The following is a 42,372-nucleotide window of genomic DNA, read 5'->3' as shown; positions in this document are numbered from 1 at the left end:
AAGCATTTGGCTTAACTCCTTAACTTCTTGACTCCGAAGAAAAATCTTCCGAACTATTCCGATAAAGTTTCACTGAAAAAAGGCTCCGACCGTCATTCGACAGTCGGAGCCTTTTTATTTCTTTAGATTTCCGATCGCTTATTTACGCAGACCCAAAGCCTTGATGATTGCGCGGTAACGCTCCACGTCACGGTCGTAGAGATAGTTGAGCAGCGCACGGCGCTTACCTACGAGCTGTGTCAGTGAGCGTGCTGTGGTGAAGTCCTTGCGGTTCTTCTTCAAGTGCTCTGTCAGGTGAGAGATGCGGTATGAGAAAAGCGCAATCTGGCTTTCGGCAGAACCTGTGTCTGTCGTTGACTTGCCATACTTACCGAAAATCTCTTGTTTTTTTGTTTGATCTAAATACATTTTTGTTTTGATTAATTTGTTGTTTCATTACATCTGTCAGACGCTTCCCGCCTTAATCACAACGGTTACATCATCGAATGCACCGGATTTTCCGGATTTCGGCCGCAAAGTTACATTTTTTTTTTCATACAGCCAAATGGTATTGAGCTTTTTTCAACGTTTAACCAACTGTCGCATATATGCCAAACATCATTGATTTTATGTCGGTTGTGAGTGTTTTCACAGCTTTGTCTGTTTTTTGCATATTTGTTTTGCGCATTGGAGTATGTACTCTTTTCCACTTTCGTGTTTCGTTTCGAGCGGTGTGCAGCGGGGCTTTTCTGTCTTGTCCGGTATTCCCGTATGCACGCCGGGATGCCTGAAAAAGAGGTCTTGCGGAGGCTTTACGGCCAAAAAAACGGGGAAACACTGCTCTGTCTGCTTTAAAAATATTAACTTTGCACCCGATTTTTAAGGTATAACGAAATGCAAGACATCAGAAACATCGCCATCATCGCGCACGTAGACCATGGCAAGACCACACTTGTGGACAAGATGATGCTGGCCGGCAACCTGTTTCGTGAGGGACAGGATCTCAGCGGACAAGTATTGGACAGCAACGACCTCGAACGTGAGCGAGGCATAACAATCCTCTCTAAAAATGTGTCGATAGACTGGAAGGGAGTGAAGATAAACATCATCGACACTCCGGGACACTCCGATTTCGGCGGCGAGGTGGAGCGTGTGCTCAACATGGCAGACGGATGTCTGTTGCTTGTGGATGCCTTTGAAGGCCCGATGCCGCAGACGCGTTTCGTGCTGCAAAAAGCATTGCAGATAGGTCTTAAACCGATAGTGGTTGTTAATAAGGTTGACAAGCCCAACTGCCGCCCCGAAGAGGTGTACGAGATGGTGTTCGACCTGATGTTCTCTCTAAACGCCACCGAAGACCAGCTTGACTTCCCCGTGGTGTACGGTTCGGCCAAGAACGGCTGGATGAGTGCCGACTACAAGAACCAGACGACAGACATCACATATCTGCTCGACAAGATTGTCGAGGTTATTCCAGCCCCGAAAGTGATCGAGGGTACTCCGCAGATGCTTATCACAAGTCTCGACTATTCGAGCTACACAGGCCGTATAGCCGTGGGACGCGTCCATCGCGGACTCCTGACCGAGGGCATGAATATCGTGATATCGCACCGTGACGGCTCTACCGAGCGCACGAGGATAAAGGAACTGCATACGTTCGAGGGCATGGGACATGCCAAGACGAGCCAAGTGCAGAGCGGAGATATATGCGCCATAATCGGATTGGAACGCTTTGAAATCGGCGATACTATATGCGACGCCGAAAATCCCGAGCCGTTGCCGCCAATAGCGATAGACGAGCCGACCATGAGTATGCTGTTCACCATCAACGACTCGCCGTTCTTCGGCCGTGAGGGCAAGTTTGTCACCAGCCGTCATATCAACGACCGACTGACAAAAGAGCTTGAAAAGAACCTTGCCCTGCGTGTGGCTCCGTTCGAGGATTATACCGACAAGTGGGTTGTCAGCGGCCGTGGCGTGTTGCATCTCTCGGTGCTCATCGAGACTATGCGCCGTGAGGGATATGAGTTGCAGGTAGGTCAGCCGCAGGTTATATACAAGGAGATAGACGGTCAGCGCTGCGAGCCGATTGAGGAACTGACGATCAATGTGCCGGAAGAGTTTTCCAGCAAGATGATAGACATGGTGACACGCCGCAAAGGCGAGATGGTTTCTATGGAAAGTCAGGCCGACCGTGTGAACATCGAGTTTGATATCCCCTCGCGAGGCATCATCGGTTTGCGTACCAATGTGCTCACCGCCAGTCAGGGCGAGGCCATCATGGCACATCGTTTCAAGGAGTACCAGCCTTATAAGGGCGACATTTCGCGCCGCATGAACGGCAGCATGATAGCTCTCGAAACGGGTACTGCCTACGCATATTCCATAGACAAGTTGCAAGACCGTGGCAAGTTCTTCATCGAGCCGGGTGAAGAGGTGTATGCAGGTGAGGTTGTAGGCGAGCATGTTCACGACAATGATCTCGTCATCAACGTGGCCAAGGCCAAGCAGTTGACAAATACACGTGCCAGCGGAAGCGACGACAAGGCACGTATTGTGCCGCGTACAGTGCTCTCGCTTGAAGAGGCTCTCGAATATATCAAGGCCGACGAGCTTGTCGAGGTGACACCGAAGAGCATGCGTATGCGCAAGGCGATACTCGACCATAACGAGCGGAAGAAAGCGAGCAAGGAGTAATGAGGCTCGGTGGCTGGCAGTCAGACTCGGCCTATGATACTCAAATGCAGGGCAGGCATATTCTCAAACAGATGTGAAGAATATGCCTGCCCTGCATTTGAGTATATGCGACGACATGTCGTTATGCTTATCACTACATGCCGTCAGGGATATGTGAGATTCTCGTCTTTTATGTCTTCGAGTACCTCGGTGAGATATTTTTTTGCTTCGTGGCGTGCCATCGGCAGGTCGTGGAGCAGCCAGTTGCCACAGTCGCGCGGCGCGGCGCCGGGTATTTCACCTTCAAACCCGGCCACGAAACGGAATGTCTGCCTCATAAGCTCCACAATGTCACGGCTCTCGTAGTCGCCGCGTATCAGCAGGTAGTTGCCTGTCAGGCATCCCATGGGTCCCCAATACACTATTCTTTCCTTCCACTCGTCGTCGTTGCGCAGGTATGTGGCGGCCAGGTGCTCTATGGTGTGCAGCGCTCCGGGGTGCAAAGCCGGCTCGCGGTTAGGCTCTTTCATGCGTATGTCAAACGTGGTCACGGTCTCTCCGCCCACCTCGTCCTTGCGTGATACGTATATGCCGCGCAGCAGCCGGTCGTGGTCTATTGTAAAACTCGGTATCTTGTTCATTACTGTCGTTATGTTGATAGGTTGTTTTTATATCTATGTATGGGTCGCCGTTACGATACGGATAAATCGTTACCGGCATACCGGTAATCATGCATGCGGATATTTTTTCATATCCGTTCGATAAATGCTTTAGTCACCTCGAACGAACTGTCTGCCGCCGTTTCCCAGAAGTTGAAGTACTGTCGGGCCTTGTGGTCGCTCAGCGGGATGTCGCTTATTATTCTGAAACTGATGAACGGCACGTTTCGTTGGGCGCAAGCATGGGCTATGGCGGCCGACTCCATGTCTACGGCGGCGGCCTCGGGGAAGTGGCTTATGATGTCTCTCATCTTGTCGCGCGAGTTGACAAACCAGTCGCCCGTCACGGTGAGACCTGATGTTATCTTCGTGCCGCAGTCCAGGGAGAGTGCCGTTCGTAGCAGCCTCGGGTCGGCATCGAAACGTTCCTGCATTCCGGGTATCTGTCCGTATGCCTGCTCTTCACCGCAGTACACGTCGTGGTAGCATGTCTGCGCCGCCGCCACCACCTCGCCGATGCCGAGCGTTGTCGCGGCTCCGCCCGCCACGCCGGTTGAAACCACGGCGTCAGGCGAAAACCCGGTGAGCAGTTCCGTCGCTCCGATGGCGGCGTTCACCTTGCCTATTCCGCATTGGTGCAGCACCAGCTCGTTGCATCCTGTCGTTCCGACGGTATAGCGCCTTCCTCCTCTCTCGATGTCTTTCGGATTTTCGAGCAGCGCTTTTATCCGTCCGAACTCCTTGTCCATCGCTATTATTATTCCTATTCTCATATATTTGTAAATCGTTTGCGGCCACAAAGTTACTTAATAATTATGAATTAGTGATTATGTATTGTGGATTAAAATGCTTAACTTTGCGGGCGTAATTAGATAATAACATAAACATTTATACAGATGAACACATTCAAGAAATGCCTGCCCGATTTGCTGGCAGTGCTGTTATTCGCGGTCTTGGCGTTCGCCTATTTCTTTCCAGCCGATACCGAAGGCCGCATTCTATACCGTCATGACTCGTCGGCGGGCCGCGGTCTCGGCCAGGAACAGGTTGACTACCGCAAACGCACTGGTGAGATGACCAGATGGACAAACTCTGCTTTTTGCGGGATGCCTACCTACCAGATAGCTCCCTCCTATGATAGCTCGGATGTGATAAAGGCCGCCGAGAAAGCCTATCATCTGTGGTTGCCGGAGAATGTATGGTACGTCTTCGCCTATATGTTGGGCTTCTATATACTGTTGCGCGCTTTCGATTTCAGGCAGTCTCTTGCCGCGCTCGGCTCTATAATATGGGCTTTCAGCAGTTATTTCTTCATCATAATAGCCGCCGGACATATATGGAAGGTGATGGCTTTGGCATATCTTCCGCCGATGATTGCCGGCATAGTGCTGGCTTACAGGGGCAGATACCTGTGGGGATTGCTTGTCACATCGTTGTTCTGTGCCCTTGAGATAAACGCCAACCATGTGCAGATGACGTATTACTATCTGTTTATCATCATCTTCATGGTTATCGCATACGCCGTCGAGGCTGTACGGAGCAAAGAGTATAAGCACTTTGCCAAAGCCACGGCCGTGTGCGCCATGGGAGCGTTGATAGGTCTGAGTATCAATATTTCTAATCTTTATCACACGTGGGAGTATAGTAAGGAGTCGATGAGAGGCAAGAGCGAGCTGACAAAAGCCGATTCAGCCAACCAGACGGACAGCGGTCTTGAGCGCGACTATATCACCCAGTGGAGCTATGGGGTGGGCGAGACGTGGACACTGCTCGTACCCAACACCAAGGGCGGAGCGTCTGTTCCGATGGCGAGAAACAAGACTGCCATGAAGCATGCTGACCCGAACTACTCATACATCTACCAGCAGATAGGACAGTACTGGGGTGAGCAGCCTGGCACGAGCGGCCCCGTATATGTGGGCGCCTTTGTGCTGATGCTGTTTGTTCTCGGCTTGTTTATCGTGAAAGGGCCGTTGAAGTGGGCGTTGCTTTCCGCCACGGTGCTGTCGGTACTTCTGTCGTGGGGACATAATTTCATGCCGTTTACCGACTTTTTCATAGATTATGTGCCGATGTACTCCAAGTTCCGCACGGTTGCTTCGATACTCGTGATAGCCGAGTTCACCATCCCGCTGCTCGCCATGCTTGCCCTTAAGCGCATTGTCGACGAGCCGGAACTGCTTACCGCGAAGATAAAATACCTGTATTTGAGCTTCGCCCTGACCGGAGGTGTGGCTCTGTTGTTCGCTCTGATGCCGTCGATGTTCTTCTCCGGCTATGTGTCTTCGTCCGAGTTGAGTGCCTTGAGCCAGTTCCCGCAGGAACAGTTGCAGCCGCTTTTGGCTAATCTCACTGAGATGCGTAAGGCCATGTTCACGGCAGACTGCTGGCGCTCGTTCGCCATAATCGTCGCGGGCACATTGCTGTTACTGCTCTACAAGGCGAAGAGATTGAAGTCGCAGTACATGATAGCCGGCATCGTCGTGTTGTGTCTGGCAGACATGTGGCAGGTGAACAAGCGCTACCTGAACGACGAGATGTTCGTGGAGCGCAGCGTGAGAGAGACTCCGGTGACGGCGAATGCCGCCGTGACACAGGTTATGAATGACAAATCGCTGTATTACAGAGTGCTTAATCTGGCGTCAAACACATTCAACGAAAACGAGACTTCATATCATTTGAAGAGTGTCGGCGGTTATCATCCGGCCAAGTTGCGCCGCTATCAGGAGATGGTGGAGCGTTACATCTCTCCCGAGATGCAGGCCCTCTTCGGGGCGGTGGCCGACGCGCAGGGCGACATGACTAAGGTAGACGGTGACAGTATTTTCCCGGTGCTCAGCATGGTGAATACAAAATATTTCATATTCCCGCTCCAATCGGGACAGGCCGCCCCCCTGTTGAATCCCTATGCGTTCGGCAACGGGTGGTTTGTGGACCGTGTCGAATATGTGGATGATGCCAATCGGGAGATAGCCGCCGTTGGAGATATCGACTTGCGCCGTGTGGCGGTGGCCGACACCAAGTTCAAGGAGGCGATAGGCGAGAGCGTGGCTCAGGACAGCACGGGCACGGTGACCCTCACGTCTTACGATGCCAACAGACTGACATACGATATATCGTCGTCGCGTGGCGGTGTGGTGGTATTCTCGGATATATACTATCCCGGTTGGACGGCTACGGTCGACGGAGTCGAAGTGCCCGTCGGGCGTGTCAATTACATACTGCGTGCCATCAACGTGAAGCCGGGAGCGCACAAGGTTGAGCTTTCTTTCTTCCCCAAGACGGTAGACACTACCGAGACCATAGCATACGCGGGATATGTATTGCTTGTCATCATAGTGGTTCTGCTGGTGCTCATGGAGTACAGAAAGCGTAGGAAGTGATTCCTTAGGATTGATGAACAATAAAAAATCAGGGTGCCCGACACATCGGGCACCCTGATTTTTTATTGTCTATTTTATGTCATTTATTACAGTCGTGCGTGATGTGATGCCGCACGTATGCCCTGTGTCCGTATGCGGCGATGACGGCGAAGCATATCAACGGCACCGCGAATGACAGGTTGGTTGCCGGCAGTCCGGCTATCGAGATGCCGGAATCTATTATCACGGCTTGCAGCGGGGGAAATACCGAGCCGCCCAGAATGGACATGATGAGGCCCGCTCCGCCGAACTTCACGTTGTCGCCGAGACCCCGCAGCGCTATGCCGTATATAGTGGGGAACATCAGCGACATGCAGGCACTCACACCGACGAGGCAGTATACGCCGTTGCGGTCGGTGAAAAGTATGGCTCCCAGCACGGAGGCCGCTCCCAGCACGGCCAGTATCGAGAGCAGCCGTCCCGGCTGTATGTATTTCAGAAACCATGTGCATATAAACCTGCTGAGCGTGAACATCACCATCGCCGCAATGTTGTATTTCTGCGACAGGATCTCGGCCGCATGCTCGCTCATGCCCTCTGCCATGAACACCCGCGTGCCGTATTGTATGATGAACGTCCAGCATGTAACCTGCGCTCCAACATAGAAGAACTGCGCTATCACGCCCTCACGGTAGTTCTTGATCTTGGCCAGTTCGCCGAGGGCGGTTTTCAGGCTCTTGTTCGAGCGTTCGTCACCGTTCTTCGGCATATTTGTGAACCTTATCAGCAGCAGCAAAATTATTATGATGGCGCCTATGTATATATAAGGTTGTATCAGAATGTCGAGGTCGTGGTCTTTGACAATGTCAAACTGTGTCTCCGAAAGTCCATGCCGCTCTGTCGAGTCCATCGGACTCATGCGTGCCTGCACGTACTGCATGGCTACGAACATGCCGGCGAGCGCTCCTATCGGGTTGAACGCCTGGGCGAGGTTGAGGCGCTGTGTGGCGGTCTCTTCGCTGCCCATGCAGTAAATATACGGGTTGCAACTGGTTTCGAGAAACGACAGTCCGCACGTCATTATGAAGTAGGCCAGCAGGAACGGGAAGTATACTCCTATGGCCTGTGCCGGCACGAAGAGCAGCGCTCCCGCCGCATAGAGCGACAGCCCGATGAGCACTCCGGCCTTGAAAGAGTATCTTTGGATGAACATCGCCGCCGGAAAGGCCATCACGAAATATCCTAAGTAGAACGCCACCTGGACCAGAGCGCCTTCCGTCACGCTCATACGGAATATCTTGGAGAATGCTTTTACCATGGGTGCTGTGATGTCATTGGCAAATCCCCAGAGGGCGAAGCACGATGTAATCATGACGAACGGGATGATAAGACTGACACCGTCTTTTATCAGTAAATCATTGTTTTTGGGTTTATTCATTTTCAGAGCAACTTTTTAATCGTGGCAAATTTACTAAGAAAATGTCAGAATTCATTACCGTAGATGATGTTTTTTATTTTACCACCGCCGTGACAATGCCTTTTTCAAACACCACGATGGCTCCCGAGGCATATAACCACTGTGTTCGCTGGCTGTTTTGGGTTATCCGTTCGGGCTTGCCCATGGCCAGTATGCACTCATTCTCGTTCATGCCCTTGATAACCTGTTTCTGGATGATGGCCTCCCAGTTGCCCATGGGCACGTCGTTGGCCATGATGCTTTCCACCATTCGCTGTGCGAAAATGTCGCAAAGCGTGGCGAACTCGTCAATGAACTCCTGTTGTCCCGGCTTCTTTTCGAGGTTTATCTTGTCGAAATTCACTGTCGTGAAGCCACCGAGAAAGCCTTTTGGCACACAGCGTATCTTGTCTATCAGGAACGTGAGGGTGCCTTTTTTAACCTGCAACGTGAGGTTAAATGTATAGCTGCGTCGAGCCTCTTCGCCGGCCGAGATCATAGGTCTTGCGTGCAGTTGCATTTTTAACGCGTCGTAAGTCTTGTTCTCGTTTATGTCGCCGGTCTGTTCGAGTGCCCACAGCACTGCGCTGCCGAAGGTCGACTTGTCGTTGTTTCCGCATGCCGCGCTTCCTTGGCATACATACTTTCCGTCTTTTTTCTCGAGTGTGTATTTGGTGTCCGCGTTTGCGGCTACGGGCAGCATTGTTATAAACAATAAAAGTATGGTGTGTATTTTACTCATATCTGATTATTATATCAAGGAAAAAGTCTGCTCCGACTTATCGACAAGCGGGAGCAGACGTGTTTTTAAAAGGAAAAAATTATAATATTGAATTAAATCACGTCAGACCACCGTTGTTGTATCGGAAAGTTGACGCTGTTTATTCTCTTAGAAGTTGAAACCTACTGTAGCGGCGAATGTGTTGAATTTGCCTTTTATGTCGTTGTCATCGTTGTCTATGAGGTTGTTGAAGTCGCTGCCATAGCTGACACCGAGATACAGTTTTCTGTATTCGAAGCCTACACCTACCTGCCATCCGAAACTGAAACGCTTAGCCTCAAGTCCGTCGTCTTCATAGTCATCAAACCAGTTAATGCTTTCATCATCCTCGTCATCCCATTTGGTTTCTCCCAATAAGTTTCCTCTGAAATATACGCCGGCGAAAGGTGCTATCTTGAATTCTGTGTTGGGCACTTCATACTTGTAAGTGAGGTTTACCGGAACGCTGAGTGCAAGGAAGTTGTGCTTCAAATCTGCCTCATAGCCGTCTTCTCCGATGGTCTCCGACTTGAAAGCGTATGTAAGTCCCAGTCCGGTCTCGATATAGAGGGGCATCGACGATGATACCGATATACCCTTTGTCCATGCCGCGGAAAATCCGTTCATGGCTCCGTCCATAATTTTTTTGTCTGTGCTCAGCGAGTTGTATGATACGCTCAGGCGGTTGTATCCGTTGCTTTCTTTTTTGTGGGTTACCGTGTTTGACGAGATTAACTGCGCCGATGCGCCCATGCTTACGATTGCGGCAAAAGCCATCATTAAAATCTTTTTCATGTTCTGTTGTTTTTGATATTAATAATTATATGTGTAAATCATTCTGTACATTATTTGTTTCTTGTCTCGTTGCTCACCGATGCTGTTTGGGTAGAGCCGGTCTGATAGCTGCGTATCCTTGCGCCTTCCTGCAAGGGACCTACCCATTTCTCGTCGGTGCTCTTGTCTCCGTAGTTGTGGAAGTCGGTGTATTTTGCCGGATATCCTTTCACGATTATGTCGAGTCCTTTCTGTTTCTTGTTGTTCACCACGTAGAATGTCGCGCCGAGAATGATGTCCGCTCCCGCTATTTGAGCCGCCTTGTACGCGGCGTTGGCCTTGGCGTCTTGCACCAGAGCTATGGAAATGTCGCTGAGGGGTACTCCCGGGTATATGTTGAACGGGCCATATTCCTGGCATTCGGTGTTTATCATTTTCAGTTCGGCTACCATCGGGCGCACAAAAAATTCCGACATAGCCTCTTGCACTCGTGTCTGGGCGTGTTCATAATCGGTCTGCGCCATTGTGTTCAGTGCGTATCCGCACATCATGGCAGCGATAACGAATATTTTTCTCATAGTCATAAGAGTTTTTTGAATTATTAATACATTTTTGATTGGTGTGTGCAAAAGTACGCATTGTTTTGCAAACAAAAAAAAAAAACAGTTAACGAAATTTAAATTCAATGTCCGCTGCGTCTAAATCCTATGCCTGTTTTAACCTTATCGGCCGTTTGGCATGCTCTGTTGTTTTTGCTGTGTGGTTGTTTTGCACTACCTTTGCTTTGCTAATTCCATAAAGATTATGAAAAAGTTGCTATCACTTCCGCCCAACCTTGTGGGCAGTTTTCATGACATAACGGGGTTGTCCCGTGATGAGTATTTTTGTACAAATGACCCTGTGGGGCACAAACTCGGCAGTGGCGGAGGCACCACGTGGTTGCTCGAACAGTGTCATGAGGCAGAGAGTGAGGGTCGTGATTTCGCCGGCTGGCTTGCATCCGGGCGCCGCATACTGCTCCATGCCGGAGGCCAGAGCCGCCGGTTGCCGTCTTATGCTCCGTCGGGTAAGATACTTACACCCGTTCCCGTGTTCAGATGGGAGCGCGGACAGCGCCTTGCGCAGACGCTGCTCGACCTGCAACTTCCGCTGTATGAGCGTCTGATGCGCCTCGCGCCCGACAATATCCATACTATGATTGTAAGCGGCGACGTATATATACGCGCTGCCGAGCAACTGCCGCCCGTGCCCGATGCCGACGTGGTGTGCTACGGCCTGTGGCTCGATTCGTCCATCGCCACCGACCACGGAGTGTTCGTCAGCGACCGCAAGTCGCCATCTGTGCTGAAGCGGATGCTCCAAAAACCGGGCATATCCGAACTTAACGACCTTCTGCAAACAAGTTTTTACCTTACCGACATAGGCGTGTGGATGCTCAGCGACCGTGCCGTCAGCCTGCTCATGGAGCGCTCCGGCCGTGGTAAGGATATCACCGAATACGACCTGTATTCCGATTTCGGGCGTGCGCTCGGCACCGATCCGCAAATCGTGGACGACGAGCTGCGCTCGCTGAGCGTGGCCATTCTGCCCCTGCCGGGAGGCGAGTTTTACCACTATGGCACGAGCCGCGAGATGATTTCGTCTACTCTTGCCATACAGAATATAGTCAATGACCAGCGTGAGATAATGCACAACGGCCGCAAACCCCACCCGTCGATATTCATACAGAACTCACGTGTGGACATAAAGATAACGGAAGACAACCGTAACCTGTGGATCGAAAACAGCCATGTGGCTGCCGGATGGACGCTCAGCACGGACAATATCGTCACCGGAGTACCGGTCAACGACTGGCGGATAACTCTCAATCCGGGACAGTGCGTTGACATCGTGCCGGTGGGTGAGAGCGAGTGGGTGGTCCGTCCGTATATGATAGACGACAAGTTTGCCGGCGCCATGCAGCAGGTGCCCATGTTCCCCGTGTTCGACAATGCCGATGACATGGGCCGTGCGCTGCAGGCCATGCTGGGCGGCGAGACCGATACCGACGGTGCCACCCTGCTGAGTGCCGAGCAGATATCCACCGAGGCCAATCTCGTGCGCCTTGTGGAGCAGCGCCGCCGCTTCCGCCGCGACTGTTGGAGCGAGTTGGCCGACAACCACGAGCACAGCGTTTTCTATCAGCTCGACCTCGACGATGCCGCCCGCGACTTTGCCGCCGCCGGCATACCTCTGCCCGCCGAACTGCCCGTCACGCAGCCGTTGATGAAGAGAATAAACGACGCCATGTTCCGCTCGGAGGTCAATCGCCTTGCCGGCCGCGACCATGCGGCCGACGAGAGCCGTGCGTTCGGCCTGCTGCGCGAGGGACTCACCGAGACCGTGCTCGCCCGGAAGCAGAGTCCGCGCATGTCGGTATACAGCGACCAGATAGTGTGGGGGCGCAGCCCCGTGCGCATAGACATTGCCGGTGGATGGACAGACACGCCGCCGTTCTGCCTCACTGAGGGCGGCAACGTGATAAACCTCGCCATCGAACTGAACGGACAGCCGCCCTTGCAGACCTACGTGCGCCCATGCCGTGAGCCCCACATCGTGCTCCGCAGCATCGACCTCGGCGCTGTCGAGGTGATAGACACATACGGGCAACTGGCCGATTTCACCCATGTGGGCAGCCCGTTCTCCATTCCCAAGGCCGCGCTTGTGCTCGCCGGTTTCCAGCCCGGTTACAGCGTCGAGCCATACCCGTCGCTCCGTGCGCAGCTCGAGGATTTCGGTTGCGGAATAGAGCTGACCCTGCTGTCGGCCATTCCCGCCGGCAGCGGGCTCGGCACGAGCAGCATTCTCGCCGCCACGGTGCTCGGAGCGGTGAGCGACTTCTGCTCTCTGGCGTGGGACAAGGCCGAGATTGGCAAGCGGACGCTTGTGCTCGAGCAGTTGCTCACCACCGGTGGCGGCTGGCAAGACCAGTTCGGCGGAGTGCTGCACGGCGTGAAACTGTTGCAGACCGCCCGCGGGTTTGAGCAAGACCCGCTTGTGCGCTGGTTGCCTGACGATATATACACGCAGCCCGAATATGCCCGTTGCCACCTATTATATTATACCGGCATCACCCGCACGGCCAAGAACATACTCTCGGAGATAGTGCGGCGCATGTTCCTCAACCGTGGCGACCAGTTGCGGTTGCTGCGCGAGATGAAGGCGCACACCATGGACATGTACGAGGCCATACAGCGGCAAGACTTCCACCGGGCAGGCCTGCTCGTCGGAAAGACGTGGCAACAAAATCAGGCGCTTGACAGTGGCACCAACCCGGCTGCCGTGAGGGCCGTCACCGATCTGGTGGACGACCTATGTCTGGGCTACAAACTGCCCGGAGCCGGCGGCGGAGGCTATCTCTATATGGTGGCCAAAGATCCGGAGGCGGCAGCGCGCATCAAGCAGACGATAAACGAAAACCGAACCAACGCCAACGCACGTTTCGTGGAGATGTCGCTCAGCAGGAAGGGATTGCAGGTGAGCAGGAGCTGAAAGCTCCCTGTCATGCCGGGTATCGGCCTGCATCCGCTTTTCCGGCAGGCATGCGTATACGACTCGGAATAATTATTACAAAAGCCTCCGGAATACTCGATTGTTTTGAAATACAAATCCCGAGGCCGGAAATAGTGTCGTATTTTGCTGCTTGGCGCAATTTGCTGTGTGTCAGGGGTATATATGGATAACTCTTCGTCTCGGTTACAAAATCTCCCGTTTTTACGGATCGGATCGGGCTGATTGGTATCCGGTTGTCATGCGTTTAGCGGCCCGTTGCGTTCCAACGGGCCGCTAAACGCATCGCAATATGCCGCTAAATGCGTTCCAACGGGTATCCCGTCGCAGAATAGCGGTGAGAAAAACATATAAAAACTGTCCGGAAACCACTTTCCGTTTTCTATTTCACGATTTTTCAAATGTTAAATTCTTGATAGTTTTCTTTACATCTTTATACATGGAGAGCGCGTCACACCGACGGGCGACAACGGAATACATCACCGTAATAAGCATGGATATTCGTCTTTGCCATATCTCCGGTGGTCGGTATATGTGTGAAGTACAGCTGCTTCGCCGTCCGCTTGGCATATCAGTACCGTTGGTCGGTAAAGCCGGAACTTGACGGTTTTATCGGCAAGAGCAGAATATCTTTCGGTGTTGGTGTAGCGTTCTGATACATCGCATATATAGGATTTGCGTAATAAAAATACTGGGAAAATATCATCCAATGATATTTTTTCAGTATTTTTGCGTCTTGTAACGTAGGGTTACAGTGATTTAAAAGTGAAAGCATGGAATTGATGACGATAGTGGACGTGCCGTCGCCCGGTTTTGCGATAGAGCCGCAGGAGAAGATGCTCTTCGTGGGCTCGTGCTTTGCGGACAATATAGGACGCAGGTTTGAGGAAGAGAAGTTCAGGGCTGTGGTAAATCCTTATGGCGTGATGTATAATCCGGCAAGCATACTGCACACAGTGGAGCGCTGTGGCGAAGCGCCGGGAACGGCGTTTATCACTCTGGGCACAAACCACGTATACCGCCTGAAAGCCACGGGGGAGATAGTGGACAATTGCCGGAAACGGCCGCAGGCTCTTTTCGATGAGCAGGAACTTACGGTGGATGAGTGTGCCGGTTATCTTTCCAGGGCGGTGGATATCCTTGTAGGTAGAAACGCGGGAGTGAAGGTGGTGCTCACTGTCAGCCCTATCAGATATGCCAAATACGGATATCACGGCAGCCGGCTGTCCAAGGCTGTGCTGCTGCTCGCTGCCGAATGTGTGGTGAAGCGCTATGGCAACTGTGTGTATTTCCCGGCGTATGAGATTATGAACGATGAGTTGCGGGATTACCGTTTCCACTCGCCTGATATGTTACATCCGTCGTCTCAGGCTGTGGAATATATCTGGCAACGGTTGCATGACGTCTATCTGAGTGATGCCGCGCGGCAATTTGTAAAGGACTGGAAGCCAGTCAAGGATGCGCTGGGTCACAAGCCGTTCAACCCCGACTCTGACGAATACCGGGCTTTCATGGATAAAACGATGTTAAAGGTTGCTGAACTGTCAAGAAAATATTCGGGTCTAGAGTTGGATGAGGGTATTGTGGAGATGAAAGGCAGGTTGCGGTGAATTTGGTAGTAAACATTAAACGGAGTGCCGTTACAGTGCGGCGCAATGTTTTTCACATAAAAAAGAGAATGAAATGAAGTATGGCATAGAGCAGATAATAACGCTCATCGGGGCACGGCGCATAGGAAATACCGACACTGATATCAGGTGGATACTCACGGATAGCCGCTCGCTGTGTTTTCCTGAAGAGACTTTGTTTTTCGCGTTGCGCTCCGAACGCAACGACGGTCATAACTATATTGCCGACCTTTATCGCCGCGGGGTGCGTAATTTTGTGGTGAGGCACGTACCGGAGAATGCCGCCGGCGATTATGCCGACGCCAATTTCCTTAAGGTGGTAAGCCCGCTTGCGGCGTTGCAGCGTCTTGCAGAGCGTCACCGTGACGAATTTGACATACCTGTTGTAGGCATTACCGGCTCCAACGGGAAGACGATGGTGAAAGAGTGGCTCAGTCAGTTGCTCTCGCCTCAGATGGTGGTCACACGCTCGCCGAAGTCGTATAACTCGCAGATAGGAGTGCCGTTATCGGTATGGCTGCTGGGTGAGAATACGGAAGTGGGACTGTTTGAGGCCGGAATCAGCGAGCCGGGAGAGATGAACGCCTTGCGCGACATAATACAGCCGACCATCGGGGTAATCACGTCGCTCGGCTCGGCGCATCAGGAGAATTTCCGGTCTATGGACGAGAAGTGCGGCGAGAAGATATCCTTGTTTCACGATGCCAAGGTAGTCATATACGATTCGGATGACGCTGTGGTGAGCCGCAATATCCGTAGGGCTGATTTCAAGGGCGAGCGTATAGGGTGGAGCACGACGGATAGTAACGCGCCGATGTATTTCAAGGATATATCCGTAGAATGGCAGGATGCCGACGGCAGCCAGTCGGTGAGGGTGTGCTATATATATAAAGGTGTGGCCGGCGAGTATCATCTGCCTTTTATTGATGAGGCCTCGGTGAAATGCTCTTTCGCCTGTGCCTGCGCCGCTCTTTATCTTGGAGTGGAGCCGGAGGAGCTCGACAGCAGGATGGGCCGTCTCGAACCGGTGGCCATGCGCCTTGAAGTGAAGGAAGGGAACGGCGGGTGCACGTTGATAAACGACTCTTACAACTCTGATGTGAACTCGCTTGACATTGCTCTTGATTTCATGAACCGCCGTCCGGATCATAACGGACGCAAGCGCACGCTGATACTGAGTGACATTCACCAGAGCGGCGAGCGCCCCGAGGCATTATACAAGGAAGTCTCGGAGCTGGCGGTGAAGCGAGGGGTGCGGAAATTTATCGGTATAGGAAAGGATATAGAGTCGTGTGCGGCATGTATAGGCGTGGCGGAAAAGTATTTCTTTACGGGCACGGCGCAATTTGTAGACAGTGATGTATTCCGATCGTTACATGACGAGGTTATATTGATAAAAGGGTCGAGGATGTTTGGTTTCGACCGCATAACGGAACTGCTCGAGCTGAAAGTTCACGAGACGATACTCGAAGTGAACCTTAACGCGGTGGTGGCAAACCTCAATTTTTACCGTTCGTTCATGCGGCCCGAGACAAAACTGGTGTGCATGGTAAAGGCCGATGCCTACGGCACAGGCTCTGTGGAGGTGGCTAAAACGTTGCAGGACCACCGCGTGGACTATCTTGCGGTGGCCGTGGCCGATGAGGGTGTCACGCTGAGAAAGAACGGGATTACAAGCAATATAATGATAATGAATCCCGAGATGACGGCTTTCAAGACAATGTTTGACTATGACCTTGAGCCGGAGGTGTATAGTTTCAGGCTGATGGACGCTCTCGTTAAGGCCGCCGAGCGTGAGGGGATAACGGGCTATCCGGTACATATAAAGCTCGATACGGGCATGCACCGTCTCGGTTTCGACCCGGAGAAAGACATGGAAGAGGTGATATACAGGCTGAAACGGCAGAACGCGATCATACCGCGCTCGGTGTTCTCACATTTCGTCGGGGCCGACAGCGACGGCTTCGATGAATTTTCCGCAAGGCAGTTCACGCTGTTTACCGAGGCCGCCGGCCGTCTGCAATCGGCGTTCGACCATAAGATTTTGCGGCACATGGACAACTCGGCAGGCATAGAGCACTTCCCCGAAAGACAGCTCGACATGTGCCGTCTCGGCCTGGGACTGTATGGAATAGATAGCCGTGACAACAGAGTGCTCAATACGGTGAGCACTCTTAAAACCACAATCCTGCAACTGAGAAATGTGCCTAAGGAAGAAACGGTGGGTTACAGTCGTAAAGGCATACTCGAACGGGACAGCGTCATAGCGGCGATACCCATCGGATATGCCGACGGACTGAACCGGCGTCTCGGCAACGGGCGGTGCCATTGTCTCGTAAACGGATGCAGGGCACCTTACGTGGGCAATATATGCATGGATGTGGCTATGATAGACGTGACGGGAATAGACTGCAAAGAGGGTGACGCGGTGGAGATTTTCGGCGGTAATCTGCCGGTGACGGTGCTCTCGGACTCTCTCGGTACCATACCGTACGAAGTGCTCACGAGCGTAAGCGGAAGAGTGAAGAAAGTGTATTATCAGGATTGACAAAGCTGTCAAAAGCGTCATGCAGGTGAAATAAATACATGATAAGTTAATAGAATAAGAAAAAATAGTGTATCTTTGCAAGCAGGACTGATTGCACTGAAAACATAACAAAAATATCTCTAATAACAAATGAATTCGATCAAGACTACCAAAATGACCAATTACAGATGGGTCATTTGTGCGATGTTGTTCTTTGCGACAACAGTAAATTACATGGATCGTCAGGTTCTTTCGCTTACATGGAAGGACTTTATCGCTCCCGAGTTTCACTGGACGGATGCCGACTACGGACTCATCACCGGTGCGTTCTCAATTCTTTATGCGGTATTCTGCCTCTTCGCAGGTAAGTTTATCGACTGGATGGGCACAAAGAAAGGTTATCTTTGGGCAATCTTCGTATGGTCGCTCGGCGCTTGTCTGCATGCAGGATGCGGTTGGGTGACAATGCAGGTGGAAGGGCTTGAGTCGGTGGAGGCTCTCAGAGCGGTGGAGGCAGGCTCCGCGACGGCGCTTTCCATCGCTACGCTCAGCGTATATCTGTTCCTCTTCTGCCGCAGCGTGCTTGCTGCCGGTGAGGCAGGAAACTTCCCGGCTGCCATAAAGGTGACGGCAGAGTATTTCCCCAAGAAAGACCGTGCTTTCGCTACGTCAATATTCAATGCGGGCGCTTCGGTGGGTGCCCTGGCAGCTCCGATCACCATTCCCACACTTGCCGAGCATCTCGGTTGGGAGATGGCGTTTATCATTATCGGTGCGCTCGGATTTATCTGGATGGCCGGTTGGGTGTTCCTTTACGACAAACCCAGCAAATCCGCTTATGTGAACGATGCTGAGCTTACATATATCAATCAGGACACAGCGGCAGACGTTGACCCGAAAGACGCTCATGACGAAGGTCCGCAGATACCTTTCGGAAAGTGTTTCACATATCGTCAGACATGGTCTTTCATTGTAGGCAAGTTCATGACAGACGGTGTATGGTGGTTCTTCCTTTTCTGGGCTCCTGCCTATTTCTCGGACCAGTTCGGCTATAAGTCTTCGTCAGGTATGGGCCAGGCGCTTATATTCGTACTTTATGCCATAGTTACAGTGCTTTCGATATTCGGCGGTTACCTGCCCAAGTATTTCGTAGAGAAAAAAGGAATGGGCGCTTATGCCGGCCGTATGCGTGCCATGTTGCTCTTCGCGTTCTTCCCGATACTGGCTCTTTTCGCCCAGCCGTTGGCTGATTGGAGCGGTTCTCCAATCGATCCGGCATGGTGGCCGGCATTGATTATCGGTCTTGCCGGTGCCGGGCATCAGGCATGGTCTGCCAACCTGTTCTCTACTATCGGTGACATGTTCCCCAAGAGCACTATTGCCACAATCACGGGAATTGGCGCCATGGCCGGAGGTATAGGCTCGCTTCTTATTAACTCGGGCTCGGGTATGTTGTTTACATACGCTGAAAATCAAGGTGCGGCATTCTCATTCTTAGGGTTTGAGGGTAAACCTGCGGGATATATGATAATATTCTGTATTTGTGCCGTGGCTTATTTGATTGGCTGGACGATAATGAAGACACTCGTGCCGAAATACAAGCCAATCGTCGTGGAGTAACATCCGAATTAACAGACATATAAAAATAAAGTCGCATCTCTTCGATGCGACTTTATTTTTATATGTCTGTTTTACATAAATCCTTGGTGTCTCAGGGCTTCGGCCAATCCTACCGACATTGCCTCGTTGTCTTTCTTGGTATATCGTATGTCGGTGAATATCTGTGCAAGGGTCTCTTTATTGTTTATCTCGCAGAAGTGCCTGTTTTCTTCCAACGCTTCCTTTGCGGTGTAATACAGGTCGATGTCTTGCGGGGTATAGTCGTTGTAAGTCTCTTGGTGTACGAAAGAATCTGTCGGCAACCGGTCTGTGAGCGGTGGGTTCTCGTCGGGCCAACCGAGGGTAATCGTGGCAACGGGCATTACGAGCCTGGGCAATTTGAGCGTGTCGATAATCATTTGCGGCATATATACCGTCGTTCCGAGGTAGCACAGGCCGAGCCCGGCTTCTTCGGCGAGATTGCAGAATGTCTGTGTATATAGCAAAGCGTCTGTCGCGGCATTTATGAACGAGAGGAAATTATCATATCCAGGTTCCGCTTTGCGGTTGCGGCACCATGTGCTTGTTCGGTTATAGTCGGCGCATATAGTAAGTACCACGGGTGCGTTCGTCACCATTGGCTGGTTGAAATGAGCGGGCGCAAGCTGTTTTTTGACTTCCTCCGAGCGCGTCACAACCACACTGTAAAGTTGAAGGTTGCCCATCGTCTGGGTGCGTCCCGCCTCGGTGAGCAATTTGTTTAATAACTCTTCGCTCACTTCCCTGTCGGAATATTTGCGTATACTGCGTCTTGTGTTTATTGTATTCATTCGCATAATTGTTTTGTTTTGATTATCGTATAGCTTTTATTTAATAGTGCAATTGTTTTTATTTGATATATGACCGGCCTTGTTTAATAGTATTGCCGGATTGGGCCAAATGTATGGCGGCTTGTTTGCCATGCCTTTCATTCATACTGCAAATATACGAATTTTAAAGCAAATCACAGCTAACCGAGTTTCTGTTTTGGTAGGATTGGGGTATTTGGCGTTATGGGAAAATAAATATAAAATCACTTAAACAAACGCCGTTTAAGTGATTTCATGTGCTTGAGGGATTTATGTTTGCCACCCAAACAAACGTGTGTTGATATATTTTATGTATACTATTTCGGGTTGATTGAGAACTTATAGTTCTGCGGCCGATAGTTCGGCGTATGCTTTCTGATAGTCACGTTCCGCTTCAATGGCCCGATCTTTGGAGTCATAATAAAGGCTTATTCCTGTCAGATATTCCTGTATGGATATTTGTCCGGCATCGAGGGCTTTTTTCAATGGTACGCTGTTGTCGGCCGATATTAGTACCGAACGGTATTTGTCGGCGGTGACTTTCAGGCCGGTGGTGCGGTGAAACAATGTTCTCAGATTGCCGTAAAACTGCTGTTTTGCGTCAGCTTCCCTCGCTTCTGCCGCACGGACGGCCGCTTTTGCCTGTTTTACTTTGTTTTTGTTTGCCCATAACGGTATCGAAAAGCCTACGGTAATGCCCTGATGACGCTCTCCTTTCACAAACTCGCCTTGGTATCCTAATGAGAAAGCCGGTAGTCCCATGGCTTTGTTCAAGGCTACTTCCTTTTTGCCGACCTCTATTTGCTGTCTCACATACGCCAGTGCGGGACTTTTCTTTTCGGCTGTCGCATACCATTCGTCGAAATCCTTGGGCATTGCGATTGGTTCGAATTCATTGTCCGACAAGGTGATGCCTTCCCCGCCGTTGAGTCTCGCCAACTGTGTGGCGGTGGCGTCACGCTCTGTTTCGATTCTTGTAAGTTCGGCCTCGGTGGCAGTCAGATTGAGCAAGGCACTGTTGTATTCGATTATGTTCCCGTCTCCGCTGTCGAGCCGTCTCTTTTGCGCTGTCGCCATTTCACGTGCATGTTCTGTTCTTGCGGTAAGTTCTTTGAGCATGGCGTTATAGTAAATGAGGTCTATGCAGCATTGTTTCGCTTCGAGCAGTATGTTCATTCTCTCGGTTTTATATTGCCATTCGGCAAGCAAGTCTTTTTTGTCTGCGACTTTACTCTTTATTCCCGATATTGTTGCGAAGTCGAAGCTCTGTGACACACTCACGTCCTTTTTTATGCCGATTGTTTTCGGACTGCCCCAAAGGTACCCGAAACCAATCTCAGGGTCTGGTAGCGTCATGTCGGTGCGGTTGCCTGTTTTTTGTGTCTTCATATCCTCAGCGAGAACCTTCAGTGTTGTATTGTTTTGCTCGATGACGTTCAGCACATCGGCTATTTTGTTCTGTGCGTGCAGTGCCGCTGCCGTCATTATGGCCATTATTATTATCGGTAGTCTTTTCATCTCTCTATTGTATTATTGTAATTGGTGTTCGGTTGTTGCCGTTTCTTTTCCGGCCTGTTTCCTGTTGGTTATTATATACATTATCGGAATGATGAAACCGTTGAGCAGTGTGGATGTAAACAGTCCGCCGAGAATGACTTTTGCCATCGGACTTTGTATTTCATTGCCTGGCAGATCGCCGCCAATTACAAGCGGTATTAATGCGAGTGCCGATGTGAGGGCGGTCATTATGATAGGGTTCAGGCGGTCGGCAGAGCCTGTTTTCACACTTTCCGTAAGGCTCATGCCCTCCGAGCGCAAATCGTTGTAGCGTGCAATCAGCAACATCCCGTTTCGTGTCGCTATTCCGAATAGTGATATGAAACCTATGATTGCCGGAATGCTGATTACGCCGTCCGTGATGCTCACGGCCAGTATGCCGCCGATTAGCGACAGAGGCAGGTTTAGAAGTATTACGACCGATTGCCTGACGTTTTTGAACTGGTTGAACAACAGCATGAAAATGATTAGTATCGAGATTACTGATGTGGCCAGAAGTGTGCGTGCCGCTGTCTGTTCGCTCTCGAACTGTCCGCCGTATTCTATGTGGTATCCGTCGGGCAATGTGATATTCTCACCGATTTCCTTTTTTATGTCATTTACCACTCCGATAAGATCACGGCCGGATACGTTTGCCGATATTACAATCTTGCGTGCCACGTTCTCCCGGTTTATCGTGTTAGGCCCCATTGCCGACACCACATCTGCTATGTTGCCCAGCGGTACATTCGTTCCGTTCACGTCCACGATTATGTTCTTTATCCTTTCGGCTGTTGATCTGCTGTCATCGTTTACTTTCAGGACGAGATCTATAGTCCTGTTTCCTTCATATACGGAAGATACCGTTTCGCCGGCGAGCAGTGTGTTGACGACGGATGTAAACTCGGGCATGGTAATACCGTATTTTACCATTATGTCCCGTTTCGGAATTATTTTCAACTGCGGACACTCCACTTGCTGCTCCACGTTGAGGTCTGTTATACCGTCGATATGCTCGATTTTCTCTTTTATCTTGTTGCCTATCGAATACATCTTGTTAAGATCCGTGCCGAACAGTTTTACCGCGATGCCGGCTTGAGTGCCGGACAACATGGCGTCAATGCGGTGTGTTATCGGCGCTCCCACTTCGATGTTTACTCCAGGTATGGCTTTTAGTTTGTCGCGGATGTCGTGGAGCACCTCATCCTTCGAACGCTTGTCGAGCACAAACGGGGCTTCTATCTCGGATACATTCGAGCCGAGAGCATGCTCGTCGAGCTCTGCCCGGCCCGTCTTTCTGCCCACGGTCTTGATTTCGGGAACGGTGAGCAGTATTTCTTCCGCTTTTCGTCCGATCCTGTCGGATTCTTCGAGGGAGATGCCAGGCATGGCACTGATGTTTATTGTGAATGAGCCTTCGTTGAACGGCGGTAGGAAACTGCGTCCCAACCCGGCGAAAATCACGAGTGAGACTATGAGAACCACCGTCGTGCCTACAAGTACTTTCCTGCTGTTTGCAAGTGCCTTGTCGAGCGCTTTTGAGTATATTTCTTTCAGTTTACGCGCCACTATCGGTTCTTTGACGGTCTTTACGCCTTCTTTTTTGTCACCCAGCAGATAACTGCACATTACCGGAGTAAGGGTGAGCGCCACGAGGGTGGATGCGAACAGAGCCGTGATGAACGCTATTCCGAGCGGTGCGAGCATCCTGCCCTCCATACCGGTGAGAAAAAACAGGGGAACGAAACTCACGATGATAATCAGTGTTGAGTTGAGAATGGGCATGCGCACCTCTTTCGATGCCTCGAAGATTACGGCCAGTGCAGGCCGTTGTTCTTGTATGGGCAAGTTCCGGTTGTGCCGTAACCGTCTGTAAACATTCTCCACGTCGACTATCGCATCGTCCACGAGTGAGCCTATCGCTATTGCCATTCCGCCGAGACTCATTGTGTTGATGGTTAGTCCGAGCAGGTTCAGGGTGAGTATTGAGACCACGAGAGACAGCGGGATCGTGACGAGCGAGATAACGGTCGTGCGGACGTTCATAAGGAAAACAAACAGTATTATAACCACAAAGAACCCTCCTTCATACAGTGATTTCTTGACGTTGTCTATCGAGTTGTTGATAAACCGTTCCTGTCTGTATATGTCGGTAGACATCTTCACGTCGCCGGGCAGTGTCTGTTGAAGTTCGGCAAGAGCGTTGTCTATTTTCTCCGTAAGGCCGATGGTTCCCGTGTTGGGCTGTTTCGTTACGGTGATCATCACTGCCGGTTTGGTATCATGTGATGCAGTTCCCATCTTCGGGGTGCTGTTTCCCACTTTTACTTCCGCAATGTTGTCGAGGCGTATGACGCTGCCTGTGCTTGTCCTGACGGCGGCTTTGCCTATTTCCCTCACATCGTCTGTAGATACGATGCCTCTTATTATGTATTCGTTACCGTATTCGTTGACAATTCCACCCGCCGCGTTGCGGTTCATGTCTTGCACGGCCTGGTACACTTCGTCCAGTCCCACTCCGTAGTGGCGCATTTTTTCGGTGCTCAGCAATATTTGATATTCCTTTATCTCACCGCCCAGAACCGTCACCTGTGCCACTCCGCCGGTGGCGAGTATGCGCGGTCTTATGGTTCTGTCGGCTATCGTTCGCAGCTCTTGCAGCGATGTGGTGTCGGCCGTCAGGGCCACGAACATAACCTCGCCGAGTATCGATGACTGCGGGCCGAGCGTCGGACTGCTCACGTTTGCCGGCAGTTCCTCTTTCACTGCCGCAATCTTTTCCGACACGATCTGGCGTGCACGGTATATGTCCGTTCCCCAGTCAAACTCAACCCATACGACGGAAAATCCCGTCGTAGACGACGAACGCACCCTGCGCACGTCTGTTGCTCCGTTCACCGCAGTCTCCACAGGAAACGTCACGAGGCGTTCCACCTCTTCGGGCGCCATGCCGTTGGCTTCGGTCATCACGACGACCGTCGGGGCGTTGAGGTCGGGGAAAACATCCACTTCCATGTTCTCGGCGGTATACAGTCCTGTAGTCATCAGTATCACGGCAGCTACGATTACGGCCATACGGTTGTTGAGCGATAGTCTTATTATCTTGTTTAACATGTCGTGCTCTTTATTTTGCGATTATCAATGGTTGTGGCTGTGCTGCGGTATTGATGTCGACGAGGCAGCCATTTTCACCTGGTAAGTGCCTGTCGTCACTACTTTGTCGCCCGTTTTCAACCCTTTCGTTATCTCTATGCGCTTTCCGTCGCTCATGCCTGTTGTCACTTCCCGCTTCCTGAATATGTCGTGTCCCGCTTGCAGATATACGTATTTCAGGCCTTGTTCTTCCGTAATGGCCGATAATGGTACGCTGATGATGTTATCCCGTCTGTCTGACAATAAGTATATGTCGGCGTATGAGCCGGCGACGAAACTTCCGATGTTGTCAAACTCGAACGTAACCGGGATAAAGGCACTGTTTGCCGTTGCCGTCCTTCCGTATGATATTAATCGTCCGTTGAGTCTGTCGAGACTGTATGCGGTATTTTCGTATGCCGGTTTGAAGTTCGCGCTTTTGATGGAGTGCAGGTCTTTGAAGTCTTTTTCCGGTACGTCTGCCCTCAGTGTCAACCGTTTGTTTTGAGACACTACGGCTATGGCCTGTCCCACGTTGACATATTCCCCGTTATTCACGAGCAGGCTTTTGATGTACCCTGTTATCGGTGAAGATACGGATACGCCTTTTGCCGTGACGCTTCCGGCCGTTCCCTGATATGCGGCCCTTGCGGTCTCGTATGCCAGTCTGATTTGTTCAAATTCCTTTTCCGATATTATCTTGTCTGAGACGAGCTTGTCGGCACGTCGCAACTCTTTCTTAGCCGCTTCGTAAGCGGCTTTCGCCTTTACCGCCGGATCACCGTCTTGCAGTGTCTTTGCCGATATGCCGACCACGGTCTCACCGGCTTTTACAGCGCTTCCTTCCGTTGTCGTGGTCTTGGCGAATGTCACTATTCCGCTTGCCGTGGCTGCTATTGTCCGTTCGTCGCCTTGGGCTGCGAGTATCTGTCCTCCGGTCTTTATTACGAACCGGAACTCTGCCGGCTTTACTGTCTCCGTTCTCAGTCCTGCGGCTTCTGCCTGTTCATGTGTGAAAACAATCTCGTCTGCGTGCTTTTCTTTATCATCCACATGTTCCGGCTCTTTGTGGTCATTGTGGTCCGAGTGGCATCCGGCAGCGATTATGCCGGATAAAGCGAAAACAAATAAATATGCTCTATTTCCCATTGTCTTATTATTTAGAATGCAAAAATAAGACAATGGTTTTGCAACCCGGTTGCAAAGTGGATGGTGTGGCGGGTGGGGATGTTTTTTATTCTTTGGAAAGAATATGGAATATAGGGATTGAGGACGCGGATATGCTTTTGTATTCGGAATAAAATGTGAATATGTTTGTTCTGGATTTACAAATGATGCATATTCAAATGTATAGCCGTTGATTTCCGTTTATTCAAAAAGCATGTCCGCGTCCTTGATCCCTGCGTTTCGTGTTATCCTGTTGAAATATTACTCTCCTTTTTCTCCGCTGCTCTTGACATCGTCGTTGCTTACCGTACGTTCGGCTTTCTTCACGCTCGCTTTAAGCTCTCCAATCCTGAAATTCAGGCTTATCCCGTAGCGCATCCTTTGCATTCTGTGGGTGCTTTGGCTCATGAAGTTGGCGCTTTGCTCCGACCAGTCTGTCGAGGCATACTTATTGAAGAAGTTGCTTGCGAAGGCCGATATCGTCAGTCGCTTTTTCAAGAACGACTTGTTCACGTTTATGCTGTAATCAAACCACGGGGTGCCCTTTCCTTGGAGCATTATCCACGGTGACTGGTAAAAGCCGTTGACGCTTATCCGCCATTCCTTCGGCAGGCTTTGCTGTATGCCTCCGTTGGCGTTCATGAACCATCCGTGGTTGCGCAGTGTCATGCCGTCTTCGAGGTGTGCGTAGCGTATATATGTGTTGGCATATATACGTGTGGAACTTGTCGCGTTCCAGTTTGCGTACAGGCTGATGTCCAGGCTTTTCGACTTTCCGATGTTCTTGTATGTAGAGTATATCACGTCTTTCCCCGTGGGCTTTTGCAAACCCTTGTCCACGAGTGTCAGGTCGGACACGAGTTCCGATACGCTCTCGATGCTGTTGTTCGTCGTCGAGTAGCCGATGTGTATATTGTAATTGAGCTTTTGGGCGAAGTTGCTGTAACTGATGTTTGCCGAGTGTGTCTTCTCCGATGTCAGTTCGGGGTTTCCCTGGCGTATGTATGTGGGGTCGGTGTCGTCAAAGTAAGGGTTGAGATACCATATTCCGGGTCGGTATATGCGCATGTTGTAGCCCAACCGGAGGTTTGATGTTTCCGTGAGTTTGTATCCGATGCTTGCCGACGGCACTATGTCGTCGAAGTCTTTACTGAAATCCGTGCCCCGCCCAAGCAGGTATTTGACGTCTTGCAGGGTGTGCTCGTATCTCAGTCCGAGCCGTCCCGACCATTTGCCCGCTTTCAGTCCGTAGCCCGTGTAGGCGGCGAGTATGTCGTTGCGGTGCTTGTAGTGCGAGCTGTGGTCCATATCGTCTTCAAACTCTCCGTCGGCCAAATCTTTCTGCCGGCGGTAGTTTTCCGCCGTGTTGTTCCTCAGTATGTATTTCACTCCGGCCTCCACTGTGTGCGCCTTGCCTATCGGCGTGGTGTAGTCTGCCTGGAAAGTGTGTTCCGCCGTGTTCTGTTTCCCGTCCGTCTGCTGTTCTTTCAGTTTGTCGACGAAATCCTGCCATTGCTGGTCGGCGGCTCTCGTGTCGTAGTATTTGGAGTATGAGTCGCTCGTGCTCGGACTGGTGCTCACCCGGTATGACAGTGTCAGCATCCTGTCTTTCACCTTGAACAGCCGTTGGTAGTCTATGCCGCCGTTTATCGAGAAGCGCGAGTTGTTACCGCCGACGGTTGCCTGTCCGTAGTAAAGCTCGGCCCCCGTGCCGGGCATCAGTCCGCGTGATGTGGTAAGGGTGTGCGAGTCGCTGTTGTTTCCCCATAGTCCGAACTCCATTGTAAGTAGCCGCAACGTGTCTATCTCGTAGCTCGCCTCGATGCTTCCCGAGTGCGAATTGCCTTTATATTTGGTCTCGCTTGACGTTGCGAGGTCTGATGAGCTGCCCGTAATCTCGCCTATCGTGGTGCGTCGGGTTTCCGAGTAGTTTTTCGGATTGTCGTGGTGGTTGTAGTTGTAGCGTGCGCTCACGGTCAGTTTTCCGCTTTTCACCGTGCCGAATCCGCCTCCGCCCAGTCCTTGGTTCCGTGCGTCGGCTCTCAGCGTGGCGGTGTATCCTTCGAGCCCGCCGCCCACCGTTACGATGTTCAGTATTCCGCCCACGCCCTCGGCATCGTACTTCGGGCCGGGATTGGTGATTACCTCGATGTGCTTCACCGAGTTCGCCGGCAGACTTTTGAGCACTTCCGTCGGGTTGTCGCTCATCATCTTGTTCGGTTTGCCGTTCACGTATACTTTAAACGATGATTTTCCGTTCACTTTGATGTTGTCTTCTCCGTCGACGGTCACGAGCGGAACCTTGCGCAGCATTTCGAGAACCGTGTTCGATTTCGAGTCGGGATCGTCTTCCATGTTATATGTGATCTTGTCGATGTCGGCCTTTACAAGAGGTTTCTGCGATTTTATCACCACTTGTTGCAGTTCGTTGCCTGCGTCGCTTGTGAGCAGCGTTCCGAGGTCTATGATTTTATCTGCCGGTTTCACGGTGAAGTCTTTTACCACCGGCTTGCGGCCCACCGAACTGATGGTTATCGTCATTTCGCCCGTGCCGGATGTTTTCAGGATGAATTTTCCCGTCTTGTCCGTCACGCCCATTTTCAGCGGTTTGCTGTCATTGCCTTTCTTCGTGATTCTGATTGTGGCATAAGGTTCGCCTTCTGAGGTAAGCGAGTCTTTCAGCGTACCTCTTACCTCAACTGTCTTTCCTGCTTGTGCCATGGCGCAGATGCTTGTCAACAGCATCGCCATAGCCATGAGCATGATTTTTCCTTTTGTTCTCATTATTGTCTTTTTTGATGTTCTGTCCGTTTTCTAAGGGTTTACATATTGTCACGTTTTTGCGTGCGGCGACTTTCATTGTGCAGATTTTTATCGCTTTCTTCGTGCAAAGATAAACAATTATGGGTAAATGAAATTACCCCCCCCGATTTTAAAACACGTTAACTTTATTTTACGTTATTAAAATATTCGTTGTGTTATCAGCGCATGTCGTGTCTTTCCGATGCCCTGCGTACATGGATTTGCCTCATTAGACCGACGTATATGGCGCATTTGAATGATAGACGTTGTGATATGGTTTTCGGATGCAAAAAGAGTTAAAAATTAACGTTTTTTTAGTACGATGGGTAGCCAATTGTTTTTTGGATATTGTGAAAACGAACATAAATGTCTGCTATCAGTTTTAAAGCTCGGAACGGGTTTCGATACGGGACAACCCTGTTTGGGCGTATTTCTCATTTGTGCGTTTATTGAAATGAAATATCCGTCCGGATGGTGTTACAAAGCACCTTTGCGATCGGATAACACGTAGGCTGTGGCGTTTTCTCTTTTGTATGATGCAATATGTATTTTGGCTGCTTGGCCACAAATGGTGGGCTGTTCTGTAATCAGAAACAAATACAGGATATGGGAAGTGGTGAAAAGCGTGTGCGGTTACTCCGGATTTCCGAATCTGAAGTAGTAAATATTTACAGTCAGTGGTATCGTATTGTATAGTAAAGTGACAAAAAAGAGTGTGTCTTCTATGTCATTTCCGGACGAAAAAAACGTTTGGGAGCATGAAAATATGCCAGTCGAAATCAGTTGGTAATCCTTTTTTGAGGCAATAAGTATCCCGTTGGTTCGAATTTTATGGCTTTTTGCGTTGCATTTGGATACCCGTTGGAGTGCAACGGGACGCTCGTTGCACTCCAACGGGATACTAAATGCGTTGCAACGGGTATCCAAATGCAGGACAATATGAAGAAAACCAGATATTTACCGTTTTTCCGCTTTTTCGTGCCGGAGCCTTTACAAAGCCGTAAAAGTTGAAAAAACTGATATGAATGTAAAAATGATTCATGATTTTGCAAGGTGTGGTAACCTTGAAAAATCATGAATCGTCGTTTTTTTGTAAATTAATTCTGTAATGCCGTTGACCCTTACCTGAATGTACTGTTGAGTAATGCTCTCGTCATGTTCAGTGTCTCGGTGTCAGCACGACATCGTCGGCAAGGCACTCCGCTCCAGCATCTCCGTCGGCATAGAAGCCTACCACGGCGCGGTTCCCGCTTATTTTTATATTGTCAATGGATATGGTCGTCCATTCTTTGGCCGACGGTTTTATCTTGCGCTCGGTCTTGCGGCCTCCGCTCTCGGCATACATTGTCAGCCGTGAGAAGCGGCCTGTGCGGCGCACCTTTGCGCTGAGTGTATATATGCCGTCGGGCAGTGGCACGTATGGAGACGACTCGACCACCTGCGAAACACGGCGTGTGAAAGCCTCGCCGTCGCTGATACATAGGCTGAACTCGCCTGTCACGTGGCGGCGGTCGTCGCGACTGTTGGGGTGGTTGAGTTTCGGCGACAGACTGTCGTCTACAGCCACGTCACGGCCTTTGATTATCTCTGTGTCCCAGCCGAGCAGATGTTCCTGCCGCGGTTTCACTGGATTGGGTATCCGTCGGCGGTCGGCGTCGAAACTGCCGTTTCGCACATAATTGTTGTCGGAGTTAACCCGCCATTCTCCCGTAGTTTCGTTCAGAGACCATGAGGACAGCGAATTGAAGTAGGGCTTGCCGGCGTTGTCGAACGACAGAGGCACCCACTGGTTATAGCCGAGGCCGTTGCCGGCGAAGCACGCCCACCGGTCACCGCAGTAAATTACGGTCTCCTGCTTCGTGCCCCGCACGGTATAGAAGAATCCCGTCTGCGACACGTGTGCGTAGTCGGCCTCGCATCCCGGCATTATCTGCATGTCGTTTGTCGGCGTGTAGGGGCCGCGTATGTCGTCGGCCATGAGGTAATAGGCGTAAGAGCCGTCCCAGCCGTATATGTTGGACGCGCACATGTAGTAACGACCCTTGTACTTGAACATGCAGTTGCCTTCACGGCTTGCCCCGTGGAATATCTTTGTGCAGTCAAGCAGGTCTATGCTGTCACCCCTTACGCCGATTTCAGATATGTAAATCTTGTTTCGCCCGCGTCCGTATGAGTAGACGAGGTAAGACCGGCCGGTGTCTTCATCGGTGAACACAGTCTGGTCGCCGGTATTCGGGGTTCCTATGGTGGCGGTCATGTCTCGCTTCCATTGCCAGCGGAAACGGCCGGCGGGAGTGGGGGATGTGGTGAACAGCACTCCGTTGCCGCACTGCACTATTAGCGAATAGCACCGCATGCTGTCTATATATGCCACGCCGAGCCGTCCGACCCACGACACATGTTCGTGGGCGGAAATCTCGTTTATGTCGAGCACGTCGCCTTCATACTTCCAGTCGGTAAGGTTCGTCGAGCTGTAACATGTCACTCCGTCGAATACGGCGTGCTCGACAGTCACAGACGGGTCGGCCATGTACTCTTTCGACCCTCGGTAGCGCACGCCGTACCAATAGTACTTGTCTGTGCCAGTATCAGGGTCTTTGAAGCGGAATATTCCGCCGCCGTGACTGAACAGCGGACTGCCGTCGGTTGTGTGCCGGAAAGCGTCGTTGCGTATAGCCCCGAAACCGTCGGCAGTGTCGTTCCATGTGGCTTGGGCAGCTGCGGTTATCACCGTCAGCGCAGCAAGCGGCACAAGGCATTTGAAGAATTTTTTAATCATGATTTATTGATTGTTTTAGTTGATGGCGCAAAGGTAGTGAAAAAAGTGTGACAATGCAAATGCAGGCATCTTCACGGCTTTCTTTTTAAGTACGTCAACCGTCTTTCGCAAAGCCATTCGGTTCCCTTTTTCGGATGATTTCATCGCCTCGTGAGGAGCAAAAAGTTTTCCGTGAAAATTATTTGCCGTATCGAATAAAGTAGTTATCTTTGTCGGTCGAAATCAATATCACCGTAATGGACAACAAGAAAACTTACAGTAACGACGAGGCTTTCGAGGCCTCAAAGAAATATTTTGGCGGCGACGAGCTTGCGGCCCGTGTGTGGGTGAACAAGTATGCCATGAAAGACAGCTTCGGAAACATATATGAGAAATCGCCCGAAGACATGCACCGCCGCATAGCCAATGAGATAGCAAGGATAGAACAGAAATACGCCGATCCGATGTCGGCACAGGAGATATTCGAGCTGCTCGACCACTTCAAGTATATAGTGCCTGCCGGAAGCCCTATGACGGGTATCGGAAACAATTATCAGGTGGCCTCGCTGAGCAACTGTTTCGTAATCGGTCTCGATGGCGATGCCGACTCGTATGGCGCCATAATGCGGATAGACGAGGAGCAGGTACAGTTGATGAAGCGTCGCGGCGGAGTGGGGCACGACCTTAGCCACATACGTCCGAAAGGGTCTCCGGTGAACAACTCGGCGCTCACTTCAACGGGTCTCGTGCCTTTCATGGAGCGTTACAGCAACTCGACACGTGAAGTGGCGCAGGACGGTAGGCGCGGCGCCCTGATGCTGTCGGTGAGCATAAAGCATCCTGACAGCGAGGCTTTCATTGACGCCAAGATGACCGAGGGCAAGGTGACGGGCGCCAACGTATCAGTCAAGATCGACGATGAATTCATGCAGGCGGCGGTAGACGGCAAACCGTATATGCAGAAGTTTCCGATAGACAGCGCCACACCCGACTACCAAAAAGAGATCGACGCCAAAGCGTTGTGGGAGAAAATAGTGCACAACGCATGGAAGAGTGCCGAGCCGGGAGTGCTCTTCTGGGATACGATATTGCGTGAGAGCATCCCCGACTGCTATGCCGACCTGGGGTTCCGCACGGTGTCTACAAACCCATGCGGAGAGATACCGCTATGTCCTTACGACTCGTGCAGGCTGCTGTCAATAAACCTGTATTCATACGTGCGCAATCCTTTCACCCCTGAGGCGAGTTTCGACTATGCGCTGTTTGCCAAGCACGTGGCCGCGGCGCAACGCATAATGGACGACATCGTAGACCTCGAATTGGAGAAGATAGACGCCATAATGGAAAAGATAGGATGCGATCCTCAGAACGAAGAGGTGAAAGGGGCCGAGCTTTATCTTTGGGAAAAAATAAGGCGAAAGAGCGGTATGGGACGACGCACGGGTGTCGGAATAACGGCCGAGGGCGACATGCTGGCGGCTATGAACCTGCGTTATGGCACACAAGAGGCAACCGACTTCTCTGTCGATGTACACAGGCAGTTGGCCCTTTCGGCATACCGTTCGTCGGTAGACATGGCCAGGACACGCGGCGCTTTCGAAGTGTTCGACGCGGCAAGGGAAGCGGCAAATCCTTTCATCATGCGCCTGAAAGAGGCCGATCCGCAGTTATATGAAGACATGGTGAAATACGGTCGCCGGAACATTGCCTGCCTTACAATCGCACCTACCGGCACGACAAGCCTCATGACTCAGACCACAAGCGGTATAGAGCCGGTGTTCATGCCGGTATACAAGCGTCGCCGCAAGGTCAATCCGGGCGATGTGGACGTGCATGTGGATTTTGTGGACGAGGTAGGAGACTCGTTCGAGGAATACATCGTATACCATCATAAGTTCCTCACTTGGATGGAAGTGAACGGTCTTGACACGGCAAAGAGGTATACGCAGGACGAGATAGACGAGCTTGTAGCCAAGTCGCCGTATTACAAGGCCACGGCAAATGATGTGGACTGGCTCATGAAAGTGCGCATGCAGGGCATGATACAGAAATGGGTGGACCACTCTATCAGCGTGACGGTAAACCTGCCCAATGACGTGGACGAGGCTCTTGTAAACCGTCTTTATGTGGAAGCATGGCGCTCGGGATGCAAAGGCTGCACGATATATCGTGACGGCAGCCGTGCGGGAGTAATGATTTCCGTATCCAAGAAAGACAAGAAGAAAGACGGGCATACAGCCGACGGAGACGCTAAGCCGTGCAAGCATCCTGAGGTTACCGAGGTAAGGCCGCGGACGCTTGAATGCGATGTGGTGCGCTTCCAGAATAATAAGGAGAAGTGGGTGGCGTTTGTCGGACTGCTCAACGGTTATCCGTATGAGATATTCACGGGATTGCAAGACGATGAGGAAGGTATAGTGTTGCCCAAGACCGTTACCAAAGGAAAGATTGTGAAGAGCGTAAGCGAGGACGGGCACAAGCGTTATGACTTCCAGTTTGAAAACAAGCGGGGATACAAGACGACGGTAGAGGGACTTAGCGAGAAGTTCAATCCCGAGTACTGGAATTATGCCAAGCTCATCAGTGGAGTGCTCCGTTACCGTATGCCGATAGACCATGTCATAAAGCTTGTAGGCTCACTTCAGCTCAAAAGCGAAAGCATCAACACATGGAAAAACGGTGTTGAGCGCGCGCTTAAAAAGTATATCGTGGACGGTACGGAGGCAAAAGGACAGAAATGCCCGAATTGCGGACAGGAAACGCTGCTGTATCAGGAGGGCTGCCTGATATGCAAGAACTGCGGGGCATCGCGTTGCGGATAATGGTTTTTGGGATATTGGAATAACTGGAAGTTCGGTGCCGGTAGTGGGAGCGCCATTGATTAATAATGCCTTTATCCGGCATGTCCCACTACCGGCTCCGAACTTTCAGTTATTCCAATACTCCGCAAATCATTTTCAAACGAGTTTTTCTCATCACAGACACTTGATTACCGGTTATTGAAATCTCGTTTATAATCATAAGAATAATGAAATTGCAATCAAGTTATATTTATTTGAACGGTATCCGTTTTCATGCCAGTCACGGGGTGATGCCCCAGGAGACGACGGTTGGGGCGGATTTTGTTGTCGATGTGCGTGTGGGATACGACATTACGCATGCCATGCTGACCGATGATGTGGATAATACCGTTAGTTATGCGGATGTGTTTGAAGTCGTGAAGCGCGAGATGAAGCGCCCGTCTGGATTGCTGGAACATGTCGCCGGACGTATCGGGAAGGCTCTTTTCGCCGAGTTTCCGGCATTGGAAAGTGTCGATTTGAGTGTCACAAAGTGCAATCCTCCTATGGGAGCCGACTGCCGTGGGGCGGGTGTGGAGGTGCATTTGACAAGGGACTAAGCGGTAACCCGCTGATTACAATATCTTTCCGATACAGAAAACTCCTGCGCCGGTAATCTGATTGATATACATTTAATAAATGATAAAACTATTTGATATATTTGAGTTTTTATCGGAAAATGTCTATTTTTGCACCAATTTATAGGCAGTATGTGCAAAAGAACAATTCTATCCTTATTGATTGCCATGTGTTTTTCGGTGGCCTGGGCTGCTGAGAAACGCTTTACCCTTGTCATAGATCCGGGGCACGGCGGACATGACACTGGGGCGCTGGGTACATACTCGAAAGAGAAAAACATCAACCTTAATGTCGCTCTGGCTTTCGGCAGGTACGTGGAGCGTAACTGTCCTGATGTCAAAGTTATATATACGCGCAAGACGGATGTGTTCGTAACTCTCCATGAACGGGCGAACATAGCCAACCGCAATAAGGCCGATCTGTTTGTGTCTGTGCATACGAATGCTCTGCCGAAAGGAAAGATAGCGCGTGGGTTGGAGACTTATACGCTCGGTATGCACCGGGCGTCTGACAATTTTGACGTGGCTAAGCGCGAGAACTCGGTAATCTTGATAGAAAAAGACTATAAACAGCATTATGAGGGGTTTGATCCGCGTTCGTCGGAAAGTTATATAATGTTTGAGTTCATGCAAGACAGGAACATGGCACAGAGCGTAGACATGGCGAGATATGTCCAGCAGCGCACCTGTGCGGCGGCGGGAAGGCCCAATAAAGGTGTCAAGCAGGCTGGGTTCCTTGTATTGCGGGAGACATCGATGCCGGGTTGCTTGATAGAGTTGGGATTTATCACCACTCCCGAGGAAGAGAGATTTCTTAATACGGAGAACGGAATAGACGCTCTTGGAAGAGGCATATACAACGCTTTTCTGGATTATCGTAAGAAATATGATAAGTCGATAACCGTTCCTTACATGTCGGAAGCGCAGAAAAAGGCGGCCGAAGCGGATGAGGATAAGAAAGATGAGAAAAAGAAAAGCAAATCCAAAAAGAAGAATACGGATGCCGAGAGCATAGTGGCAGAATTGCGGGATGCCCGTGGCGGACATCTGCCTGATGCCCTCCGGACAGCGGCCGGCCGTGATGAGCAGGCGGAAGCGAGGAAAAATGACGCCGGGCAGAATTCGACAGTTGCGGCCGGACAGCATACAGGCAATACGAAACAGCAGGCAAACGGTGTCAAGCAAGCGGCTGGCACGACCGGAAAGCAAGACAATGCCGTACATGAAATAAGAATACGCACCACGGAGCAAAGCGCTGACGAGCCTATATTCAAGGTCCAGATACTTGCAAGTAACCGCAATCTGCGTCCCGACAGCCAGCAATTCAAGGGCGCTGAAAACATAGACTGTTACGAAGAGAACGGCATGTATAAGTATACTTGCGGAGCGTCGGCGGACTATAACGCCATATACCGCCTGAGGAAAGAACTTGTAGAGAAGTTTCCCGAGGCTTTCATCATAGCTTTCAAGGGCGGAAAGAAAGTGAATGTGGTCGAGGCGATACGTGAGTTTAAACAAAACAGAAATAAAAAACAGACGTTATGAAATTCTTTAATAAGGAAGTGCAGATAGCACTTGTGGCCATAGCTGGTATTGTGGTTCTTTTCTTCGGACTGCAATTCCTGAAAGGATTGAGCCTTTATTCAAACGAGGATACATATTATGTGGCATTCGATGACATCAGCGGTTTGTCTGCGTCGAGTCCCGTATATGCCGCAGGTTATAAGGTCGGTGTGGTGAAAGACATTATATACAATTATAATAAGACGGGCGAGATAATAGCCGTTGTGGGACTTGACAAGAACTTACGGCTGCCCAAAGGCTCGACAGCCGAGATAGAGAGTGACATGCTCGGTAATATTAAAGTGAACCTGATGCTTACCGGAAATCCGTTGGAGCACCTGGTCGTGGGCGACACTATCATCGGAAACAAGGATGCCGGAATGCTCGGACGTGCGGCGGCGATGATACCTACGGTGGAGAAGATGTTGCCGAAGCTCGACTCGATAATGGCCGGTCTGAATATGCTTCTGTACGATAAGGCGCTTTTAAATTCTATTCATAATGTGGATCAGATAACCTCGGAACTTATGGTTACCACCAGGGAGACCAACAGGCTGATGGCCGGTCTGAATAGAAACGTACCCGGAATGATGGAAAAAGCAAATAAAGTGCTCGACAATACGGACAAACTGACCGCACAATTGACAGCCGTAGACGTTGCCTCGACCATGGCAAAGGTTGATGCCACGCTCGCAAATGTGCATGATCTTACGGAGAAGATGAACAGCGACGAGGGTACTTTCGGGTTGCTCATGCGTGATCCGGAGCTTTATAATAATCTGACGGCCACCATGCGCGATGCCGATTCATTGATGATAGATCTCAAACAGCATCCCAAGCGATACGTACATTTCTCCGTATTCGGACGGAAAGCCAAATAAGGATTGCCTGATTTTTATTTCGTCTAAATTGTATGAAGACGCATGTCATGATGTTCCGGATTATGCGGAATGTATTGTGAATATGGGTTTTAAGTCTGAAAAGCCATTGAAAGCACTTTAAATGTCTTTTGATGGTTTTATGATTTTAAACGGCTGAGACACAGTGGGTTGGTGGTAAGTGTCCTTATTTAGACATGAAAAATGGCTGGTTTACACTTAATGTGCCGTGGATAAGTGACTTACGTGTTGCCGGACATGTAAAGTTCGAAACTTAAAATTTGTCTATTTCGGAAAAAAAAGCGAAATTTGCATTCGCTAATAATGATGTAATCCTTATCGGATTATATAATAACGATAAATATACTCTGATGGTAAATAAGCATAAGATGCTCTGGGACAAGTGCCTTACACTGATTAAGGAGAATGTCACGGAGCAGCAGTTCAACACTTGGTTTCAACCGATAGTCTTCGAGTCTTACTCCGTTGAGGCACGGACGCTGTTGGTTCAGGTACCGAGTCAATATGTTTATGAGTACTTGGAGCAATATTATATAGGTCTTCTGGGCAAGGTTCTGACACATTGTTTCGGCACAAGCGTTAAGTTGCGTTATCGCATAGTGGTGGACAAGGCCCACAATATAGCCCAGGAGGTGGAGGCGGAAGAGCCTGCCGAGATCAGTGCTCCGCAGGCTACGGCACGTGGCGGTGAGGCAGCGAGGACGGCAAATGCCGCTGTTTCGCAGGAACTTAACCCGCAGTTGAACACTCGTCAGACTTTTAATAACTATATAGAGGGCGAGAGCAACAAGCTGCCGCGCACGGTGGGACTTTCCATTGCGGAGCATCCGGGGAAGTCTACATTCAATCCTTTCTTCATATACGGACCTTCGGGATGTGGGAAAACCCATCTTGTCAATGCCATCGGTGTGCGCTGTAAGGAGATGTATCCTGCCAAGCGCGTGCTTTATGTAAGCGCAAGGCTTTTTCAGGTGCAGTATACCGACTCCACACGGCAGAACACCACGAACGACTTTATCAATTTCTATCAGTCTATCGACGTGCTCATCGTCGATGATATACAGGAGTGGGCGACGGCTCCGAAGACTCTCGACACTTTTTTCCATATCTTCAATCATCTTTTCCGCAACGGAAAGCAGATAATACTGGCAAGCGACCGCCCGCCGGTAGAGTTGCAGGGAATGAAAGACCGGTTGCTTACCAGGTTCAGTTGCGGACTCATTGCTGAGCTTGAAAAGCCCAACGTGCAGTTATGCATAGACATTCTGAAATCGAAATGCCGCCGCGATGGTCTTAAAATCCCTGATAATGTAATCGGATTTATAGCCGAGACGGCCAATGGCAGCGTGCGTGATCTCGAAGGGGTTATTAACTCGCTGATGGCTTATTCGGTGGTATACAACTGCAATATAGACATGCACTTGGCCGAGCGGGTCATCAAACGTGCCGTGAAGGTAGACAACCGCCCTCTTACCGTGGATGATATTCTTGAAAAAGTGTGTACTCACTATAACGTGACTCAACAGAACGTGTTTAGCCGCAGCCGTAAGCGCGACTATGTGACAGTGCGTCAGGTGTCGATGTATTTCGCTCAGAAATACACCAAGATGCCGGCCTCTCGCATAGGGCAGCTTATCGGCAATCGCGATCACTCTACCGTAATCCACAGTTGTTCCACTGTTGAGCAGCGTTTAAAGGTGGATAAAGCCTTTGTGGAGGAACTTAACAGTATCGAAAACTCGTTCCGTCTGAAGAAGTGAGCGGCAAGTCGCTGATGGTTAAGTCATGATAATAGTGAGTAAGGGCGTTATGGTAGCCGATTGGCGGTTTTTAAGCAATCGTTCGGAGAACGGTAAGTGAATAAGCGGAAAGGAATATAACTTTAAGGGCTTTTATATATAATGAGAACTCCATGCGTAGTGCCTGTTCGGCATGAAGCATGGAGTTCTTGTTTTATGTCGTCTTTACAGTTTCACGTTGAATACCGCGCCGGCCATTATCCATGCGCCTGGTTGCGGAATGTTGCCATAGTCAACGTAAGACTTGTCGAATACATTGTTGGCCTCTACGTAAAGCTTGTATCCCGAGGCGTGCCACGACAGGCGCGTGTCGACGATGGAGTACGGGCTGTATGATAGCACCGTTCCGGCAGCGTCTGCGTATGTTCCGGTGCGTTCCTGAAAGCGGTAGTACACTCCGAGCCGTAGCGATGGCAGTATGTCGGCGTGCATCGATGCCACCACCTTGTGTCTCAGATATTCGAGCGAGTACTTGCTCTGTATGTTCGCTTGCTCGTCTTTCGACTGGTCTATGTAGCTGTATGCCACGTTGAATGACCTCAGGACACGCTGTCCTGGCATGAGCCGTGCCAAGTCGACACGTACAGATGCTGACATGCCTACAGCGTTCACTTCAGTGAAGTTCACTGATTCCCATGGGGCGTCAGGGCCAAGGTCAGTGTGCCGTATCCAGTCGATGAGGTTTGTGCAGTGGTTGTAATATACGTTTGCGCTTGCCGTCACGCAGCGTCCTCCGTATTTGACACCCGCCTCGAATGCCGACATTTCTTCCGGTTTCAGATATTTGTCAGCCTTGTATCCCTCTTGCGTGTAGTAGAGTTCTGTCACCGACGGCATGCGCAGCGACGTGTTCCACGAGGCATATACTTTCCAGTCGTGCCCTATCCGGTAACTTGCGTCGATGCCCGGGTATACGCGCATGTTCATGTTGTTCCATGAGTTTTTCGCCGCCACGAGTCCGGCAGAAAGTGTGAAACGTCTGAGCAGGATGTTGTGTTCGACCACAAAACTGATGTTAGTCCTGTTCAGTCCGCCGGTATAGTCGCGGTCTGTGCCGTGTATGTGGTGCGGCTTGTCTAGAGGCTCGCCCAGCGATGTGCTGATTACGTCCTCATTGCGCAGCTCTGCACCGATGGCCGTGCGTCCCAGTGCCCAGTCGAAATAACTGTTGATGTTCACTCCGAATACATCGGAGCGGTGATAGTTGAACTTCGATTTTTCAGGTGCGTTGCGGAACAGCTCGAACCGGTCGGCCGTGCGGTTCCAGTATATGGACGGTTTTATTCTGAAACGTCCTCTGCGATTCTCGGCCTGGATGGCTGTGAACGTCTTGGTGACGTGCTCGAACTGGTCGTCCCACTTCACGCCGTAGAACGTGTTTGAGCCGAAATCTTTCGTGCTTATTCCTGCGTGCCATTTCACGATCATGTCGTCATCGGTATAGTTGCCCTGATAGAAACTCTTGCCGCCACTGAAGTCGGCGTTCAGTCCTCCGGCCTTGTTGCGGCTATATCCGTCACTGCGGGTATATCCTCCCGATAGCTGGTTGTTCCATTTGCCTCGTGCAATGTTTGCTCTCGCTCCCGCAGCCGCATAACCATACGACCCCGCTTCCGCATGTGCGTCGATGCTGCTGCGTGCCGGTGTTTTGGTGATGATGTTTATTGCTCCGAGTAGTGATGATGTGCCATATACACGTCCGGCGGGTCCTTCGAGAACTTCTATCCGTTCGATTTCACTAATGTCAACCGGGAAATCGAAAGTGTTATGGCCTGTCTGCGGGTCGCAGATGTTGATGCCGTTGAGCAGTATTGTGATCTGCTCGTTGTTGCTGCCCCTGAGGCTGATGTCCGTCTGCGCTCCAATCGGTCCGCGCTGCCTGACATCCGCTCCCACGGCGTATTTCAGCAAGTCGTTAATACTTTGTACCGGAGCCTGCGCGATCTCGTCGCGTTCCAGTACGGTTACCATTCTCGCTGCCTGGCTTCTTGTCAGCGGCGCCCTCGATCCGGTGATGTTCACCTCTTCGAGCGACAGTTCCCTGTCGGTACGCACCGCGGTGGTATCGGCTGTCACAGGCTCGACGCTCACTCCGTCGGCCTTTGCGTGCGACAGTGTGACAACGCTGAGTGTACCGATGAGCACCTCGCGACCCAAGCTGGCAAAGAGAGAGTATCCTTTGTGTCCGAAACGGTGGAACTTGAACACATCCCTCTTGTTTGAGTTTGTCTTGTACATAAAGTTAATAAATGATGTTAATAAAAACCGCAGGATTTTACCTTGCGGGCGGCAAAGATAGCAATAAAAATGAAAAAAAGACAGTTTGACAGAAAAATATTTATCATGGTTTGGGTGTAGGGTTGTTATTTCTCTTATTGGAAATATACATCAGAGAATATTTCGTTACAGGCATTGTAGCGATACATATCCCTATGCATATTTTCTGTCGTCAACCGTTTTTAGTCGCATTATTTTGCTACCTTTGCATCCGTTATGAGCATAGTTTCTTTTGTCAAGAAATGGACTTTACCCGTTTCAATATGCGTTGGCACGGTATTTTATCTGCTTTTTTCTAACGTGGAGCTGCTTGAACCTGTTGGCTACACCGTCGGGCCGGTTCTGGTTGATACGCTGCCTTACGGTATGTTTCTTATCCTTTATGTCACGTTCTGTAAGATACAACTCCGTGACATGAAGCCGCGGCCGTGGCATTTGTGGCTCCAGATAGCCCGTGTAGCCATTTCTGTAGCTCTCGTGTGGCTCATCACGTCTGTCGACGATGAGGGTCTGAAACTCGTTCTCGAAGGCGCTTTCGTCTGTGTGGTATGTCCCACGGCCGCCGCTGCCGCGGTAGTGACCGAGAAGCTTGGTGGCAGCATAGCCTCGCTGACAATTTTCACTATCATAGACAATCTCGTCACATCGCTCATCATCCCCGTTCTTTTCCCTTTTGTCGAGAAAGAGGCGCACATACCTTTCGTGGCCACGTCGCTGCTTGTATTGCGCAATGTGGCCTCGGTGCTTGTGGCACCGTTGGTGCTTGCCGTGCTCACCCGTAAATTTCTGCCCCGTCTCAACGAACGCATCTGCCGCACGAGAAACTTCGGTTTCTATATGTGGTGCTTTAATCTGGCTGTAGTCACCGGACTTACGGTGCACAACATTCTCTATTCTTCGGTGACAGGTGTCGTACTCGTGGGTCTTCTTTCCTTGCCGCTTGTGGTCGCTCTTGTGCTTTTCTCGCTCGGCAAGGGAGTAGGACGGCCATACGGCGACAATATCAGTGCAGGTCAGGCGCTCGGCCAGAAAAATACTGTGGTGGCGATATGGCTCACTGTCACGTTTCTCAATCCTCTCGCGGCCGTGGCTCCGGGAGCATACGTGATTTGGCAGAATATGGTGAACGCATGGCAACTGTGGTATAAAGAGAAGTACGGACGTGTGAAGTGGTGACAGTCTTGAGAACCGGTATACCGGTATG

At 50.7% G+C, this 42,372-nt stretch carries 26 protein-coding genes; 12 read left to right on the top strand and 14 right to left on the bottom strand.

The annotated features are described in order from the left end of the window. Window positions 1-138 precede the first annotated feature (138 nt). A complete protein-coding gene (rpsO, locus tag MoGM_RS11815; protein WP_104370249.1) occupies window positions 139-408 on the bottom strand; it encodes a 30S ribosomal protein S15 in 270 nt (89 codons plus the stop codon). A gap of 465 nt (window positions 409-873) precedes the next feature. Here rpsO and typA point away from each other — a divergent pair, with 465 nt between their 5' ends. Continuing rightward, a complete protein-coding gene (gene typA, locus MoGM_RS11810; RefSeq protein WP_104370248.1) occupies window positions 874-2,676 on the top strand; it encodes a translational GTPase TypA in 1,803 nt (600 codons plus the stop codon). 143 nt (window positions 2,677-2,819) lie between these two features. Here typA and MoGM_RS11805 read toward each other — a convergent pair whose 3' ends face one another. Both MoGM_RS11805 and MoGM_RS11800 read right to left on the bottom strand, forming a co-directional pair. Further along, window positions 2,820-3,296, bottom strand: coding sequence for an S-ribosylhomocysteine lyase (locus MoGM_RS11805; protein WP_104370247.1), 477 nt, complete (start codon window positions 3,294-3,296; stop codon window positions 2,820-2,822). Window positions 3,297-3,403: 107 nt separating this feature from the next. Continuing rightward, window positions 3,404-4,087 carry a 5'-methylthioadenosine/adenosylhomocysteine nucleosidase gene (locus tag MoGM_RS11800; protein ID WP_104370246.1) on the bottom strand — a complete coding sequence of 228 codons (684 nt, stop codon included), beginning with the start codon at window positions 4,085-4,087 and terminating at the stop codon, window positions 3,404-3,406. Between the two features lie 123 nt (window positions 4,088-4,210). On the opposite strand from MoGM_RS11800, the gene MoGM_RS11795 reads away from it, so the two are divergent. Continuing rightward, window positions 4,211-6,697, top strand: coding sequence for a YfhO family protein (locus tag MoGM_RS11795; RefSeq protein ID WP_104370245.1), 2,487 nt, complete (start codon window positions 4,211-4,213; stop codon window positions 6,695-6,697). A gap of 79 nt (window positions 6,698-6,776) precedes the next feature. On the opposite strand, the gene fucP is transcribed toward MoGM_RS11795, so the two are convergent. The 4 genes from fucP to MoGM_RS11775 form a co-directional block, all read right to left on the bottom strand. Continuing rightward, a complete protein-coding gene (gene fucP, locus MoGM_RS11790) occupies window positions 6,777-8,114 on the bottom strand; it encodes an L-fucose:H+ symporter permease (protein WP_104370244.1) in 1,338 nt (445 codons plus the stop codon). Window positions 8,115-8,187: 73 nt separating this feature from the next. Further along, on the bottom strand, window positions 8,188-8,874 hold the full coding sequence (locus tag MoGM_RS11785) for a hypothetical protein (RefSeq protein WP_104370243.1): 687 nt from the start codon (window positions 8,872-8,874) through the stop codon (window positions 8,188-8,190). A gap of 147 nt (window positions 8,875-9,021) precedes the next feature. Next, window positions 9,022-9,687 (bottom strand): outer membrane beta-barrel protein, encoded by a 666-nt coding sequence (locus tag MoGM_RS11780; protein WP_104370242.1) that lies wholly within the window; start codon window positions 9,685-9,687, stop codon window positions 9,022-9,024. Window positions 9,688-9,737: 50 nt separating this feature from the next. Beyond that, window positions 9,738-10,244 carry a hypothetical protein gene (locus MoGM_RS11775; protein ID WP_104370241.1) on the bottom strand — a complete coding sequence of 169 codons (507 nt, stop codon included), beginning with the start codon at window positions 10,242-10,244 and terminating at the stop codon, window positions 9,738-9,740. 226 nt (window positions 10,245-10,470) lie between these two features. On the opposite strand from MoGM_RS11775, the gene MoGM_RS11770 reads away from it, so the two are divergent. From MoGM_RS11770 to MoGM_RS11755, 4 genes are all read left to right on the top strand, one after another. Continuing rightward, window positions 10,471-13,197 (top strand): bifunctional fucokinase/fucose-1-phosphate guanylyltransferase, encoded by a 2,727-nt coding sequence (locus MoGM_RS11770; protein WP_104370240.1) that lies wholly within the window; start codon window positions 10,471-10,473, stop codon window positions 13,195-13,197. A 791-nt stretch (window positions 13,198-13,988) separates the two neighbouring features. Beyond that, the gene (locus MoGM_RS11765) at window positions 13,989-14,825 is read left to right on the top strand and encodes a GSCFA domain-containing protein (RefSeq protein WP_104370239.1); all 837 of its coding nucleotides are present in this window, start codon (window positions 13,989-13,991) and stop codon (window positions 14,823-14,825) included. 73 nt (window positions 14,826-14,898) lie between these two features. Then, the gene (locus tag MoGM_RS11760; protein ID WP_104370238.1) at window positions 14,899-17,391 is read left to right on the top strand and encodes a bifunctional UDP-N-acetylmuramoyl-tripeptide:D-alanyl-D-alanine ligase/alanine racemase; all 2,493 of its coding nucleotides are present in this window, start codon (window positions 14,899-14,901) and stop codon (window positions 17,389-17,391) included. 129 nt (window positions 17,392-17,520) lie between these two features. Then, a complete protein-coding gene (locus tag MoGM_RS11755) occupies window positions 17,521-18,990 on the top strand; it encodes an MFS transporter (RefSeq protein ID WP_104370237.1) in 1,470 nt (489 codons plus the stop codon). A 71-nt stretch (window positions 18,991-19,061) separates the two neighbouring features. On the opposite strand, the gene MoGM_RS11750 is transcribed toward MoGM_RS11755, so the two are convergent. From MoGM_RS11750 to MoGM_RS11720, 6 genes are all read right to left on the bottom strand, one after another. Continuing rightward, window positions 19,062-19,799 (bottom strand): nitroreductase family protein, encoded by a 738-nt coding sequence (locus tag MoGM_RS11750; RefSeq protein WP_104370236.1) that lies wholly within the window; start codon window positions 19,797-19,799, stop codon window positions 19,062-19,064. A 357-nt stretch (window positions 19,800-20,156) separates the two neighbouring features. Beyond that, on the bottom strand, window positions 20,157-21,335 hold the full coding sequence (locus MoGM_RS11745; protein ID WP_104370235.1) for a TolC family protein: 1,179 nt from the start codon (window positions 21,333-21,335) through the stop codon (window positions 20,157-20,159). Window positions 21,336-21,347: 12 nt separating this feature from the next. After that, window positions 21,348-24,467, bottom strand: a complete 3,120-nt coding sequence (locus tag MoGM_RS11740; protein ID WP_104370234.1) for an efflux RND transporter permease subunit — start codon at window positions 24,465-24,467, stop codon at window positions 21,348-21,350. 24 nt (window positions 24,468-24,491) lie between these two features. Beyond that, window positions 24,492-25,634 carry an efflux RND transporter periplasmic adaptor subunit gene (locus MoGM_RS11735; RefSeq protein WP_104370233.1) on the bottom strand — a complete coding sequence of 381 codons (1,143 nt, stop codon included), beginning with the start codon at window positions 25,632-25,634 and terminating at the stop codon, window positions 24,492-24,494. A gap of 279 nt (window positions 25,635-25,913) precedes the next feature. Then, a complete protein-coding gene (locus MoGM_RS11730) occupies window positions 25,914-28,436 on the bottom strand; it encodes a TonB-dependent receptor domain-containing protein (RefSeq protein WP_104370232.1) in 2,523 nt (840 codons plus the stop codon). A 1,177-nt stretch (window positions 28,437-29,613) separates the two neighbouring features. Continuing rightward, window positions 29,614-31,233: a family 43 glycosylhydrolase gene (locus MoGM_RS11720; RefSeq protein ID WP_104370230.1), complete on the bottom strand. Its 1,620-nt coding sequence runs from the start codon at window positions 31,231-31,233 to the stop codon at window positions 29,614-29,616. 236 nt (window positions 31,234-31,469) lie between these two features. Here MoGM_RS11720 and MoGM_RS11715 point away from each other — a divergent pair, with 236 nt between their 5' ends. From MoGM_RS11715 to dnaA, 5 genes are all read left to right on the top strand, one after another. Further along, on the top strand, window positions 31,470-34,034 hold the full coding sequence (locus MoGM_RS11715) for an adenosylcobalamin-dependent ribonucleoside-diphosphate reductase (RefSeq protein WP_104370229.1): 2,565 nt from the start codon (window positions 31,470-31,472) through the stop codon (window positions 34,032-34,034). Window positions 34,035-34,240: 206 nt separating this feature from the next. Beyond that, entirely contained in the window at window positions 34,241-34,612 is a 372-nt protein-coding gene (folB, locus tag MoGM_RS11710) for a dihydroneopterin aldolase (RefSeq protein ID WP_104370228.1), read from the top strand. A 150-nt stretch (window positions 34,613-34,762) separates the two neighbouring features. After that, the gene (locus MoGM_RS11705; RefSeq protein ID WP_104370227.1) at window positions 34,763-36,175 is read left to right on the top strand and encodes an N-acetylmuramoyl-L-alanine amidase; all 1,413 of its coding nucleotides are present in this window, start codon (window positions 34,763-34,765) and stop codon (window positions 36,173-36,175) included. Further along, window positions 36,172-37,074, top strand: a complete 903-nt coding sequence (locus tag MoGM_RS11700; protein WP_104370226.1) for an MlaD family protein — start codon at window positions 36,172-36,174, stop codon at window positions 37,072-37,074. Before MoGM_RS11705 ends, MoGM_RS11700 begins: the two co-directional genes overlap by 4 nt. A gap of 368 nt (window positions 37,075-37,442) precedes the next feature. Beyond that, window positions 37,443-38,852 (top strand): chromosomal replication initiator protein DnaA, encoded by a 1,410-nt coding sequence (dnaA, locus tag MoGM_RS11695; protein ID WP_104370253.1) that lies wholly within the window; start codon window positions 37,443-37,445, stop codon window positions 38,850-38,852. A gap of 204 nt (window positions 38,853-39,056) precedes the next feature. Here dnaA and MoGM_RS11690 read toward each other — a convergent pair whose 3' ends face one another. Next, window positions 39,057-41,129, bottom strand: coding sequence for a TonB-dependent siderophore receptor (locus tag MoGM_RS11690; RefSeq protein ID WP_104370225.1), 2,073 nt, complete (start codon window positions 41,127-41,129; stop codon window positions 39,057-39,059). A gap of 255 nt (window positions 41,130-41,384) precedes the next feature. On the opposite strand from MoGM_RS11690, the gene MoGM_RS11685 reads away from it, so the two are divergent. Further along, complete coding sequence (locus tag MoGM_RS11685) at window positions 41,385-42,344, top strand: transporter (protein ID WP_104370224.1); 960 nt, start codon at window positions 41,385-41,387, stop codon at window positions 42,342-42,344. Window positions 42,345-42,372 lie beyond the last annotated feature (28 nt).

Origin of the sequence: Prevotella sp. MGM1 (assembly GCF_002933775.1) — a bacterium.
GTDB lineage: Bacteria > Bacteroidota > Bacteroidia > Bacteroidales > Bacteroidaceae > Prevotella.
The sequence above is the reverse complement of the archived record's forward strand: the minus strand, read 5'-3'. Positions and strand labels throughout refer to the sequence as shown.

Coding starts and splice junctions, on each gene's coding strand:
- rpsO (WP_104370249.1), bottom strand. CDS start 408: ATGTATTTAGATCAAACAAAAAAACAAGAGATTTTCGGTAAGTATGGC.
- typA (WP_104370248.1), top strand. CDS start 874: ATGCAAGACATCAGAAACATCGCCATCATCGCGCACGTAGACCATGGC.
- MoGM_RS11805 (WP_104370247.1), bottom strand. CDS start 3,296: ATGAACAAGATACCGAGTTTTACAATAGACCACGACCGGCTGCTGCGC.
- MoGM_RS11800 (WP_104370246.1), bottom strand. CDS start 4,087: ATGAGAATAGGAATAATAATAGCGATGGACAAGGAGTTCGGACGGATA.
- MoGM_RS11795 (WP_104370245.1), top strand. CDS start 4,211: ATGAACACATTCAAGAAATGCCTGCCCGATTTGCTGGCAGTGCTGTTA.
- fucP (WP_104370244.1), bottom strand. CDS start 8,114: ATGAATAAACCCAAAAACAATGATTTACTGATAAAAGACGGTGTCAGT.
- MoGM_RS11785 (WP_104370243.1), bottom strand. CDS start 8,874: ATGAGTAAAATACACACCATACTTTTATTGTTTATAACAATGCTGCCC.
- MoGM_RS11780 (WP_104370242.1), bottom strand. CDS start 9,687: ATGAAAAAGATTTTAATGATGGCTTTTGCCGCAATCGTAAGCATGGGC.
- MoGM_RS11775 (WP_104370241.1), bottom strand. CDS start 10,244: ATGAGAAAAATATTCGTTATCGCTGCCATGATGTGCGGATACGCACTG.
- MoGM_RS11770 (WP_104370240.1), top strand. CDS start 10,471: ATGAAAAAGTTGCTATCACTTCCGCCCAACCTTGTGGGCAGTTTTCAT.
- MoGM_RS11765 (WP_104370239.1), top strand. CDS start 13,989: ATGGAATTGATGACGATAGTGGACGTGCCGTCGCCCGGTTTTGCGATA.
- MoGM_RS11760 (WP_104370238.1), top strand. CDS start 14,899: ATGAAGTATGGCATAGAGCAGATAATAACGCTCATCGGGGCACGGCGC.
- MoGM_RS11755 (WP_104370237.1), top strand. CDS start 17,521: ATGAATTCGATCAAGACTACCAAAATGACCAATTACAGATGGGTCATT.
- MoGM_RS11750 (WP_104370236.1), bottom strand. CDS start 19,799: ATGAATACAATAAACACAAGACGCAGTATACGCAAATATTCCGACAGG.
- MoGM_RS11745 (WP_104370235.1), bottom strand. CDS start 21,335: ATGAAAAGACTACCGATAATAATAATGGCCATAATGACGGCAGCGGCA.
- MoGM_RS11740 (WP_104370234.1), bottom strand. CDS start 24,467: ATGTTAAACAAGATAATAAGACTATCGCTCAACAACCGTATGGCCGTA.
- MoGM_RS11735 (WP_104370233.1), bottom strand. CDS start 25,634: ATGGGAAATAGAGCATATTTATTTGTTTTCGCTTTATCCGGCATAATC.
- MoGM_RS11730 (WP_104370232.1), bottom strand. CDS start 28,436: ATGAGAACAAAAGGAAAAATCATGCTCATGGCTATGGCGATGCTGTTG.
- MoGM_RS11720 (WP_104370230.1), bottom strand. CDS start 31,233: ATGATTAAAAAATTCTTCAAATGCCTTGTGCCGCTTGCTGCGCTGACG.
- MoGM_RS11715 (WP_104370229.1), top strand. CDS start 31,470: ATGGACAACAAGAAAACTTACAGTAACGACGAGGCTTTCGAGGCCTCA.
- folB (WP_104370228.1), top strand. CDS start 34,241: ATGAAATTGCAATCAAGTTATATTTATTTGAACGGTATCCGTTTTCAT.
- MoGM_RS11705 (WP_104370227.1), top strand. CDS start 34,763: ATGTGCAAAAGAACAATTCTATCCTTATTGATTGCCATGTGTTTTTCG.
- MoGM_RS11700 (WP_104370226.1), top strand. CDS start 36,172: ATGAAATTCTTTAATAAGGAAGTGCAGATAGCACTTGTGGCCATAGCT.
- dnaA (WP_104370253.1), top strand. CDS start 37,443: ATGGTAAATAAGCATAAGATGCTCTGGGACAAGTGCCTTACACTGATT.
- MoGM_RS11690 (WP_104370225.1), bottom strand. CDS start 41,129: ATGTACAAGACAAACTCAAACAAGAGGGATGTGTTCAAGTTCCACCGT.
- MoGM_RS11685 (WP_104370224.1), top strand. CDS start 41,385: ATGAGCATAGTTTCTTTTGTCAAGAAATGGACTTTACCCGTTTCAATA.